This window comes from Neoroseomonas terrae (genome assembly GCF_018129025.1).
GTDB classification, from domain to species: Bacteria; Pseudomonadota; Alphaproteobacteria; order Acetobacterales; family Acetobacteraceae; genus Neoroseomonas; species Neoroseomonas terrae.
The window spans coordinates 222,944-264,831 of record NZ_JAAEDI010000002.1 but is presented as its reverse complement, the minus strand read 5'-3'; the positions used below and the strand labels follow the sequence as shown (position 1 = coordinate 264,831).

The following is a 41,888-nucleotide window of genomic DNA, read 5'->3' as shown; positions in this document are numbered from 1 at the left end:
CCCCCCGCGCCCGCGGCGCCGCCCGCCACCGCGCCCGAGACCCCGGCGCCGACTGACACGGCGCGGCGCGTCATCCCCGACATCGCCCTGCCGCTCGATGGCCTGGCCGCGTGGCAGGGCCGCGTCGAGCTGCGCGCTGCCCTCGCCCGCATCGGCGGCGCCGACTGGCGCGACCTCCAGGCGACGATCGCCCAGGACGCCCAGGTGCTGCACGTCGCGCCCTTCGCCGTCACCACCCCCGGCGGCCCCTTGCGCGGCGAGGCGCGCATCGACCGCAACCCGAGCCCGCCGACCGTCGCGCTGGCGCTGCGCAGCGAAGGAAGCGGCATCGACCTCGCCGCGCTGCGCCACGCCCGCGGCGAGGATGTCGGCATCGAGGGGCACGCCCAGATCGCCGTCGACGCCACCGCCCGGGGCGCGACCACCCGCGCCCTCGCCGCCACTTTGACCGGCGAAGCCGGCCTCGCGCTGGTCGATGGCCGGATCGACCCGGCCGGATTGCGGCGGCTCGGGTCGGACCTGCTGGCGCTGCTGATGCCGGGCGCGCCGCGCGATGGGGTGGCGCTGCGCTGCCTTGCGCTGCGCGTCACGGCCGACGACGGCGTCGCCACCACCAGCGCCCTGCTTGCCGAGACCTCGGTCGGCCGCATCACCGGTCGGGCCGCGGTCAATCTGCGGAATGAGACGGTGGCCGCGCGGCTGCTGCCGGATGTGCAGATCTTCGGCGTCGCGGTGCGCGCGCCGGTCGGCATCGGCGGCACACTGGCCGCGCCACGCATCGGCGTCGATCCCGGCCGCGCCCTGGCGCAGGTGATCGGCGATACGGTGGCGAACCGGCTGTGGCGCGATCCGTCCGTGGAATGGCTGCGCGGGCAGCCCGGCGGCCAGCCGGCCGCGGATTGCGCGGAGCAGCTTCGCCTCGCCCGCATGGGCGCGGATGGTCCGGCCCCGCCGGCGGCGGCGGCCATGCCCGCGACACCGGCGGTGCCGGGCATCCCGCGGGAGCTCCAGGGGCCTGCCCAAGACATCCTGCGCGGCCTGTTCGGCGGGCGTCCGCGATAGCGGGCCGTGGCGACGCGCTGCACCTGCGCTACATAGCGCTCCGATGAAGCGTTTCTGGTCCCATGCCGTCGCCGTCCCACGGCCCGAGGGCGGTCATGCGGTGCTGCTGGATGGCAGGCCGCTGCGCCTGCCGGGCGGCGCTGCCCTTGCCACCGATCGCGCCGTGCTGGCCGAGGCCATCGCCGCCGAGTGGCAGGCCGCCGGCGGCGAGAAGGGCGGCGAGATGACGCTGGAGGCGGTGCCGCTGACGCGGCTGCTGGGCACCGCGCAGGACCGTATCGCCGCCGATCCGTCGGCGATGGTCGCGGGCCTCGCCAAGTATGCCGAGACGGACCTCCTCTGCTATCGCGCCGAGGATGCGCAGCTCGCCGCAGAGCAGGCGCGGGAATGGCAACCCCTTCTCGACTGGGCGGCCGAGACCCATGGGGCGGCGCTGACCGTCACCGCCGGCCTGATGCCTGTCGCGCAGCCCGCGGCGAGCGTCGACGCCCTGCGCGGCGCCGTCGCCGCCCATGCGAGCGATGAGCTGGCGGCGCTCGGCCTCGCCGTGCCGGCACTCGGCAGCCTGGTGCTGGCCCTTGCCCTCTCGGCGGGCCGGCTGGATGCGGCGGAGGCCCATCGCCTCGCGACGCTGGACGAGATCCTCCAGGAACAGCGCTGGGGCACGGATTGGGAGGCCGAGCAGCGCCGCGCCCGCGCCGCCGCAGATATCGGCCTCGCCGAGCGCTTCCTCGCCCTGGTGCGGGCATGAGGGCGCGCCGCGTCATCATCGCCGGCGCGGTCCAGGGCGTCGGCTACCGCGACTGGATGCTGGCGGAGGCGACGCGCCTCGGCGTGCATGGCTGGGTGCGCAACCGCCGCGACCGCACGGTAGAGGCCCTGGTGGCCGGCGAGGAAGCCGCGGTGCAGGCGCTGCTGTCCGCCTGCCGCCGCGGCCCGATCATGGCCCGCGTCACCGAGATCACCGAGGAATTCGCGGATCCGCCCGACGAGCCGGGATTCCGGCGGCTCCCCACGGCCTGATCGGCCCCCGGCGCCCCCGTTTCATCCTGGAATCGCTCCCTCCGCGGTTGACGGGCGGCAAGCCTGCTCCCTATACCTCCGCGCCTCGCCGGGGCGCCCCATGGAAGGGGACCGCCGGCGTGTCCTGCTGGCGGCGGTCCTCCCGTCCGCCGGCACCGAGTTTCAGGAGACTTCGTCGTGAAGCGTACCTATCAGCCCTCGAAGCTTGTCCGGAAGCGCCGGCACGGGTTCCGTGCGCGCCTCGCCACCGTGGGCGGCCGCAAGGTGCTTGCCAACCGCCGCGCCAAGGGCCGCAAGCGCCTGTCGGCCTGACCGGCCCCGCCGCGGAGCAACCCATGTCGGGCAGCGCCGACCCGGCCCCGCCCCAGACGGGTGCTCCCGCCGGCCGGATCAAGAAGCGCCGGGATTTCCTGCGCGCGGCCCAGCGCGGCAAGCGCGCGGCGCGGCCGGGCCTGGTGCTTCAGGCCCTGGCGACCGAGCCCGGCTCCCTGCGCCTCGGCTTCACCGTGACGAAGAAGGTCGGCAACGCCGTGGTGCGCAACCGCGCGCGGCGGCGAATGAAGGAGGCCGCGCGCCTGGCGCTGCCCGGCCTCGGCCTGTCCGGATGGGACCTCGTGCTGATCGGGCGCGACGCCACCGGCAAGCGGCCGTTCGGCCAGCTCATCGGCGACCTGCGCGGCGCCCTGAAGCAGACTGGAGTCCTGCCGTGAGCGCCGCCGGCATGGCGCTCAAGGGCTGCGTCCACGCCTATCGCTACACGTTGCGCGGCGTCATCGGCAGTAACTGCCGCTTCTATCCCACCTGCAGCGACTACGCCCTCGACGCGATATCCACGCATGGCGCCGCGCGCGGTGCCGTGATGAGCGCGAAGCGCATCCTGCGCTGCAATCCCTGGAACCCGGGCGGCTACGACCCCGTGCCCCTTCCGCCGAAAGGCTGAGATTTCTCCCGATGGACCAGAAGCGCCTCTTCGCCGCAATCGCGCTCTCGATCGGCATCATGCTGCTGTTCGACGTGTACAACCGCGCCAACCGGCCGCCCGCGCCCCTGCCGCCGACCCCGGCCGCGCAACAGCAGGCCGTTCCGGCCGTGCCGGCCCCGACCGCAGGCGTCCCCACGCCCGGCGTGACGGCGCCATCGCAGGGCGAGGCTGCGGCGACCACGCCGCGCGCCCCCGCCGCGCGCGTCCAGATCGAATCCCCTCGCGTTGCCGGCAGCATCAACCTGCGCGGCGCCCGCGTGGATGACCTGGTCTTCACGACCTACCGCGAGACCCTCGCCCCGAACTCCCCGCTCGTGCGCCTGTTCGACCAGCGCAACAGCGCCAACCCCTATTTCGCGCAATGGGGCTGGACGGCGGCGAGCCCGGGCGTCCGTGTGCCCGACAGCGAGACCGACTGGACCGCGACGGGCGGCCCGCTCGCCCCGAACCACCCGGTCACGCTGAGCTGGGACAACGGCCAGGGCCAAGTCTTCCAGATCGTCCTGTCCATCGACGACCAGTACATGATCACTGCCGACCAGCGCGTGCAGAACAACGGCGCCGAACCGGTCAGCGTGCTGCCCTGGACCCGCATCCGGCGCGAGCACACGCCGACCACCGCCGGCTTCTACATCCTGCACGAGGGGTTCACGGGCGTGCTCAATGGCCGCCTGCATGAAGTCACCTACAGCGGCGCCAAGTCCGAGGCCGAGCGCCGCGCCGGCGTGGCGCTCGAGCAGGAGACGACCGGCGGCTGGGCCGGCTTCACCGACAAGTACTGGCTCTCCGCCATCATGCCGGCGTCGCCCGACCAGACGCTGCGCGCGACCTACCGGGCCGCCAACGAGGGCGGCGGGACGGCCGGCGAACGCTGGCAGGTCGACATGGCGACGCCGCAGCCGCTCACCATCGCGCCGGGCGCCACCGGCCAGATGGAGACGCGCCTTTTCGCCGGCGCCAAGGAAGTGCACCTGCTGGACTCCTACATGGAGCGCCTGCGCATCGCCGACTTCGACAAGGCGATCGATTTCGGCTGGTTCTACTTCCTGGTGAAGCCGTTCTTCCTGGCGCTCGACTGGATCTTCCGCCTGACCGGGAACTTCGGCGTCGCCATCCTGATCTTCACCGTGCTGATCAAGGCCGCCTTCTTCCCGCTGGCGAACAAGGCCTACCACTCGATGGCGCGGATGAAGGCCCTCGCGCCCAAGATGACCGAGATCCGCGAGCGCTATAAGGACGACCCCCAGAAGGCGCAGCAGGAGATGATGGCGCTGTACCGGTCGGAGAAGGTGAATCCCGCCTCCGGCTGTCTGCCCATCCTCATCCAGATCCCGGTGTTCTTCGCACTGTACAAGGCGCTGTTCGTCACCATCGAGATGCGGCACCAGCCCTTCTTCGGCTGGATCCACGACCTGTCCGCGCCCGATCCGACGAACCTGTTCAACCTGTTCGGCCTGCTGCCCTTCGACCCGGCGGTCTGGAGCCACTGGCTGCACATGCCGGCCTGGGCGGTCATCATGGGCATCACCATGTGGGTCCAGCAGAAGCTGAATCCGGCGCCGCCCGACCCCATCCAGGCCAAGATCTTCCAGTGGATGCCGATCCTGTTCACCTTCATGCTGGCGTCGTTCCCGGCCGGTCTGATCATCTACTGGGCATGGAACAATACGCTGTCGGTGGCGCAGCAGTACTACATCATGCGGCACGACCGGGCGGCGGCGCGGATCGCGAAGACCGTCGGGAAGGCGAAGTGAAGGGCGGGGGAGTGAACTCCCCCGCACCCCCTCCTTTTTCTATCTGACACCAAGGGGCATCAGCGCGACAGGCACGGCCCATTCGGCGAGAGGAACAACAATGACTGGGCTTGCCGAAGCAAGGGACGATGCCGAGCGCGAGGCGCTGATCGAGGCAGGGCGGCTGCTGTTCGCACGGCCCTGCAACTTCTTCTACGCCGCGCAGAAGTCGGACCAGTTGCCGGAGCCCGGGCTGCCCGAGGTCGCCTTTTGCGGGCGGTCCAATGTGGGCAAGTCGTCACTGGTGAACGCGCTGACGGGGCAGAAGGCGCTGGCGCGCGTCTCTCAGATGCCAGGGCGCACGCGCCAGCTCAATTTCTTCAACCTGGCCGAGCGGCTCGTGCTCGTGGACCTGCCGGGCTACGGCTACGCCCGCGCGTCCAAGGACATGCAGCAGGACTGGCAGGGCGTGATGTTCGACTACCTGCGCGGTCGCCCGAACCTGATGCGCGTCATGCTGCTGCTCGACGCGCGGATCGAGACGAAATCGTCCGACCGCGCAGCGATGGAACTGATGAACGTCGCCGCGGTCGCCTTCCAGATCGTGCTGACGAAGTCGGACGACATCGGGCCGACCAAGCTCGCCGCGCGCATCAAGGAAGCCGAGGCGCTGGCCCGCAGCCACACGGCTGCGCACCCGCTCGTCCTGGTGACGAGCAGCAACACGGGTCAGGGAATTCCGGAGCTGCGGGCGGAGATCACGTCTCTCGCGGCCTGAACGCCTGCCGGGGACGTGCCGGCCTTCCGCAATCAGTTCAGACCGGGCAACCGTTCATAGCGAAGCCCGAACGGCTTTGGGACGGCGGATCAGGGGCAGTCGCAGCCGTCGGTCGGCCCGTTGTCCTCGCGGACGATATGATGGTCGATCCACTCGGCCACGAGCCGACGTGCCTCGTTCACCGACGCTTCCGGGTGATGGATGCGGTACAGCGCCGTGCACGCGCCGAAGGCGCTGAAGTCGGCCGAACCCTGCTCCCGCAGCTCGCGATAGGCAGTCACAACCGCCCGCTCGCAGCGCCGCGCGATGTGGCTGAAATCAGCGCCCATGACCAGGTACCTCAGCGTCAATTGAGAGTCATTCGCAATTGCAGATGAGAATCGTTCTCAAATGCTGCTACAGAGTAGCGTCAGCATCGTTGCCGTTCAAGCCGCAGGGCGCATCACGACATTCATGTGACGCGCCCCGGGGGTTTTCAGCCTTTCGCGACGGCCTCGGCGATCGCCTTGCCGACATCGACCGTGCCGGCCTGCCCGCCCATGTCGCGCGTGCGCGGCCCGCCTTCGGCCAGCAGCTTCTCGATGGTCTGCACGATGCAGTCCGCCGCCGCCTTCTCACCCAGATGCTCGAGCATCATGGCCCCGGACCAGATCTGCCCGATCGGGTTCGCGATGAACTTGCCGGCGATATCCGGCGCCGACCCGTGCACCGGCTCGAACATCGACGGGAAGGTCTTCTCGGGGTTGATGTTCGCCGAAGCGGCGATGCCGATCGACCCCGCCACGGCCGGCCCCAGGTCGGACAGGATGTCCCCGAACAGGTTCGACCCCACCACCACGTCGAACCAATCCGGATGCTGCACGAAATGCGCGCAGAGGATGTCGATGTGGAACTGGTCCGTCGTCACCTCCGGATAGTTCTTCGCCATCGCGTCGAAGCGCTCATCCCAGTACGGCATGGTGAAGGTGATGCCGTTCGACTTCGTCGCACTCGTCACCTTCTTCCGCTTGCGGGTCATCGCAAGCTCGAAGGCGTACTTCATGATGCGGTCGCAGCCGATGCGCGTCAGCACCGTCTGCTGGGAGACGAACTCGCGGTCCGTGCCGGGGAACATCTTGCCGCCGATCGAGGAATACTCGCCCTCGGTGTTCTCGCGCACCACGTAGAAATCGATATCCTCCGGCCCACGGCCCGCGAGCGGCGACTTCGACCCCGGCAGCAGCTTGCAGGGCCGCAGGCTGACATACTGGTCGAACTGCCGGCGGATCGGGATCAGCAGGCCCCACAGGGAGACGTGGTCCGGCACGCCCGGCCAGCCCACCGCGCCGAGGAAGATCGAATCGCTGTCCTTCAGCCGATCCATCCCGTCATCCGGCATCATCTTGCCGGTCTGGACATAGGTCTCGCAGGACCAGTCGTACTCCTTCAGCTCCAGTTCGAAGCCGAAGCGCCGCGCCGCGGCGTCGAGCACGCGCAGGCCCTCGGGTGTCGTTTCCTTGCCGATGCCGTCGCCGGGAATGACGGCGATGCGATGCTTGCGCTGGGCCATGGGCGCCTCCTCACTTCCGCGCGCACCGTAAGGGCGCGCGGGGAGAGCGCAAGGTCACGGCGCGCGATCGCGGCCGCCGTGGTAGCTTCCGGCGAATCCCATCATCCGGCCGAAGGACAAACCCGCCATGCACCTCCGCCGCGTCGCGCTCCTGCTGCTCGCCCTCGGCCTCGTCGCCTGCGAGGAGGACTTCACCGAGACCCGCCCGCCCGAGCATGACGGCACGCGGGCACTGAGCAAGGTCGAGCTGCGCTGGTGCATGTTCAACGACATTCGCATCGAGGCCGCGCGCCCCGACATGCGCGCGGCGAAGCAGGGCCAGGTCCAGGCCTTCAACGCGGCGATCGCGGAGTGGAACGCATCCTGCCGCCGATACCGCTACAGCCGCTCGGATCGCGATTCCATCCAGGGCCAGGTCGATGCGCGTCGCGCGCAGCTGGAAAGCGAGGGCAAGGCGCGCTTCGCCGTCCAGGAAGCAGGCTGAGGGCGCTTTACGGCGGCAGGTAGCTCCAGACCGCCACCGCCCCGACCCAGATGCGATCCGCCCCGGGCCGGCACGGCGCGACGGCATGGCCCCAGCTGCCATAAGCCGTCACGACCTCGCCGACGAAATCGAAGCGATGCAGCTGGGGATTCTCGATCGTCCGACCGGACTGGTCCTGGCTCTGGACCAGGCGCTGCATCCAGAGCCACGACATCGAGATTCGCGACGGCGCATCCGCCGGCGTGCCGCCGGGGCGCGAGACCTCGACGCGGACGAAGGGCGACACGGCGCGCCGCATGCTCTCGCCAGCCCCGGTGTAGCCGGTGACGTAGACCGTGCTCAGCTGCGCCGTCGATGAATGTTCGCCGCCCGCGTCGAGGCGCAGGACATGATCGTAGAAGCCACGCAGCCCTTCCGACAGGTGATACGGAGGCGACGTCGCCAGCGACAGTTTGCGCGATTCCTCCGCCAGATGCTCGCTGCGCGCGGCGCATTGCTCGGCGCTCTTGGCCTCGACGGTGACCGCGGTGATGTCGAGGAGGTCCCCGACGGCCTCCGCGCGGGCGGCGCCGCCCATCGACAGCGCGAGCAGCGCCGACATCGCCGCTGGCGACATCCGGCCCGGTAATGACGTGGTCGATTGCATGATGCAGCAGTCTTGCACGCGCGGCGCGGAACGTCGCGCCCAGCCTCAGGTGCCGGCGCGCATCCGGCCCGGGTTGAGGATGCCGGCGGGATCGAGGGCGGCCTTCACGCGCTGCGCGATGGCCGCGAGGGGCAGCGGCTCGGGCGGCAGCACCTCCACCGACAGGCGCAGCGCCTCCGGCGCCCGGAACAGCGTGCAGGTTCCGCCGGACGGCGCCGCCGCGGCGACCAGCGCCCCATGCGCCGCGGCCGTCGCCGGCGCGGCCACCCATACCAGACCACCGCCCCAATCGAGCAGCGCGCGCCCGCCCAGCGCCTCCGCCACCCGAGCCACGGCGGGCCCGGCCGAGGGCCGGACGGAGACGCGCCACACCGCCTCCTCCGCGCGCGCCGCGAGCGGTGCGGCATCGCGGACCTCGCGCCAGAACGCGCGGCTAGCCTCGCCTTCCAGCAGGGTGACGGCGCCGAACGCGACGAGCGCCTCGCGAAGACGCTCCGATCGGTAGGCGACAGACGCAGCGAAATCCTCGAGCCGCATCGCCGCGAGGATGGGCACGCCCGGCAGCACCGCCGCGCCGGACACTCCGAACGGGCTGCCGAGACCGGCCGAGACCGCCCGCACTCCCGCGGCAACGTCCGGCACCTGGACGAGCAGCGTCGCCGTGGCCTCGGGCGCCGGCAGCACTTTCAACGTGATCTCCGTCATCACCCCGAGCGTGCCGTACGACCCTGCCAGGAGCTTGCACAGGTCGAGCCCGGTGACGTTCTTCAGCACGCGGCCACCGGAGCGCAGCACCTCCCCTGCCCCGTTCACGAATCGGATTCCGAGCAGGTGGTCGCGCATCGAGCCCCAGGAGATGCGCCGGGGGCCCGACAGATTCGCCGCGACGATGCCGCCGAGCGTTGCTGGCTCCGCCGCGCCGAAGATGCCGCGCGTGTCGGGCGGCTCCGCGATCAGGTGCTGACCCTTCTCGGCGAGCGCGGCCTCGATCTCGGGAACCGGCGTGCCTGCGCGGGCCGAAAGCACGAGTTCGGAGGGGCGATAGAGGGTAATGCCGGTCAGGTTGCGCGTGGAGAGCGTGCGCGCCGCCTGCACGGGCCGCAGAAGCCCGCGCTTGGTGCCGCGGCCCTCGATCGCCAGCGGCTCGCGCCCCGCATGGGCGGCGCCGATGCCGGCGGCGAGCGCGGCCTCGTCCGCGGGGGCCAGCAGGTCGTTCATTCGGCCGCCGCCTGGAGCGGGAAGACCTTGGAGGGGTTCAGCAGCCACTGCGGATCGAAGGCCGATTTGATGGCGCGTTGCTGGTCGAGCTCGCGCGCGGTGAACTGCACCGTCATCAGGTCCCGCTTCTCGACGCCGACACCGTGCTCGCCCGTCAGGCAGCCGCCGACTTCCACGCACAGCGTCAGGATCTCGGCGCCGAAGGCTTCGGCCCGGCGGAAGCTGTCAGCGTCGTTGGCGTCGAACATGATCAGCGGATGGAGGTTGCCGTCGCCCGCGTGGAAGACATTGGCGACGCCGAGGCGATACTGCTCGCTCATCTCCCCGATGCGCTTCAGCACGAAGGGCAGTTCGGAGGTCGGTATCGTGCCGTCCATGCAGAGATAATCGGGGCTGATGCGGCCGACCGCGCCGAAGGCACCCTTGCGGCCCTTCCAGATCGCCAGCGACTGCTCGGGGGATTCGGCGACCTTCAGGCTGATCGGGTCGAAGCGTTCGCAGATCGCCTTGATGCGGTTCAGCAGGTCGTCCTGCTCGGCGGTGCTGCCCTCGACCTCGATGATCAGCATGGCCTCGGCGTCCAGCGGGTAGCCGGCATGGGCGAAGGCCTCGCAGGCATGGATGCAGGGCTTGTCCATGAACTCCAGCGCGACCGGGATGATGCCGGACGCGATGATGGCATCCACGGCAGCGCCCGCGATCTCGGTGCCTTTGAAGGCGGCGAGCATGGCGCGCGCGCCTTCCGGCCCGCGCAGGATGCGGACGGTGACTTCGGTGACGAGGCCGAGCTGGCCTTCCGAACCCGTGATCAGGCCGAGCCAATCATAGCCGGCGGCATCGAGGTGGGCGCCGCCGATGGTGACGATCTCGCCCTCGATGGTGACGAATTTCAGACCGAGCAGGTTGTTCGCCGTGACGCCGTACTTCAGGCAATGCGCGCCGCCGGAATTCATCATCACATTGCCGCCAATCATGCAGGCGAGTTGCGACGACGGATCGGGCGCATAGAAGAATCCGTCCCCGGCCACGGCGTTGGTGATGCCGATATTGGTCACGCCGGCCTCCACCACCGCGAGCCGATCGTCGAGATCGATCTCCAGGATGCGGTTCATGCGCATCAGGCCGATGACGACGGCGTCCTCCATCGGCAGCGCGCCGCCGGACAGCGAGGTGCCGGCACCGCGCGGAACGATGCGGACAGCGTTCTGGTGGCAGTAGCGGAGGATGGCGGCGACCTGTTCGGTCGTACGCGGCAGCACCACCGCAAGCGGCATCTGGCGATAGGCGGCGAGGCCATCCGTCTCATATGGCTTGAGGCGGACGGCATCGCTGATCACGCCGTCGCCGGGAACGATGGCCGAGAGGGCAGCCACAATCTCGGCCCGGCGGGCGAGGGTCTGCTGATTGGGCGGCGGCAGCGAGATCACGGCGGCGGTCCTCCGAGCATGGAAGATGCGCATCGCGGCCGGGCGCGTAAAGCGCACCGACGGAAGTGGCAGCAAGATGCCTGCGCCAGCCGGCAGCCATGCCGGAAACAGATAAAGGGGGCGCGAGCCCCCTTTTCATCCACAACCTGAGGCGCCGGAACGAGCCGGCGCGCCGCATTCAGCCCTGGCGGGCCTTCAGGCGGGGATTCTTCTTGTTGATCACATAGACCCGGCCACGGCGGCGGACGAGCACGCAGTTCTTGTCGCGGGTCTTGGCGGTCTTCAGGGAATTGCGGATCTTCATGGCTTACCTCGTGAGGGGGCGCTTCTAGGGGGGTGCGGGGCGCGCGTCAACCTCGGAGGCGTGCGTGCGGCAGTCGGATATAGAGGCCGGTTGGATGAGGCCGGAAGCCGCCCCGTGCCCTCGGCGGGAGCGTCCTCCGTCTCGTCCGGTCAGTCAGCACATTCGGCTGACAACGCCCCGAGGCTCGCCGCCTCGGTAAAGCACCACGACGCCGCAGCGTCGCGCCAAACGATCCGTCGCCCCTGGCCCGCTGATCAGCACGAGCCGGGATTGGCAGACGGGTACGTCCTATTCTCCCCTGCGGATCAGCCCCGCGCGGCCGGAACCGGCGCCGGCGGCGGCGCAGCCTGGACCGGCGCAGGCGGGGGCGGCGGCGGCTGCTGGGCGCAGGCCGCGAGCGCCGCCGGAATCACGACGGCCACCACCGCCACCTTGCGGAACAGTCGCGGGCAAGTCATCAGCTTGGAAACGAGGGCCATCTCTTTCTCCTTCGCCATAGTTGCATGGCTCTTGGACAGCGCATGATTGAATGGCAATTCTTCGCAAAGAGTCAAACAAGCAGTTGTGCCGGCCGGGAAAGGATTGAGGAGTGACATCACTGCGCGCGTCGCGGCCCACGATCAGGCCCGGCTGTGACGAAGAAGACAGCGCTGCCGTGGTATCGCGGCGCCGCACCCTCCGGGGTGGCGCGATGGCTCTCGCCACGGCATGCGGCCTTTCCGCATGCGGCACGGTGCCCGATCGACCGGTGACGTCCAGGCCGGCGCCACGTACCGACCCCAGCATCGGCAACCTGAACGATGGCGCGCCCGAGCTGATGGTGGCCGGTGAACCGCTGAATGCCGGGCTCCTGCAGCGCTTCTACGCGCGTCGTGACTTCCAGCCCGTCTGGGAAACGCGCCAGTCGCAGGCAGACGCATTGGTGGAAGCGGTACTCACTGCCGACGATCACGGGCTGGACCCCGAGCTGTTCCATGCCAGCCTGCTGCGGCGTCGTACGACATTTCCGCCGCTTCGCCGCGAATTGCTGCTGTCGAGCGCCTTCCTTTCCTATGCCGACGCGCTGGCCGGCGGCGCCGTGCCGGTCGATCGCCGGCGAGACAGCGAGGCGCTGTCGCCGGAGCCGGTCGACGTGGCTGCCGCGCTTCATGCCGGGATCCGCAGCGGGGATGCGGCGGGGGCGATCGAGGCGCTGGCCCCAAAGACCCCGACCTATGAGGCCCTGCGCGGGGCCTTGCAGAGCTATCGCGCCAACGGAGCCGGCGGCATCGTCGCGGCGAACCGCCTGCGTGCGGCCGAGGTGAACCTCGAACGTCAGCGCTGGCTGCCGCGGCGACTGCCGGCCGACCGGGTCTGGGTCAACGTGGCCGATCAGAGTCTGGTGCTGTATCGCGCCGGCCAGCCGGTGTTCACGACGCGGGTCGTGGTCGGGGACGATGCCACGCGCAACCAGAGCCCCGAATTCCGCGCCATGATCGAGGCGAGCTTCTTCAACCCGCCCTGGGTCATCCCGAAGGACATCGTGGATGCGGAGATCCTGCCCAGGATCGCCCGCGACCCGAACTACCTCGCGCGGAACAACATGGTCATGCGCCCCAATGGCGAGGTGGAGCAACTGGCCGGACCCGAGGCCGGGCTCGGCGTGATCATGTTCGACATGCCGAACCGGTTCGACGTGTATCTGCACGACACGCCGGACAGGACCGTCTTCAACCGCGACAACCGTCGCCTGAGCCATGGATGCATCCGGGTCCAGAACCCGCGTGAGTTCGCTGCCCTGCTGATGCAACGGCCGGTCGACGCAATCAATGAAGGGATCGCCGCGGGCGGCACCACCCGGCACGTCCTGCCGACGCCCGTGCCGGTTTTCGTCATCTACCAGACGGCGTTCGTGGATGCCGGCGGCGCGCTGCAGTCCCGCCCGGACTTCTACAATCGGGACGCCGAGGTGTGGCGGCACCTGCAGCGGCGCTCCCTGCCGCAAGCTCCCGTGGCGCGGGTGAATAACCGGCCGGCGCCCCGCCGGCGCGCATGATGCGATGACGCGCGGGGCGGGGGCGCGGCCTCTCCCCGCCCTCACCCGCTGCTACGGCGACCTACTCTGCCGCCGCGCGCTCCGCCTTCTCCGCCAGGCGCACGAACCCGCCCCTCGTCTGCGGCAGCTTCCGTCCCAGGATCTGTTCCGCCACCTGAGTCCGCAGCACCTGCGCCGTGCCACCGGCGATCGCGAACATCCGCGCATCACGGACGTAGCGTTCCATCGGGTTCTCCCGCGAATACCCGGCCGCGCCCCACACCTGCAGCGCGTTGTTGGTCACGCGGATCGCCATGTCGGCCGCCATCACCTTCGCCTGCGCCGCCGCCAACCGGTCGGGGAAGCCGTTCGGCCCGGCCGAGCGCGCCGCGCGCCACACCAGCGCGCGGGAGGCTTCGAGCTCGATCGACATGTCCGCCAGCATCCAGGCCAGGCCCTGGAACTCCGCGATCGGCCGGCCGAACTGCTCGCGCGCCTGGGCGCGGACCAGGGCGTGGTCGTAAGCGCCGGCCGCAAGGCCGAGCGCGACGGTCGCAGCCCCCACACGCTGCCCGTTATAGGCATCCATCAGCCGCCCGAAGCCCCGCGCCCAGCCACCGGGCGGGCGCAGCACCATGGAATCCGGCACCACCAGCCCGCGCATCGCGATGTTGGCCTCCGGCATGCCGCGCAGGCCCATGGACGGGATGCGCTCGGCGGTCATGCCGTCGGGCATGCCTTCCCCGGTGCGGGCGACGATGAAGCCGCCGATGCCCTTCTCCTCACCATCCTCGACGGCGCGGGCGAAGATCAGATGCAGGCGGGACACGCCGCCGCCGGTGATCCAGGTCTTGTCGCCGTCGATCACCCAGGAATCGCCGCGCCTCACGGCGCGGGTGCGCATGTCGGTGGCGGCGGAACCCGCCTCCGGCTCGGTGATCAGGATGGCGGGCTTGTCGCCGGCCAGCACCAGTTCCGCGGCGATCTTCTTCTGCGCGGCCGAGCCATAGGCCATGATGGCGCCGACCGCGCCCATGTTGGCTTCCACGGCGATGCGGCCACACACGGCGCAGGCCTTGGAGAATTCCTCGATCACCAGCACCGCGTCGAAATAGGACAGCCCCGGCCCGCCCATCTCCTTCGGGATGGTCAGGCCCATGAAGCCCGCCTGCTGCATGCGCGCGACCATGGGCCAGGGGTACTGTTCCGACCTGTCGGCAGCAGCGGCCTGGGCGGCGGCCTCTCGGGCGAGTTCGCGGGCGCGGTCGCGCAGGCGGCTCTCGGCGTCGGTCAATTCGGTCATGGTCGTTACCTTCCCCTGATGCGGCTCTCGATCGCGTCGGTGGCGGCGCGATCGAGCCGCAGCGCCTTGGCGAAGTCGTCGAGCCAGGCGCGTTCGGCGCCCTCGATGGTGGCCGCGCCGGCAACGGCGGCGGCATAGAGCTGGGCGGCGAGCATAGGGTCCGATGCCTCGCGCGCCAGGGCCTGTGCAGTGGCATCCTGGCCGAACTCGGCGAGGACGGCGTCGCGAGCGGCGGGCGACAGGCCGGCAGCCTCGAGCTGATCGGCGATGCGGGCGCGCTCGTCGGCATCGACCTGGCCATCCGCCTTGGCCGCCGCGATCATGGCGCGAAGCATCAGCAGCCCCTCGCGGTCCTCGGCGGCGATGGGCGGGGGCGGTGGCGCGCCCGGCACGGGCGACCACGGATCGTTCGCGGTGGGGGCGGGCTTCGCGGATGGCGTGCCACGGCCCCAGGGACCGCCGGCCGACGGAACGCTGCCGCGCATCGGCGCCGGCTTGCGGGCGGGCTGGCCGGCGGGAACGGGCTGGTCCCATCCTGCGGGGGCGGGCCTGCGCGCGCCGCTGCGCGGGGGGACCTCGGGTGCCGGGGCGGACGCCTGCTGCGCCTTGGCCATGGCCTCGATGGCGGCGCCGGCCAGCACCGCGATGGCGCGGCCGAGCTGCTGCTGGCCACCGCTGCGGCCCCTCGTGCGGCCACCGCCGCCGAGCACCGCGCCGAGAATGCCGCCGAGGTCGAACTGTGCCATCGCCCGGTCCCTTCCCTCTCCCTCACCCGTTGCTACAGGCCGCGCATGGCCTCCGCAATGGGCGCGGCGAGGGCGCGGAATTCCTCGGCGCGCGGGCTGCGCGCCCGCCAGGCGAGCGCGATGCGGCGGCCGAAGGCGCCGACCAGCGGCCGCACCACGACATCGGCCCCCGCGCTGACGCCACCGGCGACGGCGAGCGCCGGCAGCAGCGTCAGACCGAGCCCCCCGCCGACCATCTGCACCAGCGTGTGCAGCGACGTGGCGGCGAATTCCTCGGAGGCCGCGGCCCCGGGCAGGCCGCAGGCGGACAGCGCGTGATCGCGAAGGCAATGGCCGTCCTCGAGCAGCATGAGGCGCTCCCCGGCCAGTGCCTCGGGATGGATCTCCGCATGCGCCGCGAGGTGATGGGCGGGCGGCATGGCGACGTGGAAGGGATCGTCGGCGATGGTGACCGACTCCACCTCTCCGCAATCGCAGGGCAGCGCGAGCAGCAGCAGGTCGAGCTTGCCGCCCTCCAGGCCGTCGACGAGGCGTTCGGTGATGTCCTCCCGCAGCCAGAGCCGCAGCCGTGGGAAGGCTTCCCGCAGGCGCGGCATCAGCCGCGGCAGCAGGAACGGGCCGATGGTCGGAATGGTGCCGAGGCGCAGCGGACCGGTCAGCGGGTCGCGTGCCGTCTCGACCGTCTCGACCAGCGCGGTCAGGGCGGCGAGCGCGGTACGGGCACGGCCGACCAGTTCCCGCCCGAGCGGCGTGAAGACCGGCCGCATGCCGCCCGTGCGTTCGAGCAAGGCGGCGTCGAGCTGGCGCTCGAGGGCGAAGATGCCGGAGGAAAGCGTCGATTGCGTCACCGCACAGGCGGTGGCGGCGCGGCCGAAATGGCTGTGCTCGGCAAGGGCGACGAGGTAGCGGAGCTGCTGGGGACTCGGAAGGGCGATCATCGGCGGGAAAGATTACGTCGAACGCGAATTCCACCAGGGGGCGGAATGCGGGGCCGCCATGCGGTGCGCGGTCACGCGCCGGGCCGGTCGCCGCTGCCGAGGCCGATCAGCGCGGCCCGGTCGACCAGTTCCAGCCCGTTATGGCCATGCAGCCGGATCCAGCCGCGCCTGCGGAAGGCGGAGATGGCACGGCTGACCGTCTCCAGCGTCAGGCCGAGGAACTCGCCGATGTCGGCGCGCGTCGCCGGCAGGTCGAAGACGGGGCCGGCATGGTTTCGGCGTTCCTGCGCCTCGGCCAGCGAGACGAGGAAGGCCGCAACGCGTTCCTCTGCGCTGAACCGGCCGAGGGCGAGGATATGGTCCTGGCTCGCCGCCAGTTCGCGGACGCAAAGGTCCAGGAAGCGACGCTCCAGCAGCGGATATCGGCGGAACAGCGTATCCAGCCGCCGCCGCTCGATCCGGCAGATGGTGCCGCGGGTCAGCATCTCGGCGCCGAAGGCATGCTCGGTCGCCGGGGTGAACCCCAGCGTGTCGCCGGCGAAGCGGAAGCCGATCACGGCCTGCCGGCCATCCGGCAGCACGCGCGTCAGCCGCGCCATGCCTTCGGTGAGGGTGTAGACGAAGCGGGCCGTGTCGCCCTGGTGGAAGATCGCATCCCGCGCGTCGAGCGCGTGGCGCTCGCTGTCCCCGGCCATGTCGTCCAGCATCCCGGCGTCGAGCGGCGCACAGAGACCGATGGACCGCGAGCCGCACCGCAGGCAGATGTCGGCCCCGGATCCGGTTCCTTCCATCAGCGCCCGTGTGGTGTCGAGAGGATGCATGACGTCCGTTCAAGCGCCCTGGCGGATTGTCGGCGCGACCGGCCGGTAAGCGCGGCAATCGCCGTTGAGCTGCATCAAGAGCCGGCGCCTGTATGGCACAGCGATGCCCTGCGCGCCACGCGCGAGCGCGGGCATCGGACCCGCGCTTGCGCCATGGCGCGGGGTGGGGAGACTGGGGGCGAGGAACCGTACCGGCAGGAGCTCAGGCCCATGACCCGCGCCATCGCCTTCCGTCATCGACCCGCGCCGGCTGCCTGCGGCACGGCGGCGGCGTAGCGGCCATGCCCGTCACAGTCCGCGCCTGCGGCGCCGCCCAGACCGTCACCGGCCTGTCCCTGCTGTTCGAGACGGGTCGCGCCCGCTTCCTCGTCGATTGCGGCATGTTCCAGGGGCCGAAGACGCTGAAGGCGCTGAACTGGGAGCCCTTCCCCTACGACCCGCGAGAGATCGACGCGGTGCTGCTGACGCACGCCCACATCGACCATTCCGGCCTGCTGCCGAAGCTGGTGAAGCAGGGCTTCCGCGGCCTTATCCACGCGACCGCGCCGACGGTCGACCTGTGCAGCGTCATGCTGCCGGATTCCGGCCATGTGCAGGAGATGGAGGTCGAGAACCTCAACCGCCGCAGCCGCCGACGCGGACACGGCATGGTCGAGCCGATCTACACCGCCGCCGATGCGGCGAATGCCGTCCGTTCCTTCCGCGCCGTGCCGATGGATCGCTGGCTGGACTTCGCCGAACTGCCGGGCGTGCGCGCCCGCTGGTGGAATGCCGGGCACATGCTGGGCTCTGCCTCGATCGAACTGGAATTCGCCGAGCGCGACGGCCCCCCGGTGCGCGTGCTGGTCTCGGGCGACCTCGGCCCCGACTGCGCGGTGTTCTACCGCGACCCGGAAGGGCCGCAGGGGGTCGACCACGTCTTCCTCGAATCCACCTATGGCGACGAGGACAAGCCCTGTGTCAGCCATGCCGAGCGGCGGGACCGGCTCGAGCGCATCGTGAAGGATGCGGTGCGTCCCGACGGCGCGCTGCTGATCCCCGCCTTTGCGGTGGAACGCACCCAGGAAATCTGCTGGGACCTGGTCACGCTGATGCAGGCCGGTCGCATCCCGCAGGCGCCGGTCTTCGTCGACAGCCCGCTGGCCATCCGTGCGACCGAGGCATTCCTCGACAATATCGGCGCCCTGGAGGAGGGTGATTCCGTCCGGCGCGCCTTGCGCTCGCCGCTGCTGCACCCGACCGAGACCGGCGCGCAGTCCCGCGCCATTGCGGCCGTCGAGGGCTTCCACATCATCGTCGCCGGTTCGGGGATGTGCGATGCGGGGCGCATCCGCCACCACCTGAAGCAATGGCTGTGGTCGCCGGAAGCCACGGTGCTGCTGACGGGATACCAGGCCGAAGGGACCCTCGGCAGGCTCCTGCTGGACGGGCGCAAGGAAGTCCGCATCCAGGGCGAGTCGATCCGTGTCGCCGCGACCATCCGGCAGATCCGCGACTATTCCGGCCATGCCGACGCGCCTGAGCTTGCGAACTGGTTGAAGGCGCGCGGACCGGTCACAGGCGGGGTCTTCCTGGTTCATGGCGAGCCGCCGGCAATGGAGGCGCTGGCGACGCGGGTTGCCGCCGACAGAACGGTCAGGACCGGGCAGGTGCTGATGCCGACCCTCGATGAACGCTTCCTGCTGCCGAAAGGCGGAGCACCGGTCCGGCAGGAGGCGCCGCGGCGCCGCACCGATCCAGCCGCGGCTGGCCGCCTTGACTGGCACAACGAGCGTGCGGCGCTGCTGCTCGCGGTCGAGGACGCGATCGACCGCGCACCGGACGCGACGGCGCGGGAAATGCTGATGGGGGCCTTGCGCGCGGCACTCGACAAGCATCGGTGGCGGTAGCCGCAACGGGGTGTCCGCCATGACCGGCTGGCGCGTGGCGCTGCTCGGGATTGCCGCTGCCGCCTGCGCGGAGGCGCCGTCACTCAACGACGGCGACATCCATATCCGCTACGTCGCGACCGGCCGAATGCAGGAAGACGTCACGCTTCGCCACGCCGGCGACGCCACCCATCACTGCGCCCTGCCCCGCCGCGCGCGGCTACCGAGCGCCGGTCGACCCGCACCGGTGCCTGACCAGCCGCCGAGCCATGTCTTTGGCTATGGCGTGGTGTTCGGGCCGGACTTCCCGGCCGACAGCCAGGGCCTGAGCGCAGAATGGCGTGGCTACGGCCCACAGGCGCGCTTCTCGCTCGACGTGTTCCCGGCGCCGGGCACGCTCGAGGCCGATGGGCCGGTCCGCCTCGGCCGCGCCTTCCGCATCACCGTCGGCAATGCCCAGGGCTTGTGGGAACGCAGCGTCGCCGAGGGCGCCGCGACGGATGCCGTCGTGACCATCGCGCCCGATGGCAGGTCCGGCCGCTTCCGCGTCGCCGGCCTGGTCAGGCAGGTCCCGCACAACCGTTTACCCGAGAGCGAGGCGATCACCGTCACCGGAAGCTGGCACTGCCCCTGACCTTGCGCGGCCTGCGCCCGCCTCGCATCCTTCGCCGTACAGAACACCTGGAGGAAGCCGCGTGACGCTGACCGTGCTCGAGCCCGAGGGGCTCTACGCCGACACTGCACTCGAGCAGCGGGTCATGGGCCCCTCCGTCCGGGTGCTGCAGGGCGCCTGCAAATCGTCGCTGGCCGAATTGCCGGACGAGCTGTGCCAGCAGGCCGATGCGCTGATGACGCTGCGCATGGCGGTGCCGGCCGACCAGATCGCGCGTTTCCCGAAGCTGAAGATGATCGTGCGCATGGGCGTCGGCTATGACCGCGTCGACCGCGTGGCCGCCGCGGCGCGCGGCATCAAGGTGTGCAACGTGCCCGACTACGGCACGCAGGAAGTGGCGGAATTCGCGGTGCTGATGGCGCTCGCGCTGCGCCGCGGGCTGACGATGTATCACGACACGCAGCGCGGTCCGAACCCCGCGCCCTGGGGCGTGATGCGCAGCCCGGCGGTGCGGCGGCAGGAAGTGCAGACCTTCGGCGTGCTCGGCCTGGGCCGTATCGGCACCGCGGCGGCGCTGCGGGCGAAGGCGCTCGGCTATCGCGTCGTGTTCTACGATCCGGCGCTGCCGAACGGCGCGGACCGTGCGATCGGCGTCACGCGCTGCCGCACGATGGACGAGATGCTGGCCCAGGCCGATGTGCTGTCCATCCACTGCCCGCTGACGCGCGACACGCGCGGGCTGGTCGGCGAGCGCGAGCTGCGCCTGCTGCCGAAGAACGCCGTCGTCATCAACACCGCGCGCGGGCCGATCCTCGACATCGACGCGCTGGAGCGCGTGCTGCGGGATGGCCACGTCGCGGCGGCCGGGCTCGACGTAATTCCCGTGGAGCCGCCGGGCAACGACGTCCCTTCCCTGCTGCGCGCCTATCGCGACCGGGAGGACTGGCTCACCGGCCGCCTCATCATCTGCCCGCACATCGCCTTCCACACGCCGGAGGCGTGGGACGACATCCGGCTGAAGAGTGCGGAGACGGTTCGCGACGTCCTGGTGGATGGGCTCGAGACGAATGTGATCCCGCCGGAGAGCGATTGAGGCACCCGGCGCCGGGGATGCGCCTGAAAGCGCGTTCCCGGCGCCGAAGCCGCCCGCCTCTCACCGAATGCCGTTTCCTTGACTTCGGCACCGGCGGCTCCGCTAGATGGGAACCGTATCGCCGGAGAAACTATCCATGACACCGAAGGAGATCGCCGACAGCCGGCTCGCGCGCGGCGAGATCACCCTCGAGGAACACAAGCGGATCGTCGAGCAGCTTGCGCCCGACAGCACGATGAACCGGAAGTTCACGGCGCAAGCCACCAGCATGGACCAGCCCGCGACGGTCGCGCCCCGACGCGCATTCTCCTCGACGCCCCTGTTCAAGGTTGCGACCTATGCGGGGACGTTCGTGCTGCTGATGGGGCTGGCCACGCTGTTCCTCAGGAACCAGGACGCCAACGAGTTCAGACGGCGCTGCGACACCACGCTCGTCGCCGTCGGTGTGAACTGCGATTGTTTTGAAAGCCGCATGCGAAGCCAGTTGTCCTTCGCCTGGTACATCCCGCTCCTTCGCGGCATGATCCGCCCGTCGAACGCGGAAATCGAGATGATGATGGCGCGGTCCATCGCTCAGTGCCGGCGGTGACGATGCCGGCCTAGACTGGCGCATGATTCGAAGCCCCATACGGCAGGCCGAACGCCTCCGCGCTGCTCGCACCCTGGTCGACGACATCCTGATCCCCGCCGAGGCGGGCATGGATGCCGAGGATCGCATGCCCGACCACGCGCGCGCCGCGCTGCGCGATCACGGCCTGTTCGGCATCTCCATCCCCGAAGCGCAGGGCGGGCTTGGCCTGACGATGGAGGAGGAGGCCGGGCTGATGCTCGTCCTCGGCCGGACGGCGCCGGCCTATCGCGCCGTCTACGCGCTGAACAGCGGTGGGGCCGCGCAGATCCTGCTGCGCGCAGGGACGGAGGCGCAGAAGGCTCGCTGGCTACCCGGTCTCGCGCGGGGCGACCTGATCGCCTGCTTCTGCCTCTCGGAAGCCGAAGCCGGGTCGGATGCGGCATCGTTGCGGACCATCGCGCGGCGGGATGGCGACGGCTGGCGCATCAGCGGCCGGAAACGCTGGGTGACGAATGCGCCGGAAGCCGGGATGCTGATGGTGATGGCGCGCAGCGGGGGCGATGGCGCCCGCGGCATCTCCGCATTCGCGATCGATCCGGCGTCGCCGGGCATCGCGGTGCAGCTCACGCAACAGAAGATGGGCATGCGCGGCGCGCAGGTGGCCGACATCGTCTTCGACAACGTCGCGGTGCCGGGCGAAGCCCTCGTCGGCGCGGAGGGCGAGGGCCTGAAGCTCGCGCTCGGCGGCCTGGATAAGGTCCGGCTGCATCTCGCCGCGCTGTCAGCCGGGCTGATGGAACGGCTGATCGACGAAGGGCGGCGGCATGCCCTCGCACGGCGGCAGTTCGGCAAGCCGCTCGCCGAGCAGCCGGCGGTTGCCGCGCTGCTCGCGGATTGCGTGGCGGAGGCGCTCGCGGCGCGTTGCATGGCGCTCGAACTCGCCCGCGCGCGGGATGACGGCACGCTGCGACCCGCCGATGCGGCCGCGGCGAAGCTGTTTGCCACCGAGGCGCTCGGCCGTGTCGCGGACCGCGTGCTGCAGGTCCATGGCGGCGAAGGCTACATGGTCGGCAGCGCCGTCGAGCGGCTGTACCGCGATGTGCGGCTGCTGCGCATCCTCGACGGCACGTCGGAAATCCAGCGCATGGTGGTGGCGCGCGGCCTGATGGGCTGACGCCGGGCGCCGCGCGTCGACGGCGCCGCCTTCATCAAACGATCAAGCGTGAGCGGTAGGCGATCGCGCGCCCTCGGTGCGTCCATGCGGCGCGTATCGATGCGACAGGTGCCCAAGGCCGACCGCCCGGCATCGCCCGGCATCACGGGTGCGTGGATGCGTAAGATTGGGGATTGCGTTTCATACCAACCGGTCGGTATGGTCCAGGCCATGAACGATCCTCTTCCCCGCCGCGGCGAGACGCGGACCCGCCTGCTGGATGCGGCCCTCGCCGTCATCCGCACGCGCGGCTATGCGGGCACGACCGTCGACGACCTCTGCGCCGCCGCGGGCGTCACCAAGGGCGCGTTCTTCCATCACTTCCGTAGCAAGGAGGACCTGGCCGTCGCCGCCGCCGGTCACTTCGGTGCGATGGCGGAAACCTTGTTCGCCGGGGCCCCGTTCAGGGCCGAGCCCGACCCGCTCGATCGCTTCCTGGCCTACATCGACTTCCGCACCACGATCCTCGCCGGCCCCATGGCCGACATCACCTGCCTGCTCGGCACCATGGTGCAGGAATCCTACGAGACGCATCCGGCCATCCGCGCGGCCTGCGAGGCCGGCATCCGCGGTCACGCCGCCACGCTCGAGGCCGACATCGCCGCGGCCATGGCAACCTACGGCGTCACCGGCACCACGCCGGAGAGTCTCGCCCTGCACACCCAGGCGGTGATCCAGGGCGCGTTCATCCTCGCCAAGGCGACGGGGTCCACGGATGTGGCCGCGGAAAGCCTCCGGCATCTGCGCCGCTACGTCGAACTCCTCTTCGCGGCGCCCGCGCATCGGGAAGGAAAGGCAGCAGCATGACGCAGATCGCGACCAGCCTCTGGTTCGCCACCGAGGCCGAGGAGGCAGCGCGCTTCTACTGCGCCACCATCCCCGGTGCCGTCATGGGCGACATCATCCGGCTGCCGCCCGGCGGGCCCGGCCCGGCCGGCTCCGTGCTACTGGTGGAGTTCTCGATCGGGGGTGCGCCGATGCTCGCCATGAACGGCAATCCGGGCGAGGGCTTCACGAACGCGGTGTCGCTCTCCGCCCTCTGCGCCGACCAGCCGGAGCTCGACCGCGTGTGGGATGCGCTGCTGGATGGCGGGCAGGCGCAGGCCTGCGGCTGGCTGAAGGACCGCTACGGCGTCGCCTGGCAGCTCGTGCCGGAAGCCCTGCCGCGCCTGATGAAGGCCGGCGACGAGGCGCAGCGCGGCCGGGTCATGGCCGCGCTGATGCAGATGGTGAAGATCGACGCCGCCGCGCTCGAAGCGGCATTCAACGCATCGTAGCGGACGCACATCGCTCGGCATCGGTTGTTCGACCGAGCATCTCATCCGGCCGGATGGTCCGGCCCGATCAGGACTGGCTTTAACCGGGAGAAGGAAACAGCCCATGTATGTCGATGGTTTCGTGGCCGCCGTGCCGAACGACAAGAAGGACGCGTACCTCGAGCACGCGACGAAGGCCTCCGTGGTCTTCAAGGAGTATGGCGCGCTCTCCGTCGTGGAGGCCTGGGGCGATGACGTGCCGGAAGGCAAGCTCACCTCCTTCCGCATGGCGGTGAAGCAGGAGGAGAACGAGACGGTGATCTTCTCTTGGATCACCTGGCCCTCCAAGCAGGCCCGCGACGATGGCTGGAAGAAGCTGATGGAGGATCCGCGCATGAAGATGGAGGGCTCCGAGATGCCCTTCGACGGCAAGCGCATGATCTATGGCGGCTTCAACGCTATCCTCGAAGCCTGATCGGCGGGACGCAACCATGCCGATCACGCCGTATCTGTTCTACGAGGGCCGTGCCGAGGAGGCGATCGCCTTCTACGGCACGGCCCTCGGCGCCGAGACGATCATGCTGATGCGCAACAGCGATGCGCCCGATCAGCCGCCGCCCGGCATGCTGCCGCCCGGCAGCGAGAACAAGATCCTGCATGCCGAGATCCGCATCGGCGCGGATGCGCTGATGATCTCGGACGGGTTCTGCGCCGGCGCCGCGAAGTTCGACGGCTTCGGCGTCTCGCTGCCCGCCAGCGATGCCGAGCAGGCGGGCCGCTTCTTCAATGCCCTCGCCGATGGCGGCGAGGTCCGCATGCCGCTTGGCAAGACCTTCTTCAGCCCGGCCTTCGGCATGGTCGTCGACCGCTTCGGCGTGCTGTGGATGGTCGCAGTCCCCCAGGAGAACGCACAGTGACCGACGCCGCCACCGCCACCTTCGACCCGACGCGCGACCTGGTGTTCGAACGCCGGATCGCCGCCACGCCGAAGCAGCTCTGGGCGTGCTGGACTCAGCCGGCGTTGCTCGAGCAATGGTTCTGCCCGAAGCCGTGGCGCGCGACGGATGCCGAGATCGACGCGCGCCCCGGCGGCCGGTTCAACTGCATCATCCGCGGCCCCGACGGCGAGGAAATGCCGAACCGCGGCTGCTTCCTGGAGGTGGTGCCGGAACGCCGCATGGTCTGGACCGATGCCATGGAGGAAGGCTTCCGCCCGCGCGCGGAACCCTTCATGTCGGGCGTCATCACCTTCGAGCCGGATGGCGACGGCACGCTGTATCGCGCCGTTGTCTTCCACGCGAATGCCGAAACGAAGGCGAAGCATGAGGCGATGGGGTTCCAGGACGGCTGGGGCGCCGCGGCCAGCCAACTCGAAGAACTGGCGAAGACGGTCTGAGAAACGCGCCGCCGGATTGGCGCGACGGTAGTCGGAGAGGGGCTCTGCCCCTCTCCGGACCTCACCCCGCCAGGCCATGGATGGCCTGGACCGCCATTACCGGCGCTGGGCACGGCGGTCACAGACCCCTGCTGCGCGCCGGAGGGTGTCGCAAACAGAGTCCGAACTGTCGCGATCGGCGCCAAGTGGAGGTTAGCAAAGGCCCTTCGGCCGGTGCGGCCCCCTTCACATGGCCATGGCAATGTGAAGGGGTCGGAAGGGGGAGGACCCCTTCCTGATCCACTCATCGTCGCGCCCCGGCGCCGATGCAGCGATCAATCCCGCGGCAGCGTCGCCACCGCCCGCTCGTATTCTCCGCTGTCGAACCCCACCACCAGCCGATCCCCCAGCGCCAGCACCGGCCGCTTGATCATCGAAGGCTGTTCTTCCATCAGCGCCAGCGCCTGCGCTTCCGTGATGCCTTCCTTCTGCGCGTCTGGCAGTTTGCGGAAGGTCGTGCCGCTGCGGTTCAGCAGCTTCTCCCACCCGACTTTTCCTGCCCACGCTTTCAACGTCGCACCATCGATGCCCTTGGCCTTGTAGTCGTGGAAGTCGTGCGCGATGCCGTGCGCCTCCAGCCAGGCGCGGGCCTTCTTCATCGTGTCGCAGTTCTTGATGCCATGGATGGTGATGGGCACCGGGCGCCTCCTTGGTTCGTCGCGGCAGGTTACGCCGATTTGTCGCGCATCGCCTCATAGGCCGCGGTCAGCTTGCCGAGCACGTTGGTCCCCGGATCGGCCGCGCCGAGATGGCGGTGGCGGAGCTCGTTCATGAATTCCTCCCACAGCGCAGGGCCACCTTCCTCCAGCAGCTGCGCGCGGATGGACAGGTCGGGCGAGGATCGCGTGTGCCGCCGGCCCCAGGCGCCCATCTGCGCCAGCAGCGGCAGCAACTGAATCGCCGGCTCGGTCAGGCTGTAGATCGCCTTCTGGCGATGCGTCGGGTCGTCCCGCCGCGTCAGCAGCCCGGCCGCCACCAGCCGCTTCAGCCGGTCGGCGAGGATGTTCGACGCGATGCCTTCCTTCGACCGCTGCAGCAATTCGCGGAAGTGCCGGACATTCCCGAAGATCACGTCCCGGATGACGATCAGGCTCCAGCGATCGCCCAGCACCTCGAGGGTGAGGTTGATGGGACAGCCGGAGCGATGCGGCGTATCGATTGGTTCTGACAACATATCGGTTGCATTCTAGGATCAGTTCGGGCAAGACGCTACCGATTGCTGATTGCAACTGGTTTCGAGCGCGTCGAAGGAAACAATCCCATGGCAGATCTCGTCTTCACCGTCTTCACCAGTCTTGACAGCTATATCGAGAAGCCCGGCGGTGTCTTCGCGCCGCCCCCATGGTCGGACGAGGTCGGGGAGGCCTGGTCCAACGCCGCCCTCGCCCGCGCCCAGCACCTGATCTATGGCCGCGTGAACTTCGAGTTCAACAAGGGCTTCTGGAGCGCGGCGGAGACCGACCCGAACAGCATCGCGGCGGGCATCGACTACGCCCCGAAGATGAACGCGCTGCCGAAGACGGTGATGTCCCGCACGCTGACCGGCGATCCCGGCTGGAACGGCCGCATCGCCGGTCCCGACATCGCAGCCGAGGTGGCGAGGCTGAAGCGCGATGTCACCGGCGGCGACATCTTCGCCTTCAGCGGCGCCGGCGCGGCCGAGACGCTGTTCGGCGCCGACCTCGTCGACGAGTTCTGGCTGATGATCACGCCGCAGCTGTTCGGCGACGGAAAGCCGCTGTTCCGTGAGGGCCGGCCGGAATCGACCATGCGGCTGGTGGAGTGCCGCCCGCTCGACGTCGGCTCGGTGATCTTGCGGTATCGCCGCGCGTCGGAAGGCTGACGTCCATGACGTTGACGCTCCACGCTCATCCCTTCGCGGCCTTCTGCCAGAAGGCGCTGGTGGCGCTGCACGAGAACGCGACACCCTTCGCCCTTCGTCACATCGACCTGCGGAAGGAGGAAGACCGCGCAGCGCTCATCGCCCTGTGGCCCTTCCGCAAATTCCCCGTGCTGGTCGATGGTGATCGCGTCATCGCGGAGGCCACGCTCGTCATCGACCATCTCGACCGGCATCACCCCGGCCCCACGCGCTTCACGCCGCAGGATGACGATGCGGCGGCGGAGGTGCGGCTGATCGACCGCGTGATCGACAACTACGTGCTGGTACCGATGCAGAAGATCGCCACTGATCCGCTACGCGCGGAGGGCGAGCGCGATCCGGTTGGCGTGGAGCAGGCGCGGGCGACGATGCAAACGGCCTATGCCTGGCTCGACAAGCGTCTCGCCGGCCGGCGCTGGCTCGCGGGCGAGGACTTCACCCTCGCCGATTGCGGCGCCGCGCCGGGGCTACTGTACGGCGATTGGTCAGAGCCGATTCCGGCGACGTGCCCTGCCCTGCGCCAATACCGTGCGCGGCTGCTGACGCGGCCGTCGGTCGTGACGGTCGTCGAGGCGGCGCGGCCGTATCGGCACCTGTTTCCGCTCGGCGATCCGGGGCGCGATTGACAGGCACGGCCTCAAACCGCGAGTGGAAAGCGGCGAAGAATTCGATACTCCTCGCCGCTCAGGATGAGGGCGACCTCCTGCACAGCGATCCGAACTGGGTCGATGGCTTGGACCGTCAGGGCGGTTGCACCGCGCCCCAACGTGATGTGCGGCGCGAAGTCGGGCCGCGCCTTGCGTCCTTGCCGTATCAAGCCCCCCATCAGCTCCTGGTGCAGCGGCGCGAGAGCCTCGCTCTCCGCTCGCAGAATCAGCCGGAATGGGTCCGGCGCCGCGCTCGGCGTGCGGATGCAGGCTGCCTCGCCGCACGACATTTCGAAGGCCGGCGTGCGTATCTGACCCGCGGCCCGCTCCACCGCATGGATAAGCCGCTCCGGCGGTCGCGCGCCGTGCCGCAGGAAATGGAGCGACAGATGATGCGAGCCGACCCGCGTGCAGTTCCAGCCGACGGCGTGGCGCGTCATGGTTCCGGCGAGGTCGCCTAACCGACGACCCACCGCTGATTCCATGACCAGGCCCAGGTAGAGCCTCGGCGCTTTATTCGGCGGCGGCGGGAGAAAATCGAAGACCTGTTGCACGGGGCATCGTCCTGCGCTGCCGTTCTCCCCCGGTCCCCCAACCCGCCTCAGAACTAGAACATAAAGAGAACTACCGCAAGGTCGTCATAGGCCAGCGATCACGCGACCAGCGGTGCCACGATTGCCTTGAGCACCGCCACCGCGTCCTGCGGGCCGAGCCGAACCTGCAACCCGCGCTGCCCGCCATTCATGTAGACGAGCTCATGCGCCATCGCCTGCGCCTCGATGGCTGTCCTCACCGGCCGCATCTGCCCGAAGGGGCTGATGCCGCCGACCTTGTAGCCGGTGACGCGCTCGGCCTCGGCCGGCTTCATCATCTGTGCGGACTTGCCGCCGAACGCCGCGGCCAGGCGCTTCATCGACACCTCATGGTCGGATGGCACGATGACGCAGGCGGGCTTGCCGTCCACCAGCGCCATCAGCGTCTTCAGCACGCGCGACGGTGCCTCCCCCAGCGCCTCGGCGGCCTGCAACCCGATGCTGTCGGCATCCGGGTCGTAGTCGTAGCTGTGCAGGGTGAAGGCGATGCCGGCCCTGGTCAGCATCGTCGTGGCGCGCGTGGCTTTGGACATGATGCCGCACCACAGGGCCGGCCGCACCGGCCCGTCAACAGGAACGGTACGAAAGGCGCGGCGGATCCGACCGGCCTCGGCAGCGGCGAACTCCCTCAGCTCCGCCGCACGCTCCAGAACGTGGCGAAGCCTTCCTGGATCCCCGTCAGGTTGCTGCGGAACGCGGTCGGCTGGAGGTACTGCCCGGTAGGGTAGTACGGCACCTCCCGCATCGCCTCGATCTGGATGTCGCGGCAGATCGCCTGCTGGGCCGCGAGGTCCGGGGCGCGGAACCAGGCGCCGCGCAGCTCCTCGATGCGCGGCATCGTTGCCCAGCCGGCGTAGCCCGCCTCGCCATTGCCGCGCAGCGCGATGTGCCCGGCGGGGTTCAGCCAGTCGGTGCCGGCCCAGTTGGTGATGAAGGCGGACCAGCCGCCGTCGCTCACCGGCCCCTTGCGGTTGCGGCGCTGGAGCATGGCGTTGAACTCGACCGAATAGATCTCGACGTTCAGCCCGGCACGGCGGAACTGATCCTCCACCACCGCGCCCATCGCCGCGTTCGGCGCGGAGGTCGATGGGATCATGAAGACCACTTTCTCGTCGCGGTATCCGGCCGCCCGCAGCGCCTGCTTCACGCGATCATAGTTCCGCGGGCCCTTCAGCGGCTCGAGCCCCGCATCCGACGCCATCGGCGTGCCGGGCCCGAAGAAGCCCAGCGGCACATGGTACAGGCTGGGATCGTCGCCCACCAACGCCTGCATGCAGGCCGTCTGGTCGATCGCCCCCCACAGCGCGCGCCGGATCTCCGGATTGTCGAAGGGCGCCTGCAGGTGGTTCACCCGCACCATGCCGACGAAGCCCGACGTGTCGAGCACCCGCACCGTCACGCCCCGCGCGCGGCGAAGCTGCGGCAGCAGGTCGTGATAGGCGTATTCCTGCCAATCCTGCTCACCCTGGACCAGCGCGTTGGTCGCCGTCGCCTGGTCGGGCATCACCTTCCATTCGACGCGGTCGAAATGCACGACCTTGGGGCCGGAGGTCCAACCGCCCACCCCATCCCGGCGCGGCACGTAGCGGTCGAACTTCGCATAGACGATCTGCGATCCCGGGACGCGCTCATTGTCCACGAAGCGGAAGGGACCGCTGCCGATCAGCTCCGGCACCTGCCGGAACGGGTCGGTGTTGGCGAGACGCTCCGGCATCATCGCGCAGACCGGCACCGACGCCTTGCCCAGCGCGATCGGCAGCAGCGGGAAGGGATGCTTCAGGCGGAAGCGGATGGTGCGGTCGTCGGGCGCCGATAGTTCCTCGGTCGCCTCCAGCAGCGTCGCGCCGAACGGGTCGCGGCGCGCCCAGCGGCGGATCGAGGCGACGCAATCCCGCGCCAGCACGCGCTCGCCATCGTGGAACAGCAGCCCGTCCCGGAGCGTCAGGTTCCACAGCTTCCCGTCATTCTCGATGGTGTGGCCATCGACCATCTGCGGCGTCGCCTGATAGGCCGCATCCATGCCGTAGAGCGTGTCGAAGACCATGTAGCCATGGTTCCGCGAGACATAGGCGGTGGTGGTGACGGGATCGAGCGTCACCAGGTCCTGCTGCGGGGTGAAGCGCAGCGTGGTCGCCGATTGCGCGCGCAGCAGGCGCGGGCCGGCCAGGCTCGCGGCAAGCCCACCGCCGGCGGCACGGATCAGGGTACGTCGCTGCATCGTCATCGGGGGTTCCTCTCGCGGGATTCGGTCACATGGCGCATCGGGTCGTGACGGGGCTCCGGCAAGCGTCCGTGACGGGAGCCTGCGCCGGCGATGCCATGCGCCTCAAGCATCGTGTCACGCCCCGCATCGGCACCTGCCCGTCGTTGCGGCAGGCACTGCCGGACGGCCAGGCATGCCCCGGCGGGAATACGGGATGGCGGGCGCGACACGATGGCTCCAAGGCGTGACCCGGTCCGCCCAGCAAGGTCGGGGCCAGTGGGCTTGTGATGACAGGCCCATGACGCGCCGCCGCCTCGGCCCCACATCATGACGGATGCATGAGCCCGCGCTGATCTGGTTCCGCCAGGACCTTCGCCTTGCCGACAATCCGGCGCTGGCCGCGGTGCAGGACCGCCCCGTCCTGCCCGTCTATGTCATCGAGGACGGTCCATGGTCGCCCGGCGCTGCCTCGCGCTGGTGGCTGCACCACAGCCTCGTCTCGCTCGGCCAGGCGCTGGCCGGGCTTGGCACGCCGCTATTCGTCTGCCGCGGCGATGCGCGGCGGATCATCCCCGATCTCGCCGCAAGCATCGGGGCAACCGAGGTGCACGCCGGTGGGCAGACGGAGCCCGCCGCCCGCGATCGCGACGCCGAGACGCAGACGGCGCTGCAGGCGGCCGGGGCGCGCCTCATCCTGCACCGCAGCGCGCTGATGCATGACCCGACGCGGGTGCGGACCGCGGCGGGCAAGCCATTCTCCGTCTACACGCCGTTCTCGCGTGCTGCCGCGATGGGGTTCGACGTCCTGCCGCCGCCAATCCCCGCCCCTCGGCGGCTGATCGGCGCGGCGGCCGCCCCCACCGGCCTTCGCCCCGGGCAGTTCGGCCTGCTGCCCCGGCCGGACTGGGCCGGCGAGTTCGCCGACTGGTGGACGCCCGGCGAGGCCGGCGCCATGGCGCGGCTCGACAGCTTCCTGGAGGACGGGCTGGCCGACTACGCCCAGGGCCGGGACCAGCCGGCCATGGAGGACGGCACCTCCCGCCTCTCCCCCCATCTGCATTTCGGCGAGGTCTCGCCGGCCACGTTCTGGCACGCCACGCAGGGCCGGCGGGGCACCGGCCGCGACATCTTCCGCAAGGAGTTGCTGTGGCGGGAATTCTCCCACCACCTGCTCTGGCACCGGCCGGAGATGCCGGAACGGGCGTTGCGGCCCGCATTCGATGCCTTCCCCTGGCGCAGCGATGCCGCGATGCTGCGCGCCTGGCAGCGCGGCCGGACCGGGATTCCGATCGTCGACGCCGGGATGCGACAGCTCTGGCGCATCGGCTGGATGCACAACCGGGTCCGGATGATCACCGCCTCCTTCCTGATCAAGCACCTGTTGCAGCCCTGGCAGGACGGTGAGGCCTGGTTCTGGGACACGCTGGTGGACGCCGACCTCGGCAACAACGCGGCCTCCTGGCAGTGGGTCGCCGGATGCGGCGCCGATGCCGCGCCCTTCTTCCGGATCTTCAACCCGGTGCTGCAGGGGCAGAAATTCGACGCCGGCGGCGCCTATGTCCGCCGCTGGTGTCCCGAGCTGGCCGGCCTGCCGGACCGCTTCATCCACCGCCCGCATGAAGCGCCGGCCGACGTGCTACGCGAAGCCGGCATCGCCATCGGTCGCGACTACCCTGCCCCGGTCGTCGATCTGGCCGAAGGTCGGTCCCGGGCGCTGGCGGCCTTCGCGGCCGTGAAGGGCGCGGACGCGGCGTGATTCCAACACCCGACAGCCTCCGGTCGGCCGGATTCGCCGGGGTGCGCGTTGTCGGTGACACGCATGGCGATGCCCGTGGCTTCGCCGCCGCCCTCGCGGGCGCGGAAGCGGCCGGGCTGTTCGTGATCCAGCTCGGCGACCTGACCGACCACGGACCCGACAACCCCGCCGTGCTACGCGCGATGTTCGCCGCCATGGATGCCGGGCGCGGCCTGTTCATGCTCGGCAACCACGACCACAAGCTGCGCCGGGCGCTGCTCGGGCAGTCGGTGCGGATCGAGCGGGACGGCCTCGGCCGGACGCTCGAGCAGATTGCCGCCGCGCCGGACGGCGCAACGCTGAAGGCCCGCGACATCGAGGAGATCGGCCGCGCGCCGGCCTGGCTGCCGCTCGGCCGGCTGTTCTGTGTCCACGCCGCCTTCCATGACGGTATGCTGCAGCACGCCCCGCCACCCGATGCCGGGCAGACGCCGCCCGAGGGCCTCGTCGGCCGCGCCATCTTCGGCCAGGTGACGGGTCGCCGCGGTGCGGACGGCTTCCCCGTCCGCCTGACGGCCTGGGTCGACCGCATCCCCGCCTGGCTGACCGTGCTGGTCGGCCACGACAACCGGTCACGCGACGGACGGCCGGTGATCATGGTGGGGGAGCGCGGGGGGCGCGCGATCTTCCTCGACACCGGCGCCGGCAAGGGGGGTGCGCTCGCCTGGCAGGATTTCAGCCTCGCCGAGGTGATGGCCGAGCGCCCCGTCTCGGCAGCCGTCCGTTGAACCGCCGCCGGCGCGTCGCGTCGGCGGAACAACATACTGGTGATGCGCCACGCCGCGTCGCGCCGGTAGGCTGACGACCTCATGCGATTCTCCGACAGGACACCCCTCCCCGTCCGCGCCGGACGCCCCGACACCGAGGCCGAGCGCCGGCTCGACGCCGCCATCCTGGGTGGCGGGCTGGCCGCGGCGATCATCGGCTGCACCACCATCGCCGCGACGCTGCCGGCGCAGGCGCGGCCGGGACCCATCGCGGCGCTCGCCTTCTACGGCATCGGGCTGATCGCGATGCTGGGCTTCGCGCTGTCCTACAACCTGGCCCGCGGCGACCGGGCGCGGGGCATCCTGCGGCGGCTGGACCATGCCGGGATATTCCTGATGATCGCCGGCACCTACACGCCCTTCGCCCTAGTCGCGATCGGCGGCGCCTGGGGCTGGACGCTGATCGCCTTCGTCTGGTCCGGCGCGCTTGCCGGCGTGGTGATCAAACTCGGGTGGCCGCATCGCTTCGAGCGCGCGTCGATCGTCGCCTATCTGGCGCTCGGCTGGGCGTTGCTCGGCGCGGTACCGCCGATGATCGAACACCTGCCGGCCGAAGCGCTGGTCCTGCTGGGGGCGGGCGGCGTGCTCTACAGCGGCGGGGTGGGGTTCCATCTCCTGCGGCGCATGCCGTTCCAGAACGAGGCGTGGCATCTGTGCGTGGTGGCCGCCGCCGCCTGCCATTTCGCCGCGGTGGTGGTGGCGGTGGTGCCGGTAGCGTGATGCCCGTCCCGGCCCGCTTCATGGGTCGGCGCCGGCTCTGTTCCGCGTCGGAGCACTGATGCCGTCACCCCGCGGCCGGCTTGCGCGCGATGCGTCGGCGCGCGGTGCGCAGCGGATCGTTCGGGCAGCCTCCGGCACTTCGATCGGCGGCACCGTCGATGCAGCCCGTCACCCCGCCGCTGCGATGGCCTCAAGACGATCGATCAGAAGCAGCAGCCGCGGCGCCAGCAGCAGGCTGAGGCCCAGCGCGTGCCGAGCGGCGCCGTCCTCCGGTTTGGCGGCGGGCAGCAACGCGACGACATCCGGGGCCGCCACCGGCTCCCGCCCCGCCAGCAGCGCAAGCACCGCGGCGCCGCCATCGTCGGCCGTCATCGGACCGTCGCCACGCCGCGCCGCCCCCAGGCGCATCGGTCCCGGTTGCCAGGCCGCCACTGGCGGACCATCCGCGATCGGGGCTGCGGCGAAGGCCATCCGAGCCTCCGCCGCCGAGACCAACCCGCAGGGCGGCGCGATCGCCTCGGTGACGATCGCCGATTGCTGCAGCAGGGCACCGCGCCGCGCCGCGCGCGCCGGCACCACGATGTCGAGCGCGCGCGCCATCGCGGCGTTGGAGGCAGCGTCGAGGTGATCCTCGAGGAACCAGCCGATCGTCGGGCCCGCGAAACCGGCGGCACGCAGGGCCGGCACCCAGTCCATGCCGTCATGGGCGCCGAGCAGGCGCAACACCATGTCGGCCTCGACGCCCGCCGCGGGCGCGCGCGGCCGCACCTCCAGCGCGACGCGCCGGGCGGCGAGGGCATCACGCGCCTCGGCGATCGCCATGCGCGACATTGTCTCGGCGCCACGCGGGTCGATCAGCAGCAGCCGTGCCGGGCGGCCCGACGGACGCAAAGCCGGTCGCAGCCGGGCCGCGATCTCCGCGCGGCGCGAGGAAGGCGGTGCGGGCGCGGCGAAGCGGTCGCGCACGGCGACCTGCTCGGCCGCCAGCGCCGCGCGCAGCCCGCTCCGCTGCGCCGCATGAACGCGATAGAAGGCGACCGGCCAGGGCACCTGCGCGATGCGCGCGCCCGCCCGCGCCGCACGGAGCCACAGTTCGTAGTCGAACACCGCCGAAAGCCCGGTATCGAGCCGGCCGCCGAGTTGCTCCCAGAAGCGCCGTGCCACCAGAACCTCGGGCTGGAGGAAGAAGCGGCCTTCCCCCCAGCGGCCGAAGATGTCGGCAAGGCCCTCCACGGTGAAGTCCTCTGGCCCGTCCGCCAGCGGCTGCTGGATGCCGGTGATCCGGCGCGCCCGATGCGCCACCGACCAGCCGTGCACGAGATCGGCGTTCCCGGCCGCCGCATAGGCTGCGCCCAGCCTGTGCAGAGCCCCCGGCGCCAGCAGGTCGTCGGCATTGATCCAGCCGAGCAGGTCGGCGTCGCTGCCGGCGAAGCCCTTCGCAATGGCTTCGGCCGGGCCGCCGTCGCGCCCGACGATCACCGCGTGCAGCCGGTCGCGGTGCCGCGCCAGCACCGCCGCCGTGCCATCCGTTGAGCCGCCATCCACCACGACATGCTCGACCGCCGGATAGCCCTGCGCCGCGACGGACAGGATCGTCTCCTCCAGCCACGGCCCTGGGTTCAGGCAGGGCGTGACGAGCCGGATGCGCGGCCATCGCGCACCTGGCGGCAGCAGCGATTCCAAGCCGCGCCGCGCCGCGTCGGGCGGCGCGGCGAAGGGCCAGGGCAACTCGCCGAAGCGCGGCCAGGCGGCGCCGGCAAGCAGCCGCGTCCCCGTTGCCGGCAGGCCGCCGAGCAGGTCCCGCGCGCCCTGCGCATCCCCGGCGGCGAGCGCCGCATACCCGGCATTGAAGCGCGCCGAGGGATCGACCGGCAGGCCGGCCTGCGCCGCCGCGAAGGCGATCCCGGCCCGGGCGCCACCCTGCGTCGCGAGCAAAGCGAGGCCCGGCAGGCTTTGGACGACCGCGAGGCCGGGCCGCGTCAGCCGCTCGGCCAGCGCGCGATGCCCCTGCGCGAGGATGGCGGCACCGAGCGCGGCCAGCAGGTCGTCGCGCCCGGCGTCCTCGAGAAGCCGCGCCAGTTCGACGATGTCGCCCTCGGGCGCAGCGGCCGGATCCATGCCGGCGGCCGCGGCAAGTTCCTCCAGCAGGTGCGTGTCGGCGCCATCCTGCAGGCCACGCCGATAGCTCGGCAGGCCGGCGGCGAGGAACAGGCCGATGGTCGCGCGCGCCGGACAGCCGCGCCAGCAGCGCAGCAGGAGTGCCGTGGCCGCCTTCCCCGCGCCGGTGACGTGCAGATGGCCAGCAACACGCACACCGGCCGCCGCATCACCGCCCGCTGCCAGCGGCGGGCCGGCAAGCGCGACGGCGGAGGCCGCGCGTCCCAGCGTCGCGTGCAGCAGTGCAGCACGCAGCCACAGCGCGGGCTCGAGGATGGCGGGGTCGATGGCCTCCGCGGCCAGGGCGACCGCGCCTTCCGCATTCCCGGCTGCGGCGGCGGCCTCGGCGGCGGCGAGCCGTGCCTCGGCCTCCGTCACCCTACTCCGCCGCCTGCGCCGTCATTGGCAGCACCGCTGCCAACGAGGTCCGCACCACGATCGCCGCGGGCCCCGGCGCGGCCAGCGCCGCGGCCAGCGCTGGGAAGTCGGCCGTGCTGTCCACCCGCGTGACCGGCACGCCGAAGGCGGCGCACCAGGCGACGAAATCCGGGTTCGCCAGGCTGGTGCCGGAGACGCGGCCCGGATGCGCCCGTTCCTGGTGGATGCGGATCGAGGCATAGGCCCCGTTGTCCGACAGCAGCAGCTTGAGCGGCACGCCGCGCGCCACCGCCACGGCGAATTCACCGGCGGTCATCAGCGCGCCGCCATCGCCGACCGCGGCGATCACCTGGCGGTCCGGATAGCGCAGCGAGGCGGCGACGCCGGCCGGCACGCCGAAGCCCATCGCACCCGAGACCGGCGCCAGCAGCCGCTGCGGCGGCACCCACGGCACCTTGCGATAGAAAGGCGCGCCGAAGGTGCCGGCATCGAGGGTGACGATGGCGCCGGCCGTGGCGACCTCACCCACCAGCCGCGCCACTTCCGCGAAGGCGACGCCGTCATTGTGCTGGCCGGGGCGCACGCCGGTATCGGCAAGGTGGATCGCGCGCAGCCGCGCCGTCCAGCCCGCGCGTGAGGCGGGCGCCGCCGGTGCCTCGGCCCCGAGCGCGGCGATCAGCGCCAGCGCATCCACCGGCAGCGCCAGCTCGGCCGGGAACAGCCAGCCGAGGAAGCGCGGTTCGGCACAGACATGCACGAGACGCTGGCCGGCGGCGGGCCAGGTCCAGCCCTGCGTCGTGATGTCGGTCAGCCGCGTCCCCAGCGCCAGCACCAGGTCGGATTCCGCGAAGGCCGCGCGCTGCGCGGGCGGATTGCTCAGACCCAGATCGCCCGCATAGAGCGCATGCCCGTTGTCGAACAGGTCCTGCCGGCGGAAGGACACGGCGACGGGGAGGTTCCAGGCCTCGGCGAAGGCGCGCAGCGCCTCGCGCCCGCCCGGCCGGTCGAAGGCGTGGCCGGCGAGCAGGATCGGGCGTTCGGCCCCGCGCAGCATCGCGGCGAGCCGCGCGATATCGGCCGGGGCCGGAATGGCCGGGGCGGGCAGCGTGGCCGCCGGCACCGGGGCGGCGCAGGGTTCGGCAAGGACATCCTCGGGCAGGGACAGCACGACCGGGCCGGGCACCCCCTGCATCGCCATCGCGTAGGCGCGGGCGATCAGTTCCGGCACCTGGTTCGGCTCGGTCGCCTCGCCCACCCACTTCGCGATGCCGCCGAACATCCGGCCGTAGTCGATCTCCTGGAACGCATTGCGGCGCAGGTCGCGCTTCTCGACCTGGCCGACCAGCAGGATCAGCGGCACCGCATCCTGCTCGGCCGTGTGCACGGCGATCGAGGCGTTGCAGGCACCCGGGCCACGACTGACCAGCACCACGCCCGGGCGGCCGGTCATCTTCGCGTCGGCCACGGCCATGAAGCCCGCCCCGCCCTCGCTGCGGCAGGTGACAAGATCGACGGCCGGGTTCGCATGCAGCGCATCGAGCAGCGCGATGTAGGATTCGCCCGGCACGCAGAAGGCGCGGTCGATGCCCTGGGCGGCGAGGAAGTCGATCAGTCGTTCGGCGGCAGTCGGCATCGGGCAGCGTTTCCCTGGATGATTGCCGATGGGATAGCGCGGTCCGGTCCGGCGATCCATGGCACCCGGTGGCGTCCCTCACGGTTCACGCTATGGTTCGTTGCAAGACCCGCACTGAAGCGCCGGGCCGAATGAACGTCATAGGGAAAGGTCCACCATGATCCGCCGCCGCCAAACCCTCGCCCTTGCCCTCGCCACCACGGCGGCACCGAGCCTCGTGCGTGCCCAGGGCAGCGCCGCCTGGCGCCCGACGCGCCCGATCCGGCTGATCGTGCCCTTCGCGCCGGGCGGGTCGAACGACATCGTCGGGCGCATCGTCGGAGACGCCGCCGGGCAGATCCTCGGCCAGTCCATCGTGATCGAGAGCCGCGCCGGCGCCGGCAGCGTCATCGGCACCGAAGTCGCTGCCCGCGCCCCGGCCGACGGCTATACGCTGCTGATCAACAGCGCCCACGCCACCGTGCCGGCGATCGTCGCGCGCGTGCCCTATGACGCGATCAACGACTTCGTCGGTATCGCCATCGCCGGCTTCTCCCCGCATGTGCTGGTGGCGAGCCCGCAGCTTCCGATCACCACCGCGCAGGAGCTGGTCGCGCTGCTGAAGGCCAATCCGGGCCGCTACAACCTCGCCACCGCCGGCATCGGCAGCGGCGTGCACGTCGCCGCCGAGCTGTTCCGCAGCGTCGCCGGCATCCAGGCGGAGCTGGTGCACTATCGCGGCGGCGGGCCGTCGGTGGCCGCCCTGATGGCGAACGAATCCCAGTTCGGCACGCCGACCATGGCCTCCTCGCTCGGGCAGATCCGCGGCGGCTCGATCCGCGCCCTCGCCGTGGCGTCCGCCGAGCGGAGCCCCGCGCTGCCCAACGTCCCGAGCGCACCGGAAGCCGGCCTGCCGCGCTTCATCTTCGAGGAGTTCTTCCCGATCCTCGCGCCGAAGGGAACGCCGCCCGAGGTGGTGGCCGCCCTCAGCACCGCCTTTCAGACCGCCATCAACCAGTCCGCCGACAAGATGAACGAGATGGCGGGCGTGCGGCCCCGCGCAGGCTACGAGACCCCCGCCAAGGTGATGGACCTCGTGCGCGAGGGCGTGGAGCAATACACCGCCATCCTGCGGGCGGCCGGCGTGCAGCCGGAATAACCTGCGGCGCGATCGTCCTGGCGGCCTGACCGATGTGATGTAGCCTGTTCCGGTCAGGACAGGCCGCAGCAAGAGCCCGTCCGGCCCAAGGAGGAAAAGCGCCCATGATCCATCGCCGCATCCTGCTCGCCGCCGCGGGTGGCCTGCCGCTCGCCGCCCCTGCCCTCGGGCAATCGCCTTGGCCCAACAGGCCGGTGCGGGTGATCGTCGGCTTCCCGCCCGGCGGCTCGCTGGACGTGATGACACGCCTCGCCTGCGAGCAGATGCAGGGCCGCTTCGGCCAGCCCTTCGTGGTCGAGACGCGCTCCGGCGCCTCGGGCAACATCGGCGCCGAGGCGATCGCACGGGCAACACCGGACGGCTACACCATCGGCACGGTCAGCATGCACAACCTGCTGATCAACCCGCTGCTGTTCAGGCGCCTGCCCTACGACGCGGCGAAGGATTTCGCCTGGATCAGCGCGATGTGGGACCTGCCCAACGTGGCGGTGGTGCCTACGCAGCACGTTCCGGCGCGAACGCTCGCGGAGTTCGTCCCCTGGGCCAAGGCGCGGCCGAACGGCGTGAGCTACGGGTCCTCGGGCGTCGGCACCACCATCCACCTGTCCGGTGCCTACCTGATGGCGCAGGCCGGCATCCGCGGCGAGCACGTCACCTTCCGCGGCGCCGCGCAGACCATCCCGGCGATGCTGTCGGGCGACATCCAGATCGCCGTGGACAACCTCGCCTCCTACGTTCCGATCATCCAGGAAGGGCAGATGAAGGCGCTGGCGGTGACCACGCGCGACCGCTGGCCCGGCCTGCCCGACGTGCCCACCATGGCCGAGGCAGGGTTCGCGGGCCTGTCCTACGGCCCCTGGCACCTCTGGGCCGGGCCGGCCGGCACGCCGCGCCCCGTGGTCGACCGACTGTCGCAGGAGATCCGCACCGCCTTCGCCGACCCGGCACTGCAGCAGCGCGCGATCGGCATGGGCGCAAGGCTGCTCGGCACCACGCCGGAGGAATTGGCCGCAAGGCTGGACCGCGAACGGCCCATCTGGGGGGAGATGGTGCGGATATCGGGGGCGCAGCCGGACTGAGCGCGGGGCGCCGCGCCCCTCCAGATCCCGGGTGCGCCAAAGTCCAGGAAGCCATCCTGCTTCTGCCTTCGCCATTGGAGGGGCTTTGCCCCTCCAAGCCACCCCAGCAAAGGCCGAAAGGCCTTTGCAAACCTCCACCTGGTGCCGTGCGCCGCTGACAGGATCAGTGCCGAAACCTGCCCTTGCGCACGGAAGGCGCCTGGAGGGCCGCAACACGCTGCTATGCGCGGCACCCACAGATTGCGGTCCAGGGGGTCCAACCCCCTGGCGGGGTGGTTCGGAGGGGCCGCGCCCCTCCGATCTTCGGCGCTGTCAGCACCGCGCGTCGGTCACGGCTCCCCCGCCGCGGTCTCCCATCCCAGCCCGACCATCGCCACCGCGCGTCGCCCCGCGCGTTCGGCCTTCAGCACGATGGCGCCGCGTTCCTCCAACCAGCCGAGCAGCCGCCGCGCGCGACCGAGCGACCGGCTGCCATAGGCGCGGGCGATCGCCTCATCCGACGGGCAGGGCGCGCCTTCCAGCGCGGTCCGGGCGAGCAGCAGGAAGACGCCCTGCGCATCCTCCGGCAACGCCTCGGCCCGTTCGACCGCCAGCGGCCAGTCGCTGCCCTCCATCGCCGCCTCGTCGATGCCCGCGATGGCGGCGGCGAGCATGCGCCGAAAAGCTGGAAGCTCCAGCGGTGGCCCGGCGATCTCCTGGATGCGGCAGCGGACGGCAAAGTCCTGGTAGAGCAGCGCCGCGGGCCGGAACGGCGCCTCGGGATCCTCCATGATCTGGTGGAGGATTGCGGCGAGGCGGCGCTCGCGCTCGGCGCGCTCCTCGTCGCTTGGCGGCGCCGGCGGTTCGGCCGCGGGCTCGGGTCGGTACTGCGACAATTGCTGCAGGATGTCCGGTGCCGGCGGGCGCGGCGCGCGGCGCGGGCGCACGGGCAGCGCCGCCTCCGGCTCCGGCGCGTTCAGGATGAGCTCGCGCGCCTGCTCCACCGCGGCAGTGTCGGGCGGCGGAACCAGCTTCGGGCCGGCGCTGCGTGTCGCCGTCTCGACCACACCGATGCGCACCGGCAGCGGCCGGCGCGACAAGGCCGGCCCGAGCGCCACGAAGTTCCCGCGCGGCAGGTCGCGGAACATCTCGGCCTGACGGCGTTCCATGCCCAGCAGGTCCGCCGCGCGCGCCATGTCGATATCGAGGAAGGTGCGGCCCATCATGAAGTTCGACGCCTCGGCCGCGACATTCTTGGCGAGCTTCGCCAGGCGCTGCGTCGCGATGACGCCGGCCAGGCCGCGCTTACGCCCGCGGCACATCAGGTTGGTCATCGCGCCGAGGGCAAGGCGGCGCGCATCGTCCGATACCTCCGACGCCGCGGCAGGGGCGAAGAGCTGCGCCTCATCCACCACCACCATCACCGGGGACCACAGGTCGCGTTCGGCATCGAACAGGCCGTTCAGGAAAGCGCCGGCCCGGCGGAGCTGGTCGTCCACCTCCACCGATTCCAGGTTCAGCACGACGGACACGCGATGGCGGCGGACGACATCGGCATTGCGCGCGAGCGCTGCCTCGGAATGATCGGCGGCATCCAGGACAAGGTGCCCGAACCGGTCGGCCAGGGTTACGAAATCGCCTTCCGGGTCGATCACGACCTGCTGCACCCAGGGGGCACTCTGTTCGAGCAGCCGGCGCAGCAGATGCGACTTTCCGGATCCGGAATTTCCCTGGACGAGAAGGCGGGTGGAGAGCAGCTCCTCAAGGTCGAGCAGCGCCGCCTCGCCCGAGGCAGCCTGCCCCATCTCGATCCCGATCGTCATTCCACCTTCCCGGTTCT

Annotated in this window: 45 protein-coding genes and 1 pseudogene; 27 read left to right on the top strand and 19 right to left on the bottom strand. The window is 70.8% G+C overall.

What is annotated here, in order from left to right; genetic code table 11:
- From GXW78_RS02705 to yihA, 8 genes and pseudogenes are all read left to right on the top strand, one after another.
- Nucleotides 1-1,062: pseudogene (locus GXW78_RS02705) on the top strand (AsmA-like C-terminal region-containing protein); the annotation flags it as partial.
- A gap of 43 nt (nucleotides 1,063-1,105) precedes the next feature.
- The gene (locus GXW78_RS02700; RefSeq protein ID WP_211865821.1) at nucleotides 1,106-1,813 is read left to right on the top strand and encodes an ATP12 family chaperone protein; all 708 of its coding nucleotides are present in this window, start codon (nucleotides 1,106-1,108) and stop codon (nucleotides 1,811-1,813) included.
- Nucleotides 1,810-2,085, top strand: a complete 276-nt coding sequence (locus GXW78_RS02695; RefSeq protein ID WP_211865819.1) for an acylphosphatase — start codon at nucleotides 1,810-1,812, stop codon at nucleotides 2,083-2,085. Before GXW78_RS02700 ends, GXW78_RS02695 begins: the two co-directional genes overlap by 4 nt.
- A 177-nt stretch (nucleotides 2,086-2,262) precedes the next feature.
- Nucleotides 2,263-2,397 (top strand): 50S ribosomal protein L34, encoded by a 135-nt coding sequence (gene rpmH / locus GXW78_RS02690; RefSeq protein ID WP_211865817.1) that lies wholly within the window; start codon nucleotides 2,263-2,265, stop codon nucleotides 2,395-2,397.
- Nucleotides 2,398-2,420: 23 nt separating this feature from the next.
- Nucleotides 2,421-2,795, top strand: a complete 375-nt coding sequence (gene rnpA / locus GXW78_RS02685) for a ribonuclease P protein component (RefSeq protein ID WP_211865815.1) — start codon at nucleotides 2,421-2,423, stop codon at nucleotides 2,793-2,795.
- Nucleotides 2,792-3,025 (top strand): membrane protein insertion efficiency factor YidD, encoded by a 234-nt coding sequence (yidD, locus tag GXW78_RS02680; RefSeq protein ID WP_408904162.1) that lies wholly within the window; start codon nucleotides 2,792-2,794, stop codon nucleotides 3,023-3,025. The genes rnpA and yidD overlap by 4 nt, the downstream gene beginning before the upstream one ends.
- A gap of 11 nt (nucleotides 3,026-3,036) precedes the next feature.
- Entirely contained in the window at nucleotides 3,037-4,821 is a 1,785-nt protein-coding gene (yidC, locus tag GXW78_RS02675; RefSeq protein WP_211865813.1) for a membrane protein insertase YidC, read from the top strand.
- A 100-nt stretch (nucleotides 4,822-4,921) separates the two neighbouring features.
- On the top strand, nucleotides 4,922-5,578 hold the full coding sequence (yihA, locus tag GXW78_RS02670; protein WP_211865811.1) for a ribosome biogenesis GTP-binding protein YihA/YsxC: 657 nt from the start codon (nucleotides 4,922-4,924) through the stop codon (nucleotides 5,576-5,578).
- Between the two features lie 89 nt (nucleotides 5,579-5,667).
- Here yihA and GXW78_RS02665 read toward each other — a convergent pair whose 3' ends face one another.
- A complete protein-coding gene (locus GXW78_RS02665; RefSeq protein ID WP_211865809.1) occupies nucleotides 5,668-5,907 on the bottom strand; it encodes a hypothetical protein in 240 nt (79 codons plus the stop codon).
- Between the two features lie 146 nt (nucleotides 5,908-6,053).
- Nucleotides 6,054-7,127, bottom strand: coding sequence for a tartrate dehydrogenase (locus tag GXW78_RS02660; protein ID WP_211865808.1), 1,074 nt, complete (start codon nucleotides 7,125-7,127; stop codon nucleotides 6,054-6,056).
- Nucleotides 7,128-7,254: 127 nt separating this feature from the next.
- Between GXW78_RS02660 and GXW78_RS02655 the strand changes: the two genes are divergently transcribed.
- Nucleotides 7,255-7,611 carry a hypothetical protein gene (locus GXW78_RS02655; protein ID WP_211865806.1) on the top strand — a complete coding sequence of 119 codons (357 nt, stop codon included), beginning with the start codon at nucleotides 7,255-7,257 and terminating at the stop codon, nucleotides 7,609-7,611.
- A 7-nt stretch (nucleotides 7,612-7,618) separates the two neighbouring features.
- On the opposite strand, the gene GXW78_RS02650 is transcribed toward GXW78_RS02655, so the two are convergent.
- The 5 genes from GXW78_RS02650 to GXW78_RS02630 all read right to left on the bottom strand — a co-directional run bounded on the left by GXW78_RS02650 (nucleotide 7,619) and on the right by GXW78_RS02630 (nucleotide 11,685).
- Nucleotides 7,619-8,257 (bottom strand): hypothetical protein, encoded by a 639-nt coding sequence (locus tag GXW78_RS02650; RefSeq protein WP_211865804.1) that lies wholly within the window; start codon nucleotides 8,255-8,257, stop codon nucleotides 7,619-7,621.
- Between the two features lie 45 nt (nucleotides 8,258-8,302).
- Nucleotides 8,303-9,475 carry a glycolate oxidase subunit GlcE gene (glcE, locus tag GXW78_RS02645; RefSeq protein WP_211865802.1) on the bottom strand — a complete coding sequence of 391 codons (1,173 nt, stop codon included), beginning with the start codon at nucleotides 9,473-9,475 and terminating at the stop codon, nucleotides 8,303-8,305.
- A complete protein-coding gene (locus tag GXW78_RS02640) occupies nucleotides 9,472-10,902 on the bottom strand; it encodes an FAD-linked oxidase C-terminal domain-containing protein (RefSeq protein ID WP_408904161.1) in 1,431 nt (476 codons plus the stop codon). Before GXW78_RS02640 ends, glcE begins: the two co-directional genes overlap by 4 nt.
- A 178-nt stretch (nucleotides 10,903-11,080) precedes the next feature.
- Entirely contained in the window at nucleotides 11,081-11,206 is a 126-nt protein-coding gene (gene ykgO, locus GXW78_RS02635) for a type B 50S ribosomal protein L36 (RefSeq protein WP_137125466.1), read from the bottom strand.
- Between the two features lie 305 nt (nucleotides 11,207-11,511).
- Nucleotides 11,512-11,685: a hypothetical protein gene (locus GXW78_RS02630; protein ID WP_211865800.1), complete on the bottom strand. Its 174-nt coding sequence runs from the start codon at nucleotides 11,683-11,685 to the stop codon at nucleotides 11,512-11,514.
- A gap of 269 nt (nucleotides 11,686-11,954) precedes the next feature.
- On the opposite strand from GXW78_RS02630, the gene GXW78_RS02625 reads away from it, so the two are divergent.
- Nucleotides 11,955-13,241, top strand: a complete 1,287-nt coding sequence (locus GXW78_RS02625; RefSeq protein ID WP_211865798.1) for a L,D-transpeptidase scaffold domain-containing protein — start codon at nucleotides 11,955-11,957, stop codon at nucleotides 13,239-13,241.
- 61 nt (nucleotides 13,242-13,302) lie between these two features.
- Here GXW78_RS02625 and acdA read toward each other — a convergent pair whose 3' ends face one another.
- From acdA to GXW78_RS02605, 4 genes are all read right to left on the bottom strand, one after another.
- Nucleotides 13,303-14,523 carry a 3-sulfinopropanoyl-CoA desulfinase gene (gene acdA / locus GXW78_RS02620; RefSeq protein ID WP_211865796.1) on the bottom strand — a complete coding sequence of 407 codons (1,221 nt, stop codon included), beginning with the start codon at nucleotides 14,521-14,523 and terminating at the stop codon, nucleotides 13,303-13,305.
- A gap of 5 nt (nucleotides 14,524-14,528) precedes the next feature.
- Nucleotides 14,529-15,269 carry a DUF533 domain-containing protein gene (locus GXW78_RS02615; RefSeq protein WP_211865794.1) on the bottom strand — a complete coding sequence of 247 codons (741 nt, stop codon included), beginning with the start codon at nucleotides 15,267-15,269 and terminating at the stop codon, nucleotides 14,529-14,531.
- Between the two features lie 32 nt (nucleotides 15,270-15,301).
- Nucleotides 15,302-16,207: a hydrogen peroxide-inducible genes activator gene (locus tag GXW78_RS02610; RefSeq protein ID WP_211865792.1), complete on the bottom strand. Its 906-nt coding sequence runs from the start codon at nucleotides 16,205-16,207 to the stop codon at nucleotides 15,302-15,304.
- A gap of 71 nt (nucleotides 16,208-16,278) precedes the next feature.
- Nucleotides 16,279-17,028: a Crp/Fnr family transcriptional regulator gene (locus GXW78_RS02605; protein WP_211865790.1), complete on the bottom strand. Its 750-nt coding sequence runs from the start codon at nucleotides 17,026-17,028 to the stop codon at nucleotides 16,279-16,281.
- A 281-nt stretch (nucleotides 17,029-17,309) separates the two neighbouring features.
- Between GXW78_RS02605 and GXW78_RS02600 the strand changes: the two genes are divergently transcribed.
- The 10 genes from GXW78_RS02600 (at nucleotide 17,310) to GXW78_RS02555 (ending at nucleotide 25,038) form a co-directional block, all read left to right on the top strand.
- Nucleotides 17,310-18,917, top strand: coding sequence for an MBL fold metallo-hydrolase RNA specificity domain-containing protein (locus tag GXW78_RS02600; protein WP_211865789.1), 1,608 nt, complete (start codon nucleotides 17,310-17,312; stop codon nucleotides 18,915-18,917).
- 19 nt (nucleotides 18,918-18,936) lie between these two features.
- A complete protein-coding gene (locus GXW78_RS02595; RefSeq protein ID WP_211865788.1) occupies nucleotides 18,937-19,530 on the top strand; it encodes a hypothetical protein in 594 nt (197 codons plus the stop codon).
- A gap of 61 nt (nucleotides 19,531-19,591) precedes the next feature.
- Nucleotides 19,592-20,602, top strand: coding sequence for a C-terminal binding protein (locus GXW78_RS02590; protein WP_338147666.1), 1,011 nt, complete (start codon nucleotides 19,592-19,594; stop codon nucleotides 20,600-20,602).
- 136 nt (nucleotides 20,603-20,738) lie between these two features.
- Nucleotides 20,739-21,191, top strand: coding sequence for a hypothetical protein (locus GXW78_RS02585; protein WP_211865787.1), 453 nt, complete (start codon nucleotides 20,739-20,741; stop codon nucleotides 21,189-21,191).
- Nucleotides 21,192-21,213: 22 nt separating this feature from the next.
- Entirely contained in the window at nucleotides 21,214-22,347 is a 1,134-nt protein-coding gene (locus GXW78_RS02580; RefSeq protein WP_211865786.1) for an acyl-CoA dehydrogenase family protein, read from the top strand.
- A gap of 210 nt (nucleotides 22,348-22,557) precedes the next feature.
- The gene (locus GXW78_RS02575; RefSeq protein ID WP_246521776.1) at nucleotides 22,558-23,193 is read left to right on the top strand and encodes a TetR/AcrR family transcriptional regulator; all 636 of its coding nucleotides are present in this window, start codon (nucleotides 22,558-22,560) and stop codon (nucleotides 23,191-23,193) included.
- On the top strand, nucleotides 23,190-23,663 hold the full coding sequence (locus GXW78_RS02570) for a VOC family protein (RefSeq protein WP_211865784.1): 474 nt from the start codon (nucleotides 23,190-23,192) through the stop codon (nucleotides 23,661-23,663). The genes GXW78_RS02575 and GXW78_RS02570 overlap by 4 nt, the downstream gene beginning before the upstream one ends.
- Nucleotides 23,664-23,766: 103 nt before the next feature.
- On the top strand, nucleotides 23,767-24,117 hold the full coding sequence (locus GXW78_RS02565; protein WP_211865782.1) for a DUF1428 domain-containing protein: 351 nt from the start codon (nucleotides 23,767-23,769) through the stop codon (nucleotides 24,115-24,117).
- A 16-nt stretch (nucleotides 24,118-24,133) separates the two neighbouring features.
- Nucleotides 24,134-24,559 (top strand): VOC family protein, encoded by a 426-nt coding sequence (locus tag GXW78_RS02560; protein ID WP_211865779.1) that lies wholly within the window; start codon nucleotides 24,134-24,136, stop codon nucleotides 24,557-24,559.
- A complete protein-coding gene (locus GXW78_RS02555; protein ID WP_338147665.1) occupies nucleotides 24,556-25,038 on the top strand; it encodes an SRPBCC family protein in 483 nt (160 codons plus the stop codon). Before GXW78_RS02560 ends, GXW78_RS02555 begins: the two co-directional genes overlap by 4 nt.
- Before the next feature lie 314 nt (nucleotides 25,039-25,352).
- Here the strand turns inward: GXW78_RS02555 and GXW78_RS02550 are convergent, their stop codons facing one another.
- Together GXW78_RS02550 and GXW78_RS02545 are read right to left on the bottom strand one after the other, a co-directional pair.
- The gene (locus tag GXW78_RS02550; protein WP_211865777.1) at nucleotides 25,353-25,715 is read right to left on the bottom strand and encodes an ArsC family reductase; all 363 of its coding nucleotides are present in this window, start codon (nucleotides 25,713-25,715) and stop codon (nucleotides 25,353-25,355) included.
- Between the two features lie 29 nt (nucleotides 25,716-25,744).
- Nucleotides 25,745-26,251, bottom strand: a complete 507-nt coding sequence (locus GXW78_RS02545) for a winged helix-turn-helix transcriptional regulator (RefSeq protein ID WP_211865775.1) — start codon at nucleotides 26,249-26,251, stop codon at nucleotides 25,745-25,747.
- 87 nt (nucleotides 26,252-26,338) lie between these two features.
- On the opposite strand from GXW78_RS02545, the gene GXW78_RS02540 reads away from it, so the two are divergent.
- Together GXW78_RS02540 and GXW78_RS02535 are read left to right on the top strand one after the other, a co-directional pair.
- On the top strand, nucleotides 26,339-26,920 hold the full coding sequence (locus GXW78_RS02540; RefSeq protein WP_211865773.1) for a dihydrofolate reductase family protein: 582 nt from the start codon (nucleotides 26,339-26,341) through the stop codon (nucleotides 26,918-26,920).
- Nucleotides 26,921-26,925: 5 nt separating this feature from the next.
- On the top strand, nucleotides 26,926-27,585 hold the full coding sequence (locus GXW78_RS02535; protein WP_211865771.1) for a glutathione S-transferase family protein: 660 nt from the start codon (nucleotides 26,926-26,928) through the stop codon (nucleotides 27,583-27,585).
- Nucleotides 27,586-27,596: 11 nt separating this feature from the next.
- Here GXW78_RS02535 and GXW78_RS02530 read toward each other — a convergent pair whose 3' ends face one another.
- From GXW78_RS02530 to GXW78_RS02520, 3 genes are all read right to left on the bottom strand, one after another.
- Nucleotides 27,597-28,160 carry a 2'-5' RNA ligase family protein gene (locus GXW78_RS02530; RefSeq protein WP_211865769.1) on the bottom strand — a complete coding sequence of 188 codons (564 nt, stop codon included), beginning with the start codon at nucleotides 28,158-28,160 and terminating at the stop codon, nucleotides 27,597-27,599.
- A gap of 98 nt (nucleotides 28,161-28,258) precedes the next feature.
- Nucleotides 28,259-28,732: a Cys-tRNA(Pro) deacylase gene (gene ybaK / locus GXW78_RS02525; protein WP_211865767.1), complete on the bottom strand. Its 474-nt coding sequence runs from the start codon at nucleotides 28,730-28,732 to the stop codon at nucleotides 28,259-28,261.
- A gap of 95 nt (nucleotides 28,733-28,827) precedes the next feature.
- Nucleotides 28,828-30,417 (bottom strand): ABC transporter substrate-binding protein, encoded by a 1,590-nt coding sequence (locus GXW78_RS02520; protein ID WP_211865848.1) that lies wholly within the window; start codon nucleotides 30,415-30,417, stop codon nucleotides 28,828-28,830.
- Between the two features lie 319 nt (nucleotides 30,418-30,736).
- Here GXW78_RS02520 and GXW78_RS02515 point away from each other — a divergent pair, with 319 nt between their 5' ends.
- The 3 genes from GXW78_RS02515 to trhA all read left to right on the top strand — a co-directional run bounded on the left by GXW78_RS02515 (nucleotide 30,737) and on the right by trhA (nucleotide 33,684).
- On the top strand, nucleotides 30,737-32,158 hold the full coding sequence (locus tag GXW78_RS02515) for a cryptochrome/photolyase family protein (protein WP_211865765.1): 1,422 nt from the start codon (nucleotides 30,737-30,739) through the stop codon (nucleotides 32,156-32,158).
- Nucleotides 32,159-32,199: 41 nt separating this feature from the next.
- On the top strand, nucleotides 32,200-32,925 hold the full coding sequence (locus tag GXW78_RS02510) for a metallophosphoesterase (RefSeq protein ID WP_338147664.1): 726 nt from the start codon (nucleotides 32,200-32,202) through the stop codon (nucleotides 32,923-32,925).
- A gap of 81 nt (nucleotides 32,926-33,006) precedes the next feature.
- Nucleotides 33,007-33,684, top strand: a complete 678-nt coding sequence (gene trhA / locus GXW78_RS02505) for a PAQR family membrane homeostasis protein TrhA (RefSeq protein ID WP_211865763.1) — start codon at nucleotides 33,007-33,009, stop codon at nucleotides 33,682-33,684.
- A 168-nt stretch (nucleotides 33,685-33,852) separates the two neighbouring features.
- Here the strand turns inward: trhA and GXW78_RS02500 are convergent, their stop codons facing one another.
- Both GXW78_RS02500 and GXW78_RS02495 read right to left on the bottom strand, forming a co-directional pair.
- Complete coding sequence (locus tag GXW78_RS02500) at nucleotides 33,853-36,219, bottom strand: glycosyltransferase (protein ID WP_211865761.1); 2,367 nt, start codon at nucleotides 36,217-36,219, stop codon at nucleotides 33,853-33,855.
- A 1-nt stretch (nucleotide 36,220) separates the two neighbouring features.
- Nucleotides 36,221-37,852: a thiamine pyrophosphate-binding protein gene (locus tag GXW78_RS02495; RefSeq protein WP_211865759.1), complete on the bottom strand. Its 1,632-nt coding sequence runs from the start codon at nucleotides 37,850-37,852 to the stop codon at nucleotides 36,221-36,223.
- A gap of 157 nt (nucleotides 37,853-38,009) precedes the next feature.
- Between GXW78_RS02495 and GXW78_RS02490 the strand changes: the two genes are divergently transcribed.
- The gene (locus GXW78_RS02490; protein WP_211865757.1) at nucleotides 38,010-38,990 is read left to right on the top strand and encodes a Bug family tripartite tricarboxylate transporter substrate binding protein; all 981 of its coding nucleotides are present in this window, start codon (nucleotides 38,010-38,012) and stop codon (nucleotides 38,988-38,990) included.
- A gap of 104 nt (nucleotides 38,991-39,094) precedes the next feature.
- A complete protein-coding gene (locus tag GXW78_RS02485; RefSeq protein WP_211865755.1) occupies nucleotides 39,095-40,069 on the top strand; it encodes a Bug family tripartite tricarboxylate transporter substrate binding protein in 975 nt (324 codons plus the stop codon).
- 329 nt (nucleotides 40,070-40,398) lie between these two features.
- Here GXW78_RS02485 and GXW78_RS02480 read toward each other — a convergent pair whose 3' ends face one another.
- Nucleotides 40,399-41,871, bottom strand: coding sequence for a helicase HerA domain-containing protein (locus GXW78_RS02480; RefSeq protein WP_211865753.1), 1,473 nt, complete (start codon nucleotides 41,869-41,871; stop codon nucleotides 40,399-40,401).
- Nucleotides 41,872-41,888 lie beyond the last annotated feature (17 nt).

Coding starts and splice junctions, on each gene's coding strand:
- GXW78_RS02490 (WP_211865757.1), top strand. CDS start 38,010: ATGATCCGCCGCCGCCAAACCCTCGCCCTTGCCCTCGCCACCACGGCG.
- GXW78_RS02655 (WP_211865806.1), top strand. CDS start 7,255: ATGCACCTCCGCCGCGTCGCGCTCCTGCTGCTCGCCCTCGGCCTCGTC.
- GXW78_RS02600 (WP_211865789.1), top strand. CDS start 17,310: ATGCCCGTCACAGTCCGCGCCTGCGGCGCCGCCCAGACCGTCACCGGC.
- trhA (WP_211865763.1), top strand. CDS start 33,007: ATGCGATTCTCCGACAGGACACCCCTCCCCGTCCGCGCCGGACGCCCC.
- GXW78_RS02595 (WP_211865788.1), top strand. CDS start 18,937: ATGACCGGCTGGCGCGTGGCGCTGCTCGGGATTGCCGCTGCCGCCTGC.
- GXW78_RS02585 (WP_211865787.1), top strand. CDS start 20,739: ATGACACCGAAGGAGATCGCCGACAGCCGGCTCGCGCGCGGCGAGATC.
- GXW78_RS02545 (WP_211865775.1), bottom strand. CDS start 26,251: ATGTTGTCAGAACCAATCGATACGCCGCATCGCTCCGGCTGTCCCATC.
- glcE (WP_211865802.1), bottom strand. CDS start 9,475: ATGAACGACCTGCTGGCCCCCGCGGACGAGGCCGCGCTCGCCGCCGGC.
- GXW78_RS02540 (WP_211865773.1), top strand. CDS start 26,339: ATGGCAGATCTCGTCTTCACCGTCTTCACCAGTCTTGACAGCTATATC.
- acdA (WP_211865796.1), bottom strand. CDS start 14,523: ATGACCGAATTGACCGACGCCGAGAGCCGCCTGCGCGACCGCGCCCGC.
- GXW78_RS02610 (WP_211865792.1), bottom strand. CDS start 16,207: ATGATCGCCCTTCCGAGTCCCCAGCAGCTCCGCTACCTCGTCGCCCTT.
- GXW78_RS02665 (WP_211865809.1), bottom strand. CDS start 5,907: ATGGGCGCTGATTTCAGCCACATCGCGCGGCGCTGCGAGCGGGCGGTT.
- ykgO (WP_137125466.1), bottom strand. CDS start 11,206: ATGAAGATCCGCAATTCCCTGAAGACCGCCAAGACCCGCGACAAGAAC.
- GXW78_RS02485 (WP_211865755.1), top strand. CDS start 39,095: ATGATCCATCGCCGCATCCTGCTCGCCGCCGCGGGTGGCCTGCCGCTC.
- GXW78_RS02700 (WP_211865821.1), top strand. CDS start 1,106: ATGAAGCGTTTCTGGTCCCATGCCGTCGCCGTCCCACGGCCCGAGGGC.
- GXW78_RS02535 (WP_211865771.1), top strand. CDS start 26,926: ATGACGTTGACGCTCCACGCTCATCCCTTCGCGGCCTTCTGCCAGAAG.
- GXW78_RS02605 (WP_211865790.1), bottom strand. CDS start 17,028: ATGCATCCTCTCGACACCACACGGGCGCTGATGGAAGGAACCGGATCC.
- GXW78_RS02515 (WP_211865765.1), top strand. CDS start 30,737: ATGCATGAGCCCGCGCTGATCTGGTTCCGCCAGGACCTTCGCCTTGCC.
- GXW78_RS02560 (WP_211865779.1), top strand. CDS start 24,134: ATGCCGATCACGCCGTATCTGTTCTACGAGGGCCGTGCCGAGGAGGCG.
- GXW78_RS02580 (WP_211865786.1), top strand. CDS start 21,214: ATGATTCGAAGCCCCATACGGCAGGCCGAACGCCTCCGCGCTGCTCGC.
- yihA (WP_211865811.1), top strand. CDS start 4,922: ATGACTGGGCTTGCCGAAGCAAGGGACGATGCCGAGCGCGAGGCGCTG.
- GXW78_RS02570 (WP_211865784.1), top strand. CDS start 23,190: ATGACGCAGATCGCGACCAGCCTCTGGTTCGCCACCGAGGCCGAGGAG.
- GXW78_RS02615 (WP_211865794.1), bottom strand. CDS start 15,269: ATGGCACAGTTCGACCTCGGCGGCATTCTCGGCGCGGTGCTCGGCGGC.
- GXW78_RS02495 (WP_211865759.1), bottom strand. CDS start 37,852: ATGCCGACTGCCGCCGAACGACTGATCGACTTCCTCGCCGCCCAGGGC.
- yidC (WP_211865813.1), top strand. CDS start 3,037: ATGGACCAGAAGCGCCTCTTCGCCGCAATCGCGCTCTCGATCGGCATC.
- GXW78_RS02660 (WP_211865808.1), bottom strand. CDS start 7,127: ATGGCCCAGCGCAAGCATCGCATCGCCGTCATTCCCGGCGACGGCATC.
- GXW78_RS02575 (WP_246521776.1), top strand. CDS start 22,558: ATGAACGATCCTCTTCCCCGCCGCGGCGAGACGCGGACCCGCCTGCTG.
- GXW78_RS02630 (WP_211865800.1), bottom strand. CDS start 11,685: ATGGCCCTCGTTTCCAAGCTGATGACTTGCCCGCGACTGTTCCGCAAG.
- GXW78_RS02565 (WP_211865782.1), top strand. CDS start 23,767: ATGTATGTCGATGGTTTCGTGGCCGCCGTGCCGAACGACAAGAAGGAC.
- GXW78_RS02480 (WP_211865753.1), bottom strand. CDS start 41,871: ATGACGATCGGGATCGAGATGGGGCAGGCTGCCTCGGGCGAGGCGGCG.
- GXW78_RS02650 (WP_211865804.1), bottom strand. CDS start 8,257: ATGCAATCGACCACGTCATTACCGGGCCGGATGTCGCCAGCGGCGATG.
- ybaK (WP_211865767.1), bottom strand. CDS start 28,732: ATGTCCAAAGCCACGCGCGCCACGACGATGCTGACCAGGGCCGGCATC.
- GXW78_RS02520 (WP_211865848.1), bottom strand. CDS start 30,417: ATGCAGCGACGTACCCTGATCCGTGCCGCCGGCGGTGGGCTTGCCGCG.
- rnpA (WP_211865815.1), top strand. CDS start 2,421: ATGTCGGGCAGCGCCGACCCGGCCCCGCCCCAGACGGGTGCTCCCGCC.
- GXW78_RS02695 (WP_211865819.1), top strand. CDS start 1,810: ATGAGGGCGCGCCGCGTCATCATCGCCGGCGCGGTCCAGGGCGTCGGC.